General features: G+C 61.1%; 46 protein-coding genes and 7 tRNA genes. 21 read left to right on the top strand and 32 right to left on the bottom strand.

Annotated features, from left to right (window positions below):
• From BS300_RS21440 to rluA, 3 genes are all read left to right on the top strand, one after another.
• Window positions 1-198, top strand: a 198-nt coding sequence (locus tag BS300_RS21440; protein WP_204378248.1) for a hypothetical protein, incomplete at its 5' end; no start/stop codon positions are given.
• A 95-nt stretch (window positions 199-293) separates the two neighbouring features.
• Window positions 294-3,161, top strand: a complete 2,868-nt coding sequence (rapA, locus tag BS300_RS19780) for an RNA polymerase-associated protein RapA (protein ID WP_071914826.1) — start codon at window positions 294-296, stop codon at window positions 3,159-3,161.
• Between the two features lie 112 nt (window positions 3,162-3,273).
• Window positions 3,274-3,930 (top strand): bifunctional tRNA pseudouridine(32) synthase/23S rRNA pseudouridine(746) synthase RluA, encoded by a 657-nt coding sequence (gene rluA / locus BS300_RS19785; RefSeq protein ID WP_043852217.1) that lies wholly within the window; start codon window positions 3,274-3,276, stop codon window positions 3,928-3,930.
• A 64-nt stretch (window positions 3,931-3,994) separates the two neighbouring features.
• Here rluA and BS300_RS19790 read toward each other — a convergent pair whose 3' ends face one another.
• The 5 genes from BS300_RS19790 to treR all read right to left on the bottom strand — a co-directional run bounded on the left by BS300_RS19790 (window position 3,995) and on the right by treR (window position 9,326).
• Entirely contained in the window at window positions 3,995-4,183 is a 189-nt protein-coding gene (locus BS300_RS19790) for a hypothetical protein (RefSeq protein ID WP_019446232.1), read from the bottom strand.
• A gap of 246 nt (window positions 4,184-4,429) precedes the next feature.
• Window positions 4,430-5,023, bottom strand: coding sequence for a sugar O-acetyltransferase (locus BS300_RS19795; RefSeq protein WP_071914829.1), 594 nt, complete (start codon window positions 5,021-5,023; stop codon window positions 4,430-4,432).
• A 3-nt stretch (window positions 5,024-5,026) separates the two neighbouring features.
• Complete coding sequence (gene treC / locus BS300_RS19800) at window positions 5,027-6,688, bottom strand: alpha,alpha-phosphotrehalase (protein WP_071914831.1); 1,662 nt, start codon at window positions 6,686-6,688, stop codon at window positions 5,027-5,029.
• Window positions 6,689-6,755: 67 nt separating this feature from the next.
• Window positions 6,756-8,186: a PTS trehalose transporter subunit IIBC gene (gene treB, locus BS300_RS19805; RefSeq protein ID WP_071914833.1), complete on the bottom strand. Its 1,431-nt coding sequence runs from the start codon at window positions 8,184-8,186 to the stop codon at window positions 6,756-6,758.
• A gap of 192 nt (window positions 8,187-8,378) precedes the next feature.
• Window positions 8,379-9,326: a trehalose operon repressor TreR gene (gene treR / locus BS300_RS19810; protein ID WP_071914835.1), complete on the bottom strand. Its 948-nt coding sequence runs from the start codon at window positions 9,324-9,326 to the stop codon at window positions 8,379-8,381.
• Between the two features lie 137 nt (window positions 9,327-9,463).
• Between treR and BS300_RS19815 the strand changes: the two genes are divergently transcribed.
• The 6 genes from BS300_RS19815 (at window position 9,464) to pbpG (ending at window position 15,116) form a co-directional block, all read left to right on the top strand.
• Window positions 9,464-10,414 carry an AEC family transporter gene (locus BS300_RS19815; protein WP_071914836.1) on the top strand — a complete coding sequence of 317 codons (951 nt, stop codon included), beginning with the start codon at window positions 9,464-9,466 and terminating at the stop codon, window positions 10,412-10,414.
• Between the two features lie 174 nt (window positions 10,415-10,588).
• Window positions 10,589-10,783 (top strand): heavy metal-associated domain-containing protein, encoded by a 195-nt coding sequence (locus BS300_RS19820; RefSeq protein ID WP_071914838.1) that lies wholly within the window; start codon window positions 10,589-10,591, stop codon window positions 10,781-10,783.
• Window positions 10,784-10,913: 130 nt separating this feature from the next.
• Window positions 10,914-11,972: an L-asparaginase 2 gene (gene ansB / locus BS300_RS19825; RefSeq protein WP_071914841.1), complete on the top strand. Its 1,059-nt coding sequence runs from the start codon at window positions 10,914-10,916 to the stop codon at window positions 11,970-11,972.
• 180 nt (window positions 11,973-12,152) lie between these two features.
• Window positions 12,153-13,445, top strand: a complete 1,293-nt coding sequence (locus BS300_RS19830; RefSeq protein WP_033115934.1) for a hemolysin family protein — start codon at window positions 12,153-12,155, stop codon at window positions 13,443-13,445.
• A gap of 18 nt (window positions 13,446-13,463) precedes the next feature.
• Window positions 13,464-14,129, top strand: a complete 666-nt coding sequence (locus tag BS300_RS19835) for a DedA family protein (RefSeq protein WP_042033274.1) — start codon at window positions 13,464-13,466, stop codon at window positions 14,127-14,129.
• Window positions 14,130-14,288: 159 nt separating this feature from the next.
• Complete coding sequence (gene pbpG / locus BS300_RS19840; protein WP_071914843.1) at window positions 14,289-15,116, top strand: D-alanyl-D-alanine endopeptidase; 828 nt, start codon at window positions 14,289-14,291, stop codon at window positions 15,114-15,116.
• A gap of 312 nt (window positions 15,117-15,428) precedes the next feature.
• Here the strand turns inward: pbpG and BS300_RS19845 are convergent.
• The 13 genes from BS300_RS19845 to pncC form a co-directional block, all read right to left on the bottom strand.
• Window positions 15,429-15,505, bottom strand: a tRNA-Arg gene (locus BS300_RS19845).
• 27 nt (window positions 15,506-15,532) lie between these two features.
• Window positions 15,533-15,609 (bottom strand) — tRNA-Arg (locus tag BS300_RS19850).
• Window positions 15,610-15,636: 27 nt separating this feature from the next.
• Window positions 15,637-15,713 (bottom strand) — tRNA-Arg (locus tag BS300_RS19855).
• A gap of 27 nt (window positions 15,714-15,740) precedes the next feature.
• Window positions 15,741-15,817: transfer RNA gene (locus BS300_RS19860), tRNA-Arg, on the bottom strand.
• Window positions 15,818-15,844: 27 nt separating this feature from the next.
• Window positions 15,845-15,921, bottom strand: a tRNA-Arg gene (locus tag BS300_RS19865).
• Window positions 15,922-16,016: 95 nt separating this feature from the next.
• Window positions 16,017-16,093 (bottom strand) — tRNA-Arg (locus tag BS300_RS19870).
• Window positions 16,094-16,097: 4 nt separating this feature from the next.
• Window positions 16,098-16,190 (bottom strand) — tRNA-Ser (locus BS300_RS19875).
• Window positions 16,191-16,404: 214 nt separating this feature from the next.
• The gene (csrA, locus tag BS300_RS19880; RefSeq protein ID WP_005305164.1) at window positions 16,405-16,593 is read right to left on the bottom strand and encodes a carbon storage regulator CsrA; all 189 of its coding nucleotides are present in this window, start codon (window positions 16,591-16,593) and stop codon (window positions 16,405-16,407) included.
• Between the two features lie 103 nt (window positions 16,594-16,696).
• Window positions 16,697-17,935 carry an aspartate kinase gene (locus BS300_RS19885; RefSeq protein ID WP_041210820.1) on the bottom strand — a complete coding sequence of 413 codons (1,239 nt, stop codon included), beginning with the start codon at window positions 17,933-17,935 and terminating at the stop codon, window positions 16,697-16,699.
• Between the two features lie 16 nt (window positions 17,936-17,951).
• A complete protein-coding gene (alaS, locus tag BS300_RS19890) occupies window positions 17,952-20,576 on the bottom strand; it encodes an alanine--tRNA ligase (RefSeq protein WP_042033273.1) in 2,625 nt (874 codons plus the stop codon).
• Between the two features lie 295 nt (window positions 20,577-20,871).
• Window positions 20,872-21,381, bottom strand: coding sequence for a regulatory protein RecX (locus tag BS300_RS19895; protein WP_071914888.1), 510 nt, complete (start codon window positions 21,379-21,381; stop codon window positions 20,872-20,874).
• Between the two features lie 44 nt (window positions 21,382-21,425).
• The gene (gene recA, locus BS300_RS19900) at window positions 21,426-22,490 is read right to left on the bottom strand and encodes a recombinase RecA (protein WP_043851986.1); all 1,065 of its coding nucleotides are present in this window, start codon (window positions 22,488-22,490) and stop codon (window positions 21,426-21,428) included.
• Between the two features lie 80 nt (window positions 22,491-22,570).
• Window positions 22,571-23,062 carry a nicotinamide-nucleotide amidase gene (gene pncC, locus BS300_RS19905; RefSeq protein ID WP_071914845.1) on the bottom strand — a complete coding sequence of 164 codons (492 nt, stop codon included), beginning with the start codon at window positions 23,060-23,062 and terminating at the stop codon, window positions 22,571-22,573.
• Window positions 23,063-23,279: 217 nt separating this feature from the next.
• Here pncC and mutS point away from each other — a divergent pair, with 217 nt between their 5' ends.
• Window positions 23,280-25,862: a DNA mismatch repair protein MutS gene (mutS, locus tag BS300_RS19910; RefSeq protein ID WP_071914847.1), complete on the top strand. Its 2,583-nt coding sequence runs from the start codon at window positions 23,280-23,282 to the stop codon at window positions 25,860-25,862.
• A gap of 74 nt (window positions 25,863-25,936) precedes the next feature.
• On the opposite strand, the gene cfa is transcribed toward mutS, so the two are convergent.
• The 6 genes from cfa to BS300_RS19940 all read right to left on the bottom strand — a co-directional run bounded on the left by cfa (window position 25,937) and on the right by BS300_RS19940 (window position 32,026).
• On the bottom strand, window positions 25,937-27,085 hold the full coding sequence (gene cfa, locus BS300_RS19915) for a cyclopropane fatty acyl phospholipid synthase (protein WP_071914849.1): 1,149 nt from the start codon (window positions 27,083-27,085) through the stop codon (window positions 25,937-25,939).
• A 247-nt stretch (window positions 27,086-27,332) separates the two neighbouring features.
• On the bottom strand, window positions 27,333-28,196 hold the full coding sequence (locus BS300_RS19920; protein WP_071914851.1) for a patatin family protein: 864 nt from the start codon (window positions 28,194-28,196) through the stop codon (window positions 27,333-27,335).
• Between the two features lie 251 nt (window positions 28,197-28,447).
• Window positions 28,448-29,344, bottom strand: coding sequence for a hypothetical protein (locus BS300_RS19925; protein WP_071914853.1), 897 nt, complete (start codon window positions 29,342-29,344; stop codon window positions 28,448-28,450).
• A 74-nt stretch (window positions 29,345-29,418) separates the two neighbouring features.
• The gene (locus tag BS300_RS19930) at window positions 29,419-30,108 is read right to left on the bottom strand and encodes an LrgB family protein (protein ID WP_041210813.1); all 690 of its coding nucleotides are present in this window, start codon (window positions 30,106-30,108) and stop codon (window positions 29,419-29,421) included.
• Window positions 30,101-30,502 (bottom strand): CidA/LrgA family protein, encoded by a 402-nt coding sequence (locus BS300_RS19935; protein ID WP_041210812.1) that lies wholly within the window; start codon window positions 30,500-30,502, stop codon window positions 30,101-30,103. The genes BS300_RS19930 and BS300_RS19935 overlap by 8 nt, the downstream gene beginning before the upstream one ends.
• Window positions 30,503-30,601: 99 nt before the next feature.
• A complete protein-coding gene (locus BS300_RS19940; RefSeq protein ID WP_071914855.1) occupies window positions 30,602-32,026 on the bottom strand; it encodes a PLP-dependent aminotransferase family protein in 1,425 nt (474 codons plus the stop codon).
• Window positions 32,027-32,114: 88 nt separating this feature from the next.
• Between BS300_RS19940 and BS300_RS19945 the strand changes: the two genes are divergently transcribed.
• From BS300_RS19945 to BS300_RS19955, 3 genes are all read left to right on the top strand, one after another.
• The gene (locus BS300_RS19945) at window positions 32,115-32,552 is read left to right on the top strand and encodes a rhodanese-like domain-containing protein (RefSeq protein WP_071914857.1); all 438 of its coding nucleotides are present in this window, start codon (window positions 32,115-32,117) and stop codon (window positions 32,550-32,552) included.
• On the top strand, window positions 32,542-33,258 hold the full coding sequence (locus BS300_RS19950; protein WP_071914859.1) for a GNAT family protein: 717 nt from the start codon (window positions 32,542-32,544) through the stop codon (window positions 33,256-33,258). The genes BS300_RS19945 and BS300_RS19950 overlap by 11 nt, the downstream gene beginning before the upstream one ends.
• 187 nt (window positions 33,259-33,445) lie before the next feature.
• Window positions 33,446-34,336: a LysR family transcriptional regulator gene (locus BS300_RS19955; RefSeq protein ID WP_043851567.1), complete on the top strand. Its 891-nt coding sequence runs from the start codon at window positions 33,446-33,448 to the stop codon at window positions 34,334-34,336.
• Here BS300_RS19955 and BS300_RS19960 read toward each other — a convergent pair.
• From BS300_RS19960 to ybaK, 3 genes are all read right to left on the bottom strand, one after another.
• Window positions 34,330-35,205, bottom strand: coding sequence for a hypothetical protein (locus BS300_RS19960; protein ID WP_071914890.1), 876 nt, complete (start codon window positions 35,203-35,205; stop codon window positions 34,330-34,332). The genes BS300_RS19955 and BS300_RS19960 overlap by 7 nt on opposite strands.
• Before the next feature lie 44 nt (window positions 35,206-35,249).
• Window positions 35,250-36,047, bottom strand: coding sequence for a transporter substrate-binding domain-containing protein (locus BS300_RS19965; RefSeq protein WP_071914861.1), 798 nt, complete (start codon window positions 36,045-36,047; stop codon window positions 35,250-35,252).
• A 117-nt stretch (window positions 36,048-36,164) separates the two neighbouring features.
• Complete coding sequence (ybaK, locus tag BS300_RS19970) at window positions 36,165-36,629, bottom strand: Cys-tRNA(Pro) deacylase (protein WP_033115917.1); 465 nt, start codon at window positions 36,627-36,629, stop codon at window positions 36,165-36,167.
• 178 nt (window positions 36,630-36,807) lie between these two features.
• Here ybaK and BS300_RS19975 point away from each other — a divergent pair, with 178 nt between their 5' ends.
• A complete protein-coding gene (locus BS300_RS19975; protein WP_071914863.1) occupies window positions 36,808-37,320 on the top strand; it encodes a GNAT family N-acetyltransferase in 513 nt (170 codons plus the stop codon).
• Window positions 37,321-37,396: 76 nt separating this feature from the next.
• Window positions 37,397-37,732 carry a hypothetical protein gene (locus tag BS300_RS19980; RefSeq protein ID WP_143241862.1) on the top strand — a complete coding sequence of 112 codons (336 nt, stop codon included), beginning with the start codon at window positions 37,397-37,399 and terminating at the stop codon, window positions 37,730-37,732.
• Window positions 37,733-37,813: 81 nt separating this feature from the next.
• Here BS300_RS19980 and ppc read toward each other — a convergent pair whose 3' ends face one another.
• Both ppc and argE read right to left on the bottom strand, forming a co-directional pair.
• The gene (gene ppc, locus BS300_RS19985; RefSeq protein WP_071914867.1) at window positions 37,814-40,447 is read right to left on the bottom strand and encodes a phosphoenolpyruvate carboxylase; all 2,634 of its coding nucleotides are present in this window, start codon (window positions 40,445-40,447) and stop codon (window positions 37,814-37,816) included.
• 229 nt (window positions 40,448-40,676) lie between these two features.
• Window positions 40,677-41,822, bottom strand: a complete 1,146-nt coding sequence (gene argE / locus BS300_RS19990; protein WP_071914869.1) for an acetylornithine deacetylase — start codon at window positions 41,820-41,822, stop codon at window positions 40,677-40,679.
• Window positions 41,823-42,093: 271 nt separating this feature from the next.
• Between argE and argC the strand changes: the two genes are divergently transcribed.
• The 5 genes from argC to argH all read left to right on the top strand — a co-directional run bounded on the left by argC (window position 42,094) and on the right by argH (window position 47,749).
• Window positions 42,094-43,101: an N-acetyl-gamma-glutamyl-phosphate reductase gene (argC, locus tag BS300_RS19995; protein WP_071914871.1), complete on the top strand. Its 1,008-nt coding sequence runs from the start codon at window positions 42,094-42,096 to the stop codon at window positions 43,099-43,101.
• 22 nt (window positions 43,102-43,123) lie between these two features.
• Window positions 43,124-43,903, top strand: coding sequence for an acetylglutamate kinase (gene argB, locus BS300_RS20000; protein ID WP_071914873.1), 780 nt, complete (start codon window positions 43,124-43,126; stop codon window positions 43,901-43,903).
• Between the two features lie 25 nt (window positions 43,904-43,928).
• Window positions 43,929-44,840: an ornithine carbamoyltransferase gene (locus BS300_RS20005; protein ID WP_071914875.1), complete on the top strand. Its 912-nt coding sequence runs from the start codon at window positions 43,929-43,931 to the stop codon at window positions 44,838-44,840.
• 79 nt (window positions 44,841-44,919) lie between these two features.
• Window positions 44,920-46,155, top strand: a complete 1,236-nt coding sequence (locus BS300_RS20010; protein WP_033115910.1) for an argininosuccinate synthase — start codon at window positions 44,920-44,922, stop codon at window positions 46,153-46,155.
• Window positions 46,156-46,363: 208 nt separating this feature from the next.
• A complete protein-coding gene (gene argH / locus BS300_RS20015; protein WP_071914877.1) occupies window positions 46,364-47,749 on the top strand; it encodes an argininosuccinate lyase in 1,386 nt (461 codons plus the stop codon).
• A 146-nt stretch (window positions 47,750-47,895) separates the two neighbouring features.
• On the opposite strand, the gene BS300_RS20020 is transcribed toward argH, so the two are convergent.
• The gene (locus tag BS300_RS20020; RefSeq protein ID WP_071914879.1) at window positions 47,896-48,390 is read right to left on the bottom strand and encodes a GNAT family N-acetyltransferase; all 495 of its coding nucleotides are present in this window, start codon (window positions 48,388-48,390) and stop codon (window positions 47,896-47,898) included.
• An 88-nt stretch (window positions 48,391-48,478) separates the two neighbouring features.
• Window positions 48,479-48,934 (bottom strand): hypothetical protein, encoded by a 456-nt coding sequence (locus tag BS300_RS20025; RefSeq protein WP_071914881.1) that lies wholly within the window; start codon window positions 48,932-48,934, stop codon window positions 48,479-48,481.
• A 443-nt stretch (window positions 48,935-49,377) separates the two neighbouring features.
• Here BS300_RS20025 and BS300_RS20030 point away from each other — a divergent pair, with 443 nt between their 5' ends.
• Complete coding sequence (locus BS300_RS20030; protein WP_071914883.1) at window positions 49,378-50,070, top strand: B3/4 domain-containing protein; 693 nt, start codon at window positions 49,378-49,380, stop codon at window positions 50,068-50,070.
• Between the two features lie 63 nt (window positions 50,071-50,133).
• On the opposite strand, the gene BS300_RS20035 is transcribed toward BS300_RS20030, so the two are convergent.
• On the bottom strand, window positions 50,134-51,306 hold the full coding sequence (locus BS300_RS20035) for a nucleoside recognition domain-containing protein (RefSeq protein WP_071914885.1): 1,173 nt from the start codon (window positions 51,304-51,306) through the stop codon (window positions 50,134-50,136).
• Window positions 51,307-51,436: the final 130 nt, after the last annotated feature.

Here is a 51,436-nt window from a genome sequence, read left to right on the forward strand (position 1 = left end):
GCCGTGTCGATGGAGGCGCATTATAGGGATCCTGATCACGTTGGCAAGGGTGTTTTTGCATTAAATTCGTATTTTCTGCGCGACCGCTTACTTATTGTTCGAAACGATGGTTTATTCCACGAAATACCCCACCACAGTCGCCTACGTCTATCTTCTTTAGTGCCTTTTCTGCGACAAATCAGGGCCATCATGATTTGATCTCATCCCTCTATATCCTTGGTGATCGAGGTCACTCCTTCGGGTAACATAGCGCCCCTTTGCGATTCACACACTCTTGGGCTTTGGAGAGTTTAATGCCTTTTGCACTTGGCCAGCGTTGGATTAGTGATACAGAGACGGATCTTGGTTTGGGGACTGTCGTTGCTGTTGAAGGACGCATGGTTACCCTGTTGTTCCCGGCTACCGGTGAAAACCGCATGTATGCCAAAGAAGAGGCGCCGGTGACCCGGGTCAGCTTCAATGTGGGCGATCAGATTGCCAGTCACGAAGACTGGACCATGACGGTCGACGAAGTGCAGGAGAAAGATGGCCTGCTTATATATGTAGGTGTTCGCACCGACAATGATGAGCCGGTTGTCCTCAAGGAAGTGTTTCTCAACAACTTTATCAAGTTCAACAAGCCGCAGGATCGCCTGTTCGCCGGTCAGATCGATCGGATGTCCCGCTTTACCCTGCGCTACGAGGCGCTGGTCAACCAGCACAAGCGTCGTCGCAATCCGACCCGCGGTCTGGCCGGTGGCCGGGTCAGCCTGATCCCGCACCAGCTCTATATTGCCCACGAGGTGGGTCACCGCTACGCCCCGCGCGTACTGCTGGCCGATGAGGTGGGTCTGGGCAAGACCATCGAAGCGGGCATGATCATTCATCAGCAGCTGCTCTCCGGCCGCGCCCATCGGGTGCTGATCCTGCTGCCCGAAACGCTCCAGCATCAGTGGCTGGTCGAGATGCTGCGCCGCTTCAACCTGCACTTCTCCCTGTTTGACGAGGAGCGCTGCATCGAGGCGTTCGCCGATGCGGAAAACCCCTTCGAGACCGAACAGCTGGTGATCTGCAGCCTCGATTTCCTGCGCAAGAAGCGTCGTCGCTTCGAGCAGGTACTGGAAGCCGAGTGGGATCTGCTGGTTGTCGATGAAGCGCACCATCTGGAGTGGAGCGAAGAGGCGCCGAGCCGTGCCTATGAAATGGTGGAAGCGCTGGCCGAACAGGTGCCGGGCGTGCTGCTGCTGACCGCCACCCCGGATCAGCTGGGCCACCAGAGCCACTTTGCCCGTCTGCGCCTGCTCGATCCCGAGCGTTTCTACGACTACGAGGCCTTCCTCGCCGAGGAGCAGGCCTATGGTCAGGTCGCCAGCGCTGCGCAAGAGCTGCTGGATGGCGAGACCCTGAGCGATGAAGCCAAACAGATCCTCGCCAGCCAGCTGGAAGGGCTGGACTTGAACGATGCCGCCGCCCGTCAGCAGGCGGTCGCCAAGCTGCTGGATCAGCATGGCACCGGCCGGGTACTGTTCCGCAACAGCCGCGCCAATATTCAGGGCTTCCCCGAGCGTCACCTCAACGTCTACCCCATGCCGCTGCCGGAGCAGTACAAGACTGCCATCAAGGTGATGGGCATGATGGGTGGCAACGGTGGCGATCTGCAGACCCGTGCCCTGCGCTACCTCTATCCCGAGAAGATCTTCCAGCAGTTCGAAGGTGACAACGCCACTTGGACCCAGTTCGACCCGCGCGTCGAATGGTTGCTGGAGCTGCTACTCTCAGCCCGCCAGCAGAAGGTGCTGGTGATCTGCTCCGAAGCGGCGACCGCTATCGCGCTGGAAGAGGCGCTGCGTACCCGTGAAGGGATCCGTGGTGCCGTGTTCCACGAAGGGATGTCGATCCTCGAGCGGGACAAGGCCTCCGCCTATTTTGCCCAGCAAGAGGGTGGCGCCCAGGTGCTGCTCTGCTCCGAGATCGGCTCAGAAGGGCGCAACTTCCAGTTTGCCAGCCATCTGGTGCTGTTCGATCTGCCTCTCAACCCGGATCTGCTGGAACAGCGTATCGGCCGACTGGATCGTATCGGTCAGCAGAATACCGTCGAGATCCACGTTCCCTATCTGGAAGGGACTGCCCAGCGCGCCCTGCTGCTCTGGTATCACGATGGTCTGGACGCGTTCGAGCAGACCTGCCCGACTGCCCGCCCGGTATTCGAAGCGGTACGTGAAGAGCTGTTCGAGCTACTGGCCGCCAACACCGGCGATCAGGCGGCCCTCGACGCCCTGCTAATCAAGACCCGCGAACTGCACGAACCGCTCAAGGCCAAGCTGGAACAGGGCCGCGATCGCCTGCTGGAGATCCACTCCAGCGGTGGCGCCGCCGCCCAGCAGCTGGTCGATAAGCTGGCCGCCGAAGATGACGACACCGGCATGATCTCCTTCGCCCTCAAGATGTTCGACGAGATCGGCGTCAATCAGGACGACAGAGGTGAGAACGCGCTGGTGCTGACTCCCGGTGATCACATGCTGGTTTCCAGCTTCCCGGGCTTGCCGCAAGACGGCATGACCATCACCTTCGATCGCAATACCGCCTTGTCGCGGGATGACATGGCGCTGCTCTCCTGGGATCACCCCATGATGCGCGGCGGTATCGACCTGATCCTGGGCTCCGAGATCGGTGCCACCTCGGTAGCACTGCTCAAGAACAAGGCGCTGCCCATCGGCTCCATCCTGCTTGAGCTGATCTTCGTTGCCGAGTCTGCGGCCCATCCCCAGCTCTACCGCTTCATGCCGCCGACGCCGATCCGCCTGCTGATGGACAAGAACGGCAACAATCTCGGTGAGAAGGTGGCGTTCGATGCGTTCAACCGCCAGCTGACGCCGGTCAACCGCCACCTTGGCAGCAAGCTGGTGACTGCATCCCAGCCGGTGATCCACGGTCTGATTGGCCAGGGCCAGGCGATTGCCGAAGAGCTGAAGGCCGGGATTGTCGACAAGGCCCGCGCCCAGATGGCGCAGACCCTGCAACAGGATCTCGATCGTCTGGAGGCGCTCAAGGCGGTCAACCCGAACGTGCGCGACAGCGAGCTGGAATATCTGCGCAATCTGCAGGCAGAATTGCACCACTTGATCGACCAGACCCAGCTCAAGCTGGATGCCATCCGCTTTATTGTGGTGACCCATAACTGATAAAACGGTGAAATGGCCAAACCCAACGCAAGTTGGCTGCCATGCACTTTTATCGTGGTAACCCATAACTGATGGGGGCTTGCCCCCGCTTTGACCAAAGATGCGAGACGCTATGTTTGTATACTCACCGCCCCTGGAACCCTGGCTCGATATCCTGTTCAAGGACAAGGACATCATGGTGGTCAACAAGCCCACTGGCCTGCTGAGCGTCCCCGGGCGCGGCCCCGAGAATGAAGACAGCGTGCTCCATCGGGTCAAGCAGCAACACCCCAAAGCGGCAGCCGCCCATCGCCTCGACATGGCGACCACCGGCGTGCTGGTGATCCCGCTCAATCCCAACTCCCACCGGGAGCTGAGCCGGCAATTCCGCGAACGGGAGACCGAGAAGCACTACCTCGCCTGGGTGTGGGGTGAACCGGAACAGGATGCGGGTGAAGTGGACCTGCCGCTCTGCGTCGACTGGCCCAACCGCCCGAAACAGAAAGTTGACCATGAGGAGGGGCGCCATGCCCTGACCCTGTGGCAGAAGCTGAAGGTGGAGAACGGCAACAGCCTGATCAAGCTGACCCCGATTACCGGTCGCTCCCATCAGCTGCGGGTTCATATGCTGGAGCTGGGTCACCCTATCCTCGGCGATAACCTCTACGCCAACCCGGATGCGCTGGCGGCGGCACCGCACCTTTATCTGCATGCGGCCAGCCTGACCATCAGCCACCCCCGCAGCGGCGAGCGGATGACCTTCGAGGCACCAGCCCCTTTCCCGGTCTGAGCCTGACAGGTAACTGCCAAATAAAAAGAAAGCCCCCATCGAGAGATGGGGGCTTTTTTATCGCTCAGACACGGATATCGATATTGCTTCCGAGGGAAGCGCTGGCCGATGTCGGCGCAGCCGGAGCGGATTGCGCTGCGGTTTGCAGCAATTTCAGTGCGGATTCGCCCTCTTGGGTCTGCTGTTTTTTGGCCAGACTAGCCGCCATCAACGCAGAACCGAATGACGCATTTGCAGAGCTGGATATGTCCATAGGTTACCTCCTGCATCAAAGAGTATCGGCCGCCCTCAGCCAGACATGAGCAATCAATGGACAATAATCCGAACCGGGGCCCAGTTGCATGTCGATCGGGCGAATGCTCTGGAAGGGATAAATCGCCCCGAAACCGCACCAACTGGGCGTTTTGAGGGGTCATCATCCATTCGATAAGCAAATGATGGAAGCCATATCATTTGAAAAATAAATGATAAAAAGCGCCACCAAGCCCCTCGAAAATGCCTATTCGAAGCCCGCAAGCTCCTCCGCTGTCATCGCCCGCAATACCCGACAGGGGTTGCCGGCCGCCACCACATTGGCGGGCACATCTTTGGTCACCACCGAACCGGCACCGATGACGCTGTTGTCACCGATGGTGACGCCGGGGCAGATAACCGTACTGCCACCAATCCAGACGTTGTGACCGATCCGTACCGGCTTGCCGAACTCGACACCCCTGATGCGCGGCGCCACCGCCACCGGGTGAGCGGCGGTGTAGATCTGCACCCCGGGCGCCAGCAGTACGTTGTCGCCGATGTGCACCTCACAGACGTCGAGGATGGTGCAACCCACGTTGGCGTAGAAGTTCTCGCCGACGAAGATGTTGGCGCCATAGTCGCAGAAGAACGGCGGATTGATGGCACACTCGTTGCCGCGGCTACCGAGCAGCTCGTGCAGCAAAGCATCCCGCGCCGGTTTCTCCTGCCAGCTGGTGTTGAAGGTGTGATAGAGCCTGCGGCAGCGCTCGCGCGCCGCTTTCAGCTCGGGGTCGCCCGCATCATAAGGCTCCCCCGCCACCATCTTCTGCCACTCGGCACCACGCACCACCTTCTCCATTACCTACTCCATCAGCCAGATCAGGGATTCATAAGGGCGCAGCATACCCGATTGCGGTTGGGCCGGGCTATCCGGGTAGTTGCCGAGCAGCAGCCGACCTTGCCCGCTTTGCAGCTCGGCAGGCAAGGCAAACTCCACCGGCTCGCCGTAGAAGTTGCTCACCACCAGCAGGGTCTGACCGTTGGCGCGGCGGGCATAGGCCCAGATCTGCGGGTGCCCGGTCAGCAGCTCCTGATAATCCCCCTGCGTGAAGATGGGGTGCGCCTTGCGAAGGGCGATGAGATCCCGATAGTGCCAGAACACCGAGTGCTGGTCGGCCAGCGCCGCCTCGGCATTGATCCCGGAATAGTTGGCGGCTGGCTTGAGCCAGGGCGTCCCGCTGGTGAAACCGGCATTGGGGGCGGCGCTCCACTGCATCGGGGTGCGCGAGTTGTCGCGGGACTTGGCACCGAGAATGGCGAGGATCTCGGCCTCGCTCATCCCTTCGGCCTGCTTGATGGCGAAGATGTTGCGGCTCTCCACATCCTGATAGTCATCGATGCGCTGATAGCCGGGGTTGGTCATGCCGATCTCCTCCCCCTGATAGATGTAGGGGGTGCCCTGCAAACCGTGCAGCGTGCTGGCCAGCATCTTGGCGGCCACGACTCTATGCTCGCCCTCATCGCCGAAGCGGGAGACGATGCGCGGCTGATCGTGGTTGCACCAGAACAGCGCCGACCACCCCTTGCCGTGCATGCCGCTCTGCCAGTGGTTGAAGATGCGCTTGAGTTCGAGGAAATCGAACGGCGCCTTGGTCCACTTGTCGCCGTTGGGGTAATCCACCTTCAGATGGTGGAAATTGAACACCATGGAGAGCTCGGAGCCATCGAGGGCGCCATAGCGCTGGCAGTGCTCCAGCGAAGTGGAGGACATCTCCCCCACCGTCATGGCGCCGACAGGAGCAAACACGTCGCGGCTCACATCCTGCAGGAATTCGTGGATGCGCGGCCCGTCGGTGTAGAAGCGGCGGCCATCGCCAATCTCGTCGTTCGGGAACGCCTGATCCTTGGAGATAAGGTTGATGACGTCGAGGCGGAAACCGTCCACCCCCTTCTTGGCCCAGAAGTGGATGATGTTTTTGACCTCAGCGCGCACCGCCGGATTTTCCCAGTTGAGATCCGCCTGCTCGCGGGCAAACAGGTGCAGGTAGTACTGACCGGTGATCTCATCGAGCTCCCAGGCGCTGCCACCAAACTTGGATTGCCAGTTGTTGGGCACGCCGCCATCCACCGGATCGCGCCAGATGTAGTAGTCGCGGTAGGGGCTGTTTTTATCCCCCAGCGCCGACTTGAACCAGGCGTGCTCGGTGGAGGTGTGGTTCACCACGATATCCATCACAATGCGGATGTCGCGCGCGTGGGCGGCAGCCAGCAGCGCCTCGAAGTCGGCCATGGTGCCGTAGGCGGGGTCGATGGCGTAGTAGTCGGCGATGTCGTAGCCGTTGTCCACCTGCGGCGAAACGTAGACCGGGGTCAGCCAGAGGGCATCGACCCCCAGCGTCTTGAGGTAATCGAGGCGGGCCATGATCCCCTTGAGATCGCCGGTGCCACGGGCGCCGGAATCCTGAAAGCTCTTGGGATAGATCTGGTAAATCACGGCGCTCTGCCACCAGGGTGTTTGGCTCATGGCTCTTTCTCTTGTCACAAATTGAAAAGGGAGGGGGCGACCCGCAAGGTCGCCCTGACAATCAGATTCAGGCGCTGGCTTCGGCCAGCTTGCCGGCCGCTTGCTGGCGCTTGTAGACCAGCAGGGTCAGCACCACCGGCACCACGATGGCGACCAGCATGGCGAGGGAGTAAACGGCCCAGTATTGCGGCTGGATGGAGAGGATGCCCGGCAAGCCGCCTACCCCGATGCCGTTGGCCATCACCCCGGCGAAACCGCAGATGAGGGCTGCAAGGCTGGAGCCCACCATGGCGCACAGCATGGGAAACTTGTACTTGAGGTTGATACCGTACATCGCCGGTTCGGTCACCCCGAGGTAGGCGGAGATGGCGGCAGGCACCGAAATCTCCCGCTCGTTCTCCTTGCGGCTAATCAGAATGATGCCGACGACCGCAGAAGCCTGAGCGATGTTGGAGAGGGCGATCAGCGGCCAAATCGGGGTGCCACCCATGCTCTGCATCAGTTGCAGATCCACCGCGTTGGTGGTGTGGTGGATGCCGGTGATGACCAGCGGCGCGTAGAGGAAACCGAACAGGGCGGCACCGATAGGAGCGAAGGAGCCGGTCATGGCGGCCTTGGCAGCGAAGCCGACGCCCTCACCAATCCAGCGACCGAACGGGCCGATAAAGGCGTGAGCCACGATCACCGCCAGCAGCAGCGAAACGAACGGCACAATCACCAGATAGAGATAGGCCGGAATGATCCGCTTGAGGTTGGTCTCTACCCATGCGAGGAAGACACCCGCCAGCAGCGCCGGAATGACCTGCGCCTGATAACCCACCTTCTGGATGACGAACAGACCGAAGTCCCACACCTCGGGAGTCTGCTGGCCGATGCCGTAGGCGTTCATCAGCTGCGGCGACACCAGCGTGATACCGAGCACGATACCGAGGATCTCGGAGCCGCCCATCTTCTTGACCGCAGACCAGCAGACGCCCACCGGCAGGAAGTGGAAGATCGCTTCGCCCAGCAGCCAGAGGAAGGCATGCACCTGAGCCCAGAACTGGCTGATCTCGGTGAGGGTGTGAGTGCCATCGTCGAACATCTTGATGTCGCCGATGACGTTGCGAAAGCCCAGGATCAGACCGCCGGTGATGATGGCGGGCAGCAGCGGCACGAAGATCTCCGCCAGATGGGAGATGCCCCGCTCCAGCGGATTCATGTTCTGGCGCGCCGCCTGCTTGGCGGCCTCCTTGCTGCCACCGCTGACGCCGAGCTGTTCGGTCAGCGCCTTGTACCACTGTTCCACCTCGTTGCCGATGACCACCTGGAACTGACCGCCCTGGGTGAAGCTTCCCTTCACCGCCGGGATGGTTTCGATGGCCTTGCTGTCGGCCTTGGCCGGATCGTTCAGGACGAAGCGCAACCGGGTCAGGCAGTGGCTGACGGTGGCGATGTTCTCCCTGCCGCCGATCTTGTCGATCAGGGTGGCAAGCTGCTGTGCGTTGATCTTGGACATGGGTCTTCCCTCTGTGACGCCATTGAATAGTGGTCTGCATCGCCCTTGCGAGCCACTCTTTGGGCTCGAGCGTTTTTGGTATCGTTCCCATTTAGCATGCCGACAATCTTGCCAGATCGAAATGGGAACGTTCCCAATTCGTGGCCAGCGTCACAAAAAGCGCGTTTTTTGTTCAGTCCGGAGTGATTGGGGTCACAGGGTACGGCAGGGGGCTATGGTCGCCAGCGGCGGCTGCTCCTGCTCGATCTGGCCGAGCAGCTGCCGCGCCGCCTGCTCCCCTGCCCCCTTGTAACCGAGATCCAGAGTGAGGGCGTTGGGAAAGAGGAAGGTGAGCATGGGGTTGTTGCCAAGGCCGGTCACCAGCACCTCGCTACGCCCTTGTTCTTGCAGGTATTTCGCCGCACCGATGGCAAGGGTGTCGCTGGCGCAGACCAGCGCGCCGGTAGTCGGGGTAAGCAGCTCGGCAGCCAACCGGTAGCCGCTCTGCAGGCTGAGATCGCCGAGGGCGCTACGCGCCGCCAGCCCCTGCTCGGCGCAGTAGCCGAGGTAGGCGTCGAGCCGGCGCTGGCCGGTGGTGAGGTCGGCGGTATCCACCCCCAGATAGGCGATATCGCGGATACCGCGGGCAGCGAGCTGGCCCAGCATGGTGCGCACCGCCCCGACATCGTCAAAGCAGACCGAGGAGAAACCGGGATATTCGCGGGCAACCAGCACCAGCTTATCCCTGAGCGGCGCCATGGCGGCATAGTCGAGATCATTGAAGGCGAACAGGATGATGCCATCCACTCCGCGCCGCTCCAGCACCGCCAGATGCTCCTGCACCTTGGCCGGAGAGAACTTGCTCTCCATCAGCACGGCGTCGTAGCCGCGCTGGTAGAGGGTCTCCAGCATGCCACGCACCGCCTGATTCTCCGAGCTGGAGTCGAGCCGCGAGACGATGATCCCCACCACCTGCTGGCTCTGGCTGCGCATGGCCCGCGCCGACTTGCTCGGCACGAAGCCGTGCTCGGCGATGATCTGCTCCACCCGCTCGCGGGTCTCCTGCTTCACCTTGGGATCCTGATTAAGCACCCGGGAGACAGTCGACTTGCCGACCCCCGAGAGGCGGGCGATATCGAGGATGGTCAGTTTCTTGTCCATGGATTGACTCACTGGGGCTTGGCACAGGCGGTGGAAATTGCCCACATTGTTGTGATTAACCCCTGTGAATACAAGCCCATGGCGTTAGAATGCCCTTTTTGCCCCGCTTCGGACGGCGCATCAGGAGGACGCCCACCATGGATCTGCTGGCCAGTCTGCTCTTCTCCCTCTCCATCACAGGCCCCATCTGCGTGATCCTGCTGCTCGGCATCTGGCTCAAGCGGCTGGGGCTGCTGCCGGAGCCCTTCACCGAATCCGCCTCCCGGCTGGTGTTTCAGGTCACCCTGCCCGCCCTGCTCTTTCTCAGCATTCTTGGCACCAACTTCGCCACCATGCCGAGCCCCTGGTTTATCGGTTACGGCCTGCTCGCCACCGTCGCCAGCTATCTGGTGCTGGAGCTGCTGGCGGGCCGCTTTATCGGCGAGCAGCGACTGCGCGGCATCTTCGTGCAGGGGAGCTTTCGCGGTAACAGCGCCATCATAGGGCTCGCCTACGTGCAAAACGCCTATGGCCACGAGGGGCTGGGGGCGGCAGCGCTCTACGTCGGCGCGGTCACCGTGCTCTACAACATCCTCGCGGTCATCACCCTCACCCGCAGCCTCGGCGGCGCGGCCGGCATTCGCCCCATCCTGCTCGGCATCATCAAGAATCCGCTCATCATCGCCATCGTGGCGGCTCTGCCGTTCAGCCTGCTCGGCATCAAGATGCCGCAACTGCTGCTCACCACTGGCGGCTACTTCGCCAACATGACCCTGCCACTGGCGCTGCTCTGCACCGGCGCCTCCCTCAGTCTCGGCGCACTGCGCGGCGGGGCGGCGCTGACCGGCTGGGCCAGCGTGATGCGGCTCTGCCTCATTCCTGCGGTGTTCACTCTGGGGGCAGCCCTGCTCGGCTTCAGCCATCTGGAGCTCGGCATCCTGTTTCTTATCAGCGCCACCCCGACTGCCGCCGCCAGCTATGTGATGACCCGCGCCATGGGAGGCGATAGCGTGCTGGCAGCGAACATCATCGCCACCACCACCCTGGGTTCGCTGGTTACTACCAGCCTCGGGGCAACCCTGATGAATTACCTCGGTCTGATGTACTGACCCTGTCAGAGGAAACTGCCAACCTCATCGTCACTATGAACCTTGGCTCGCATGTCACCCATCCACCGACTGGGAGCAACCCTGATGAACTATCTGGGTCTTATGTACTGACGGCTTGACCTTGCCGGAGGCGACAGCTTTACCCTTGTGCCATATCAACCGAGGAGAGCATTTATGACCATCGAACTCACCGTCTCCGGCATGTCCTGTGGTGGCTGCGCCGCCAGCCTGCAAAAAGCCCTGCTGGCCCAGCCTGCCGTTACCACCGCGACCGTCGACTTTACCAGCAGCAAGGCCGTCATCGAGAGCGAGCTGAGCAAGGCCGAGCTGATCGCCCTGATCGAAGCCAAGGGTTTCTCTGCGAGTTAAATTATCTCTATAGAGGTATAAAACAGGTTAAAAATCTGTACCCACCTGTCTTTTGGTGAGTTTTATCACAGATATTGGTGGTTATCTGGGCAAACTGGCTGCAATTATTCCAACCATAAGGATTTGCAGCATGACCTTACCGATCCGCAAGACCCTGCTCGCCGCCATCGTCGGCCTGACCCTCTCCCCCATGGCCATGGCGCTGCCCAACGTGCATATCCTGGCGACCGGCGGCACCATCGCCGGGGCAGGCCAGTCCGCTACCCAGTCCAACTACGAGGCAGGCAAGGTGGCCATCGAAACCCTGATCGCCGCCGTGCCCGAGATGAAAAACGTAGCTGACGTGCAGGGTGAGCAGGTGGTGAAGATCGGCTCTCAGGACATGAACGACGAGGTGTGGCTCAAGCTGGCCAAGCGGGTCAACGAGCTGCTGGCCAAGGATGATGTGGATGGCATCGTCATCACCCACGGCACCGACACCATGGAAGAGACCGCCTACTTCCTCAACCTGACCGTCAAGAGCGACAAGCCGGTGGTGCTGGTCGGCGCCATGCGCCCCTCCACCGCCATGAGTGCCGACGGCCCGATGAACCTCTACAACGCCGTGGTGACCGCCTCTGACCCCGCCTCCAAGGGACGTGGCGTCATGGTGGCGATGAACGACACCGTGCTCGATGCCCGCGACGTCACCAAGACCAATACCACCGGCGTGCAGACCTTCGCCTCCCCCAACTTCGGCCCGCTCGGCTACATCCACAACGGCAAGATCGACTATCAGCGCAGTCCGGCTCGCCTGCACACCAGCAAGACCCCGTTTGACGTGAGCAAGCTCGACAAGCTGCCGCAGGTTGGCATCGTCTACAGCTACGCCAACGCCACCGATCTGCCGGCCAAGGCGATGGTGGATGCCAAGTTCGACGGCATCGTCAGCGCCGGGGTGGGCAATGGCAACCTCTACCACACCCTGTTCGACACCCTGGCCAAGGCGAGCAAGGACGGCATCCGGGTAGTGCGCTCCGCCCGCGTACCGACCGGCTCCACCACTCTGGATGCCGAGATCGATGACGCCAAGTACGGCTTCGTCGCCGCCGAGACCCTCAACCCACAGAAGGCGCGGGTGCTGCTGATGCTCTCCCTGACCCAGACCAAGGATCCCAAGCAGATCCAGCGCTACTTCCAGCAGTTCTGACAGGGGACTCTGCAATCATGCCAAGGGCGGGATCTCCCGCCCTTTTCTCCTCCCCGCGCGTCACTCCCGGCCCCTGCGAGATCAAATTAGCGAGCAGGATCACCCGCTTTCACAAGCACATCGCCGCCAAATTCATTACACTGCCAGCGATATTTTCTACTCAAGGAGTGCAGCTGCAGTATGGAACTGTTGATCCTGTTGGGATTGATCTTGCTTAACGGCCTCTTCGCCATGTCGGAAATCGCCATCGTCACCGCCCGCAAGGCGCGCCTTGGCAAGCTGGCCAATGAAGGAAGCCGCTCGGCGGCCATCGCACTCAAACTCGGCGAAAACCCGACTCATTTCCTCTCCGCCGTGCAGATCGGCATCACCTCCATCGGCCTGCTCAACGGTATCTATGGCGAATCCCTGCTGGCGCAGCCCTTCTCCCTCTGGCTGCAGGAGTGGGGACTCTCCCCCAAGAGCAGCGGACTTATCGCCACCGTCATCGTAGTGGTGGGGGTAACCTACCTCTCCATCGTGGTGGGTGAACTGGTGCCCAAACGGCTTGGCCAGCTCAGCGCCGAGCGCATCGCCTGTATGGTGGCGCGCCCCATGCTGTGGCTTGCCATCATGACCCGCCCCTTCGTCTGGCTGCTCTCGGCATCCACCAACACCACCTTGCGCCTGCTGCGGGTCAACCAGAATGGCAACGCCAACGTCACCGAGGAGGAGATCCATGCCATGCTGGTAGAGGGGTCGGAAGCCGGGGTGATCGAGGATCACGAACACACCATGCTGCGCAACGTGTTTCGTTTAGACGAGCGCAGCCTCTCCTCCCTGATGGTACCGCGCAGCGATATCCGCTATCTGGATCTGGCGCTGCCGCTGGAGGCCAACCTGCAACGGCTGGTGGAGTATCGTCACAGCTTCTTCCCGGTCTGCGACGGCAGCCTGTCGGATCTGGTAGGGGTCATCAACGTCAGCAAGGTGCTGCACGCCTACATCAAGGGAGAACCCATCGATCTGGCGGCCCTGACCCAGGATTGCAGCCTGCTGCCCGAGACCCTCAACGGGGTCGAGCTACTCAACCACTTCCGCACCCACAGCGAACAGATGGTGATGGTGGTGGACGAGTATGGCGAGCTGCAGGGGCTGGTCACCCAGCAGGATCTGCTGGAAGCGCTGGCCGGGGATTTCCAGCAGGAGGATGGCGAGGACAACTGGGCATTCCAGCGCGCTGACGGCAGCTGGCTGCTCGATGGCCTGATCCCGCTGCCCGAGTTGAAGGACTGTCTGGAGCTGGTTCGCCTGCCGGAAGAAGAAAAACATCACTATCACACCCTCGGAGGGCTTATCATGCTGCTCCTTGGTCGTGTTCCACACACCGGCGATCTGGTGACCCTGGAACAGTGGCAACTGGAAATTGTTGACATGGATGGTCTGCGCATCGACAAGGTGCTCGCCATGCCCTTGACCGATCAACCCAGCTAACCTGCGGAGTTTGCAAGTATGGAGCGGTTTTACCAACTGGCTCACGCCTTTATGCATCAGGATCTGGTGACCCTGTCCGATCCCAAGATGGCCTTCATGGTTTGCGCCGTCTTACTGACCTTTCTGGTATTGGAAAATGGCTTTATCCCCACCGCTTTCCTGCCCGGCGACAGCCTGTTGATCCTGACCGGCGTCCTCATCTATCAGGACGTGCTCTCCTTCGGGGTGATCCCGCTGCTGATCATGGCCACCTTCGTCGGCACCTGGCTCGGCTACATGCAGGGGCGCTTCCTCGGCCATACCCAGCTCTACCACCGGCTGCTCTCCCATGTGGAAGAGAAGCACCAGCAGAAGGTTTACTACCTGCTGGACAAATACGGGATCATCACCCTGATCACCGCCCGCTACATCGCCTTCGTCCGCACCGCCTACCCCTACATAGTCGGCGCCACCGAACTGCCGCAGGGCCGCTTTCTCATCGTCAATCTGATCAGCTCCATCATGTGGATCTGCCCGCTGGTGGGCTTCGGCTACTACCTGAGCCACACCAAACTGGCGGCCGAATATCAGTCCCAGTTCCTCAGCATCATCATCTACCTGCCGGTGGTGCTGCTGGTAGGTGGCGTCATCGCCCTCATCTGGCGCTGGATCAGCAAGCGCAAGGCCACACGGACCCAGAACTGACGCCGGCTGACCATGCCTGCACGAAGAGCCCTCCCATGGAGGGCTTTTTTGATCCCGCTTTTGCGCAAAGCGCAGAAATAGTCTCGATCGCCCCTTGTAAAGCCCGGTCAAAAATGAGTGAATCTAGCGCCTTTTTTCGATGGGAATGGAGTCGGTAGTATGCGGTGTCGGATTCGCGCAGTTGCGCTGGTTGTCGGCTTGATGGGAATGCTGGGATTGCCTGCGGCGAGTGCCGCCCCCAGCCCTGCCAAGCTGGATGTACGCTCGGAAAGCGCACTGGTGGTAGACGTCAACTCGGGCAAGACCCTTTATCAGAAGAATGCCAACAAGGCCCGCCCCATCGCCTCCCTCACCAAGCTGATGACGGCGCTGGTGGTGCTGGAAGCCCGGCAAAATCTGGATCAGGTCATCACGGTCGACAAGGATGACATCGACCGGGTCAAGCACACCCACTCGCGCATTCGCATGGGCACCAAGGTGACCCGCCGCGACGCCCTGCATCTGGCGCTGATGTCCTCCGAGAACCGGATGGCCTCGGCCCTCGGCCGTCACTACCCGGGCGGCCGCAGCGCCTTCGTGCGCGCCATGAACAACAAGGCGCGTCAGCTGGGCATGCGCAATACCCACTTCTACGACTCCACCGGCCTCTCGACCCGCAACGTCGCGACTGCGCAGGATCTGGCCAAGCTGGTGGCTGCCGCCTATCGCCAGCCGCTGATCCGCCAGTTCACTCAGGACGAGAACCGCGAGATGCGTTTCACCACCCCGGCCTACAGCCTGATGTTCAACAACACCAACCCGCTGGTGAAAAACCCGGATTGGGATGTGCGCCTCTCCAAGACCGGCTTTACCGATGAAGCGGGCCGCTGTCTGGTAATGCGGGCCAAGCCGGACAACCGCGAGCTGGCCATCGTGCTGCTCAACTCGGTGGGCAAACGCACCCCGGTCGGCGATGCCAACCGCATTCGCAAATGGCTGAAAAGCTGAGTGAATCACTCCTATTGAAAAAGGATGCTGCGGCATCCTTTTTTATTGCCGCCAAACCGCGCAGGAGCGGGTTATAAGGCATTTGGCGGTAGTAACCAGGTATCCACGCATGCAAGATAAACCACTGCAAACAGCGAGGTTTTGACGCGGTAGGCTAACGAGGGGCAACGGGCTGGAAGAAGTGGGAATACGGGTGTTGCAGCAAGCTGGGAAGAGGCCGTTGCAGCACCATTAGCGGGAACAAGCGAGATGGATAGAGGGTGAAAAACGCCCATAAAAAAACAGCCCAGACCGAAGTCGAGGCTGTCTGTATGGTGCGCCCGAGAGGATTCGAACCTCTGACCACCTGGTTCGTAGCCAGGTACTCTATCCAGCTGAGCTACGGGCGCTCACAACTTGTAGCACTGCTTGAGATATGGTGCGCCCGAGAGGATTCGAACCTCTGACCACCTGGTTCGTAGCCAGGTACTCTATCCAGCTGAGCTACGGGCGCTCATAAATTGTTGCACTGCTTGAAACATGGTGCGCCCGAGAGGATTCGAACCTCTGACCACCTGGTTCGTAGCCAGGTACTCTATCCAGCTGAGCTACGGGCGCTCACAACTTGTAGCACTGCTTGAGATATGGTGCGCCCGAGAGGATTCGAACCTCTGACCACCTGGTTCGTAGCCAGGTACTCTATCCAGCTGAGCTACGGGCGCTCATAAATTGTTGCACTGCTTGAAACATGGTGCGCCCGAGAGGATTCGAACCTCTGACCACCTGGTTCGTAGCCAGGTACTCTATCCAGCTGAGCTACGGGCGCTCAGTTTTCAAACGATAAAAAAAGCTTACTCAACAGTAAGCCTTTTTCAGTGCTGACTTGCTGATGGTCAACACATGACTCCAAAGAGTCGAATATGGTGCGCCCGAGAGGATTCGAACCTCTGACCACCTGGTTCGTAGCCAGGTACTCTATCCAGCTGAGCTACGGGCGCAAAATGGCGGAGAAGGGGGGATTCGAACCCCCGATGCGGGTATAAGCCGCATACTCCCTTAGCAGGGGAGCGCCTTCAGCCTCTCGGCCACCTCTCCGTTTGCGGGGCTGATAATACTTCACAGGGATTTTTAGTCAAACACTTTTTTGGAGAAAAAAGCGTGTTCGCTCAGCATTTGGCCAAAGCGTGGAATATTCAAACAATATCGACACTTATCCCGCTCTTTTGCACCTTGCAGCGCGGTTTTGCCTGGCCTTAAAAAACAAAAGGCGACACATGAGGTGTCGCCTTGTCACAGCCATTAAAGCCGCTTAGAAGCCGGATTGACCCGGTACTTTCTCAGCCTGGATGCGCTGGTAGATCTCTTCGCGGTGTACGGAGACCTCTTTCGGCGCGTTAACACCGATACGGACCTGGTTACCTTTAACGCCCAGTACGGTGACAGTCACTTCATCACCAATCATCAGGGTTTCCCCTACACGACGAGTCAAAATAAGCATTCGCTTGCTCCTGTATCCTGTTTTGTTTTTATATCGATATGCGACATTATCTTACAAAGATACCGATATGGTAAATGGTTGAAACTAAATCAATCAGCGATTGTTAGCCCAAAGGCTGCTCTTGGGGCGCTTGATCCAATCCAAAAGCGGCGTGCAGGGCCCGCACCGCCAGCTCCAGATACTTCTCGTCAATCACCACCGAGATTTTGATTTCAGAGGTAGAAATCAACTGCATGTTGATCCCCTCCTCGCCCAATACCTTGAACATGGTGCGCGCAACACCGGGATGGTTCCACATGCCGACACCGACAATGGAGACCTTGGCAATCTCGCCATTCCCCTGCACGCAGGAGGCTCCCAGCTCAGTGGCGGTCTCCTCCAGCAGCGCACGGGCACGGCGGTAGTCGTCACGATTCACCGTGAAGGTGAAGTCGGCGGTGCCATCTCCCAGGGTATTTTGCACAATCATGTCGACATCAATGTTGGCGTCGCTGATCGGGTTCAGGATCTGCGCAGCCACGGTCGGTCTGTCCGGCACACCCAGAATGGTCAGGCTGGCCTCGTTGCGGTTAAAAGCGATCCCGGATACCAGGGGAGCTTCCATCCTCTCACCTCCATATGTGATTAAGGTTCCCTCTCCGTCGACAAAGCTCGACAGCACCCGCAGCGGGACGCGGTACTTGCCCGCAAACTCCACCGAGCGGATCTGCAGCACCTTGGCGCCGAGACTGGCCATCTCCAGCATCTCCTCGAAGGTGATGGTGTCGAGACGACGAGCCTTGGGCTCGATGCGCGGATCCGTGGTGTATACCCCATCCACATCGGTAAAGATCTGGCACTCATCGGCCTTGATGGCCGCCGCCACGGCAACTGCCGTGGTATCCGAACCGCCGCGGCCCAGCGTCGTGATGGCGTTATGCTCGTCACGGCCCTGGAAACCGGCGATCACCACCACCTTGCCCGCAGCCAGTTCGGCATGAACCAGCTCGGTGTCGATGTGGGTGATGCGCGCCTTGCCATAGGCGGAATCGGTATGAATCCGTACCTGATCGCCAGTCATCGAGACCGCCGGGCAACCGCGTTTGTTCAACGCGATGGCCAGCAGCGCTATGGTGACCTGCTCACCGGTGGAGACCAGTACATCCATCTCGCGCCGGTTGGCATCAGGATCCAGTTGCTGGGCCATGCCCAGCAACCGGTTGGTTTCGCCCGACATGGCGGAGACAACCACCACCACGTCGTGTCCCTGGGCGCGGGTCTGCTCGACCCGCTCAGCTACCGCCTCGATCCGCTCCAGTGTGCCGACCGAGGTGCCGCCGTACTTCTGTACATAGAGTGCCACAGATCACCTCGCCCGATTACAGGCGCTCTTCCAGCCAGGAGTGAACGGATTGCAGCGCTGCCGGCACCGCCTCAGGCTGGGTACCACCCGCCTGTGCCATGTCCGGACGGCCACCGCCCTTGCCACCCACCTGCTGGGCAACCAGATTGACCAGCTCACCGGCCTTGACCTTGCCGGTCAGGTCGTTGGTGACGCCCGCGATCAGGTTGACCTTGCCGTCGGCACAGGTTGCCAGCAGCACAACACCGGACTTCATCTGGTTCTTCAGCTCGTCCAGCATGCCGCGCAGGGATTTCGGATCGGCCCCTTCCAGCGCTGCAACCAGCACCTTCTGACCGTTGATCTCGATCACCTGACCCAGCAGGTCGTTACCGGCCTGAGCGGCCAGCTTGGCCTTGAGCTGCTCCAGCTCGCGCTCCATCATCTTGGCCTTGTCCAGCATCTGGCGAACCTTGTCGGCGATGCAGAACTGGTCGCCTTTCACCAGGGCAGCAGCCTCTTCGATCTGCTCGCCAACCTGATGCATGAAGTCGATGGCCGCTTTGCCGGTCACCGCTTCGATACGGCGCACACCAGCCGCGATGCCGCTCTCGGCGATGATCTTGAAGAAGCCGATATCACCGGTGCGCTTGGCGTGAGTACCGCCGCACAGCTCGGTGGAGTAGTCGCCCATGCGCACAACACGCACGTCGTCTTCATATTTTTCACCAAACAGCGCCATGGCACCGGCGGACTTGGCCGCTTCCAGATCCATCAGCTGGGTGGTGATTTCGTGGTTGGCGCGGATCTGGTTGTTGACCAGCTCCTCGACCCGGCGAATGGTCGCCATGGTCAGCCCCTCGAAGTGGGAGAAGTCGAAACGCATGCGCTCGGCTCCAACCAGAGAACCTTTCTGGGTGACATGCTCGCCCAGTGCCTGACGCAGAGCTGCGTGCAGCAGGTGAGTTACGGAGTGGTTCAGGGCGATGGCCTGGCGACGGTCAGCGTCCACCACGGCCTCAACCTCGGCCCCTTTCTCCAGGGTGCCCAACTCCATATAACCCTTGTGGATGATCGCCTTGCCCGCTTTCAGGGTGTCGGTCACGGCAAAGATGCCGTCGTCCACTTTCAGAGTACCGCTGTCGCCAATCTGGCCGCCGGACTCGGCGTAGAAGGGGGTCTCTTCCAACACGATGACAGCTTCGTCACCGGCGATCAGACCGCTCACCTCTTCCACACCCTTGTAGATGCCGACCACGCGAGTGCGCTCGCTCAGGGTCTTGTAACCGGTGAAGGGGGTCTCGAAGTCGAGCTTGAGCATCTCGTTGTAGTTCACGCCGAAGCTGGACGCTTCCTTGGCACGAGCACGCTGCTTCTCCATCTCGGCCTTGAAGCCCTCTTCGTCGATGCCGATCTCGCGCTCGCGCACCACGTCGGCAGTCAGGTCGGCCGGGAAGCCGTAAGTGTCATAGAGCTTGAACACCACTTCACCCGGAATAACCTTGGCATCGCCCAGGTTAGCCAGAGCGTCTTCCAGCAGCAGCAGACCGCGATCCAGCGTGCGGACGAACTGCTCCTCTTCGATGCGCAGCACGCGCTCGACCAGCGGCAGCTGGGCGATCAGCTCGGCAGCGACATCCTTCATCTGCACTGCCAGCTCGGCAGCCAGTTTGTAGAAGAAGACATCGGTAGCGCCCAGCTTGCGACCGTGACGCACGGCGCGGCGGATGATGCGGCGCAGCACATAGCCACGACCTTCGTTGGACGGCATCACGCCATCTGCCACCAGGAAGGCGCAGGAGCGGATGTGGTCAGCAATAACGCGCAGGGACTGGTTGCTCAGATCGGTGGTGCCGACAATCTCGGCCGCTTTCTTGATCAGTGCCTGGAAGATGTCGATTTCGTAGTTGGAGTGGACACCCTGCATGATGGCGGAGATACGCTCCAGACCCATGCCGGTATCCACGGACGGACGCGGCAGCGGCTCCATGGTGCCGTCAGCCTGACGGTTGAACTGCATGAACACCACGTTCCAGATCTCGATGAAACGGTCGCCATCCTCTTCCGGTGAGCCGGGACGGCCACCCCAGATGTGATCGCCGTGGTCATAGAAGATCTCGGTGCAGGGACCGCACGGGCCGGTATCGCCCATCGCCCAGAAGTTGTCGGAAGCGTAAGGGGCGCCCTTGTTGTCACCGATGCGCACGATGCGATCGGCCGGGACACCGACCTCTTTTTCCCAGATGTCGAAAGCTTCATCGTCAGTCGCGTAGACGGTCACCAGCAGGCGATCTTTCGGCAGCTGCAGCACCTCGGTCAGGAAGCCCCATGCAAACTTGATGGCATCCTGTTTGAAGTAGTCACCGAAGCTGAAGTTGCCCAGCATTTCGAAGAAGGTGTGGTGACGAGCGGTATAGCCGACGTTTTCCAGATCGTTGTGCTTACCACCGGCACGCACGCAACGCTGGGAAGTCGTCGCGCGATTGTAGGCACGCTTGTCTGCGCCAAGGAACACATCCTTGAACTGGTTCATACCCGCGTTGGTAAACAACAGGGTCGGGTCGTTATGCGGTACCAGCGAGCTGGAGGAGACAACCTGGTGCCCCTGGGAACGGAAATACTCGAGAAACGCAGCGCGAATCTCTGACGTGGACATATACATGGAAAATCCTGCTTGATTCGAATACGGACTTTTAACCGCATTAATGTAAGTTTTCTGCGGGGTAAAGTAAAACGGACAGGGCCGCCACGGGCGAAAAAGCGCACATAAACGGGCCAGAAAAGAGCGCCACTGCTCACAGTGGCTTTTTTCACTGTCGAGAGGCAAAAAAGCAGCGCATAAAGAGGGATGAGATGAACAAAAGGCGGCTTTTTCGGGATTGCGCGCGCAAGCTACTGAGCCGGCAGGAAAAATATGCAACAAGGAGAGGTAAAACGACTGTTGCCACGCAGTGGCGTTACTCCTCCCGCTCCTGCAGGGCCGAGATGGCATAACGGGCCTGATCCTGGGTAAAGCCGCGCCCCAGCAGATATTTGAGCCACTTCATCCGCAGCTTGAAATCGGCCAGATCGGCAATTTTTGCCCGTCGCTCCAGCAGTTCGAAGGCAAGCTCGAACCAGTCCAGCTCGGGTTGCTCGAAGGCGGCATCGATCTGGCCATCGTCCAGCCCCTTGCGGCGCAGGTCGAAACGGATTTTGAGCGGGCCATGTCCCTTGGCGACACCGGCCCGCACCGCCATGGCACCATAACGTTCGTCATTGACCCAGTTATAACCGCGGCAGTAGTCGACCACCGCCTCGATCACCTCTTCCTGATAGCCCTGCTGGCGCAGGCGTCTGGCCAGCTCCGATTCGGCACTCTCGCGGCGGGCCAGACTGCGCATGGCATAGCCGCGGGCAGCGGCCAGCTGCTCGGCAAAGGTCGGCTCGGCGGGCTCGACCGGTTCGGTCACGGATTCATCAACCATCATAAATAACAAGGCCGGGTATCTACCCGGCCTTCCTTTGTTCCTTATTCGAACTCTTGTTCGCTTTCGGCATCGAACTCTTCTGCCTCAACCGATGCAGCCTTGTCGTCGACAGGTACGGCACCGGAGAGCAGCAGCTCGCGCAGCTTGGCTTCCACTTCGCCAGCCAGCGCCTTGTTCTCGGCAAACAGCTTCATCACGTTGGCCTTGCCCTGACCAATCTTCTCGCCGTTGTAGCTGTACCAGGCACCCGCCTTGTCGATCAGCTTGTGCTTGACGCCAAGGTCAACCAGCTCGCCCTCTTTGGAGATACCGGCACCGTAGAAGATCTGGAATTCGGCCTGCTTGAAGGGAGGAGCCACCTTGTTCTTCACTACCTTGACGCGGGTCTCGTTACCGACCACTTCGTCACCTTCCTTGATGGCGCCGGTACGACGGATATCCAGACGCACTGAGGCGTAGAACTTGAGCGCGTTACCGCCGGTAGTGGTCTCCGGGCTGCCGAACATGACGCCGATCTTCATCCGGATCTGGTTGATGAAGATGCACAGGCAGTTGGCGTTTTTGATGTTGGCGGTCAGCTTGCGCAGCGCCTGGGACATCAGACGGGCCTGCAGGCCAACGTGGGAGTCACCCATCTCGCCTTCGATTTCCGCTTTCGGAGTCAGGGCTGCCACGGAGTCGACGATGATGACGTCAACGGCGTTGGAGCGCACCAGCATGTCGCAGATCTCCAGCGCCTGTTCACCGGTATCCGGCTGGGAGATGAGCAGGTCATCGACGTTGACGCCCAGCTTGGCGGCATAGATAGGATCCAGCGCGTGCTCCGCATCGACGAAGGCACAGGTCTTGCCCTTCTTCTGGGCCTCGGCGATCACCTGCAGGGTCAGTGTGGTTTTACCGGAAGATTCCGGGCCGTAGATCTCGACGATACGACCGCACGGCAGACCACCGATCCCCAGCGCTACGTCCAGAGAGAGGGAGCCGGTGGAGATGGCTTCGATATCCATGGTCTTGCTGTCGCCCAGACGCATGATGGAGCCTTTGCCGAACTGCTTTTCAATCTGACCCAGCGCAGCCGCCAGTGCCTTCTGTTTGTTCTGATCCATGCCAATCTCCGCTGGAAATCGTGAGTAAAAAATGAAGTTGGGCTAAGTATACTGTCTATTCATACAGTATCAAGCCCAATTTATCTGAGCAGGGCCAACAGACCCGACAAGGCCTGTCTCACCGCCTGCTGGCGCACCTGCCGGCGATCCCCGTCGAAGCGGGCCAGCAGGGAGTGGTGGCGGCCATTGCTGTCGGCCCAGGCGAACCAGACGGTGCCGACCGGCTTGCCCTCGGTGGCGCCGCCGGGGCCGGCGATACCACTGATAGCAACGCTGATGGAGGCAGACGAGTGCGCCAGCGCGCCGCGGGCCATCTCCAGCACCACCGCTTCGCTCACCGCGCCGTGCCGCTCAAGGCTCTCGCGGCTCACCCCCAGCATCTGCTGTTTGGCCTCGTTGGTGTAGGTGACAAAACCGCGGTCGAACCAGCCGGAGCTACCTGCGATGTCGGTGATGGCCGATGCCACCCCACCGCCGGTACAGGATTCGGCGGTCGCCGCCAGCCAGCCCCGTTGACCAAGGGCACGCCCCAGTTCGATGGCGAGGTGCTCTATCTCTGCGTCCAGTTTCATCACAGCTCCTTCTGATTAGTGGAAAGGGCACATTATGCGATCCCGCCGCAGCCCCTCGCAACTGAGCTGATTGTCACAAGGCTGATGACTCGCATCAGCCAAATGGTGGTGTGAGCCAACCTCCCCCGGCGCGGCGCTTATGTGTAGAATGGCGCCATCAAGCTCAAGGCTCATCACCGCAGACCCGGGCCCGCAGAGGCCCCTTCTGGAATAGAACATGACCGCACAACACCAAGCTACTGGCGCCGCGCCAAGCGCCAATCTCAGCGCCCACACGCCCATGATGCAGCAGTATCTGACCCTCAAGGCCGAGAACCCGGAGATCCTGCTGTTCTACCGGATGGGCGACTTCTACGAGTTGTTCTATGACGATGCCCGCAAGGCCTCCCAGCTGCTTGACATCTCCCTGACCAAGCGCGGCCAGTCGGCCGGCAGCCCCATCCCGATGGCGGGTGTTCCCTATCACGCCATCGAGGGTTATCTGGCCAAGCTGGTGCAGCTCGGCGAGTCGGCAGCCATCTGCGAACAGGTGGGGGATCCCGCCACCAGCAAGGGGCCGGTGGAGCGCAAGGTCATTCGCATCATCACCCCGGGCACCGTCTCCGACGAGGCGCTGCTCAGCGAGCGGCAGGACAACCTGATCGCCGCCGTCTATCACGATGGCCGCCGCTTCGGCTACGGCACCATGGACATCGGCTCCGGCCGCTTCTTCATCAACCAGTTCGAGAAGGAAGAGACCCTGCTGGCAGAGCTGCAGCGCACCAATCCGGCGGAGCTGCTCTACCCCGAATCCTTCGCCTTCCTGCACCACGTCGAGGGTCGCCGCGGTCTGCGCCGGCGCCCGGAGTGGGAGTTCGAACTTGGCACCGCCCGCAATCTGCTCTGCCAACAATTCGGTACCCAGGATCTGGTGGGCTTTGGCGTCGAGCAGAGCGAGACCGCCCTGTGCGCTGCCGGTTGCCTGATGCAGTACGTCAAGGACACCCAGCGCACCGCCCTGCCCCACATTCGCAGCGTGCGCCTCGAGCAGCCGGATCACGCGGTCATCATGGATGCCGCCACCCGCCGCAATCTGGAGCTGACCCAGAATCTCGCAGGTGGTCACGACAACACCCTCTCCGCCGTGCTCGATTGCACCGCTACGCCGATGGGCAGCCGGCTGCTCAAGCGCTGGATCCACCAGCCGATCCGCGATCGGGTGATCCTGAAAGGCCGCCAGAGCACCATCAAGGAGCTGATCGAGCAGAACCTCTATGACGAGTTGGGCGGATTGCTGCGTCAGGTCGGCGATGTGGAGCGGGTGCTGGCGCGTCTGGCCCTGCGCTCGGCCCGTCCGCGCGATCTCACCCGGCTGCGGCAGGCCTTTGCCCAGCTGCCCGAACTGCAGCGCCTGTTGGCCGAAAGCGAGCACGAGGCGGTGCAGCAGCTGCGCGAGCGGGCCAGCACCTTCCCCGAGCTGCTGGACCTGCTGGAGCGCGCCGTTATGGAGGTGCCGCCGGTGCTGATCCGCGATGGCGGCGTGATCCGTGAAGGGTTCAACGCCGAGCTGGACGAGCTGAGGGATCTGGCCAACGGCGCCACCGCCAGCCTCGCCCGCATCGAGGAGCGGGAAAAGCTGCTGACCGGCATCAACACCCTCAAGGTGGGTTACAACAAGGTGCACGGCTTCTATATCGAGGTGAGCCGGGCCAACAGCCATCTGGTGCCGGCCCACTACATCCGCCGCCAGACCCTCAAGAACAACGAACGCTACATCATCGACGAGCTGAAAAAGTACGAGGATCGGGTGCTCACCGCCCAGGCGCAGGCGCTGGCGCTGGAGAAACGCCTCTACGAGGAGCTGCTCGATGCTCTGCTGCCACATCTGGGCGATCTGCAGGAGTCTGCTGCCGCGCTGGCGGAGCTGGACGTGCTGGCCAACCTGGCCGAGCGGGCCGAAACCCTCGACTATCGCTGCCCCACCCTCATCGACGAGGATCAGATCATCATCGAGGCGGGCCGCCATCCGGTGGTGGAGCAGGTGATGACCGACCCCTTTATCGCCAACCCGATCCGGCTGGAGCGGGAGCGGCGGATGCTGATCATCACCGGCCCCAACATGGGCGGTAAATCGACCTACATGCGCCAGACCGCGCTGATCGTGCTGCTGGCCCATATCGGCGCCTTCGTCCCCGCCGATAGCGCCCGCATCGGCCCCATCGACCGCATCTTTACCCGCATCGGGGCGTCGGACGATCTCGCTTCGGGAAGATCCACCTTTATGGTGGAGATGACCGAGACCGCCAACATCCTCAACAACGCCACCGCCCGCAGTCTGGTGCTGATGGACGAAATTGGCCGCGGCACCAGCACCTACGACGGCCTCTCGCTGGCGTGGGCCTGTGCCGAGCAGCTGGCGAGCAAGATCGGCGCCTACACCCTGTTTGCCACCCACTACTTCGAGCTGACCCGCTTGCCGGAGCTGATGAGCGGGCTGGCCAACGTCCACCTGGATGCGGTGGAGCACGGCGACACCATCGCCTTTATGCACGCGGTGCAGGAGGGGGCGGCCAGCCGCTCCTACGGTCTGCAAGTTGCCGCACTGGCGGGGGTGCCGAAATCGGTGATCCAGCAGGCCCGTCACAAACTGCATGAGCTGGAGAGCGCCACCCCGGTAGCCGCCGGTGAAACCCGCCCGGCCCCGGTGGCCATGGCGCCCCAGAGCCATCCGGTAGTCGATGAGCTGGAAGCGGTGCGTCCCGACGAGCTCACCCCGCGGCAGGCGCTGGATCTGCTCTATCGCCTCAAGCAGATGCTGTAACTAGCGCCTGCCGATCAGAAAGATAAAAGGGGAACCGCGAGGTTCCCTTTTCATTCGCACCAGCGCCCCACGCCCTAACGGGGCACACGGATCCCGCCGGTCACCCCTTTGGGGCTGAACAGCACCTGCCAGAGCTGAATATCCCGCGCCCGGAATGCCCCGGCACAAGCATTCAGGTAATAGGTGAACATCCGGTAGAATCGCTCGTTGTAATACGACTTCAATTTCGGCCAGGCCGCATTGAAACGAGTCAGCCATGCCATCAGGGTGCGATCATAATCGGCACCGAAATTGTGCCAATCTTCCATGACAAATTGTTTTTCACTGCTCTGGGCTATTTGCAATATCGAGGGGAGACAACCATTCGGGAAAATATATTTATCAATCCACTTGTCCACATTCAAATCAGTTTTATTTGAGCCGATGGAATGCAACAGGAAAAGGCCATCTTCTACCAGATTATTGGCGACCACCTCAAAATAGGTCGCATAGTTTTTCGGCCCGACGTGTTCAAACATCCCGACCGATACAATCCGGTCAAATTGCTCGTTGAGGTCGCGATAATCCTGCAGACGGATCTCGACCGGCAACCCGGAACAGTTCTCCTGTGCCAGCGCCTGCTGCTCCGCCGAGATGGTCACACCGACCACCGACACCCCATAATGCTCGGCAGCAAAACGAGCCAGTCCACCCCAGCCACATCCGATATCCAGCAGCCGCATCCCCTTTTGCAGCCGCAGTTTTTCGCAAATCAGGTGCAGTTTATCGCTCTGCGCCTGCTCCAGATTATCGGCTCTGGCCCAGTAACCACAGGAGTACTGCATATAGGGGTCCAGCATCAGCTCAAACAGATCGTTGCCAAGATCATAATGCTCCCGCCCGACCTGCCAGGCACGTCTGCGACTCTGCCTGTTCACCAGTCGGCTGGTGAGTACATAGGCAATGTCGGAGAGGTGACGCGGAACACGCTCTTCAACTCCGGCCACCAGCAGGCGATAGAACAGCATGTCAAGCCGCGGGCAATCCCACCAGCCATCCATGTAGCTCTCACCCAGTCCCAACGACCCCTCTTTGATAACCCGGGAGAAAAAGAGGTGATTATTTATTTTGATATCATATGGCTGGGGGCCATTAATCGTCACACCGGCATATTCAAGCAGCTCTGCGACAATATTGTAATAGTGGCTTTCAGCTACGCACAATTCCAACTCTTGGGTTGCCATAACAATATTCCTTTTCGATTTTCAGATAATCCTCCTCGGCATATAAATAGCGACCAAAAACAACATAGGTGAAAATAAGGGAAAAGGATGCCCCGTCATCAACCATCAAATAATGGGATGAATCTATATGTCACCTGGTTGCTGCCGGCTAGCAAGTCATGCCGATGGCGGATCAACAGCTACAACGCAAATAGAGGAATGAACCGACCTTTGATACTGCCAGACTCATCCAATCAATGTTTGGCCCTCAGGCGACTGCCATCACCTCGCCAGCCGCCCGCAGCAGACTCTGGCGCCCTTGCCAGTAGCCCTGCAGATAGCCGGACTCCAGCTTGAGCTGATCACGGGTAAAGCGGGAGACCGGAAAACCGGCCGGTGGCGCGATCACCTCGATTTCGCAATCCGCAGGTGGCGTTTCGATAAAGTCGAGGGCGCGGTTGTAGGCCACATCCCGTGCCAGCATCGCCTGTGCCAGTGCAGGCTGGGTCTTGAGCAGCGCCTTCACCACCCAGCAGAAGCGGGCCGGCTTCTTGCGATAACCGCGCGGCTCGGAGAGCACCACCGTCATCCGCCGTGCCCCGCGTCGATAGGCCTCGATCACCGGGATGGAGTCGCTGATGCCGCCATCCGCCATGGGACGGCCATCGACAGAGGGAGTCTCGTGCTGCACCACCGGCAGGGCGCAGGTGGCGGTCAGCACCTCGTCCATGTTGTCGGGGCGCACCGGCAGGTAGACGGCTTCACCGGTCGCCACATCGGTGGTCACCGCATAGAAGGGAATGCGGCAGGCGGAGAAGGTGTCGAGATCGAGGGGAAAACGGTAACGACTGGTCCGCCAGAGCCAGCTGATATCCACCAGATCGCCCCCCTTGACGAAGCGCAGCGGGTCGAGAAAGTCGCTGCTGCAGGCCAGCTCGGTGATGATGTGATGGCTGCGGCGTGGCTGCTCGCTCAGGTAAGAGACCAGATTGGTCGCCCCGGCCGAGACGCCCATGACGAAATCGAACGGGTAGTGGTGGCTTTCCACGAAGGCATCGAGCACGCCACTGGCGAAGATGCCGCGCATGGCGCCCCCTTCGACAATGAGCGCGTTGGTAGCAGAAGAGAACATGTGAAGGCTCCGTCAGCGGTAACAAATCCGGGGCATGCCCCGATCGGTGATGGACGCCTTCATGCCGGACACCAAGACGCCTGAACTGGACGGTTCGGACAGTGTCGCTGCGCCGATACCGTGAAGCAAAGCCAGTATATGCAGCAGAAAATCATTCTAAAAATGAATTTAAATAATAAACATCATGCCACTTTGGAATGATTTGCACCGCAAAAAGGCCAGCCGCAGGGCTGGCCGTGTTTTCGCTTCACTCAGGGCAAGCCGGGGCCAAAACGCCCGGTCACCGGATCGTAGTGGTAGGCGTCGTAATCAAAGTCGATCCCTTTGAGCAGCGGATTGGGCAGCTCGAACAACTGCCGCTCATGGAGCCTGGCCTGATCGAGGGAGGGTTTGAAGTGGTGCAGCCAGAGCCGCTGCAGCGAGCCATCCTGCCACGCCAGCTTGAGCCCGGCCTGAATGCGCCGGATCCCCGCCTGATTCTCCTTGAAGGTGTAAAAGAGATGGAGGAATGGGTAGTGCAGGGCGATATGCTGCTCCACGGTGAGGCCGGGCAGATCCCGGTGCTGATCCAGTTCGATGAAGAGCTCGTTGGCGCCGCGGCAGAATAAGTCAGCCCGCCCGCGTGCCACCAGCTTGAACAGCCGCTCGTAGCTGTCCACCTCCTGCACCTGCAGACCCGCCGCCCGCAGAATGGCGGCATCCTGCCAGCCGCGCCCCTGCACGTTCTGGTACTGCTTGAGCTGCTCGAAGCGGGTCACCCCGGCAATCGCCTTCGCCTGCTGCGGGCTGACGAAGCAGATGCGGTAGCCGAGGATGCCGAGTTCCACCGGGAAGCGGACATAGTCGAGGGCCTCGCAGCTATCGGGCTGCGGCGTATCGACGGCAAAGAAGTTGGGGTAGAGGTTGGTCTGCAGCACCTGCCGCAGCCGGATCCGGTTCATCGGTGGTGCCGCCCGCAGCTCGTAGTCACCGAAGCTGTCGCGGGTCTTCTCCAGCGCCAGCTGCAGCAGCTCGCGAAAATAGATGGTGCGCTGATCCCGGTCGCTCTCCGGGCTGATATGGGTAAAGACGTCGCTCGCCCGCAGGGGGGCGACAAGAAGTGAGAGGCTGCACAGCAGCAAGAAGGACGCGAGGCGATGAAAGGTCATACTGCTCATCCCGGGAATACACGCTCACTAGAGTGTAGCGCCGGGATGGGCAGCCTTGTAAAGGGAAGCTCAGCCTACCAGAACATCCGGCCCAGCAGGGGCGCCAGCAGCACGGTCACCATACCGGCAATCATCATCACCATGCTGGAGACCACCCCCTCTTCGTTACCCATCTGATAGGCCTTGGCGGTGCCGGCGCCATGGGCCGAGGCGCCAAAGCCGGCGCCTTTGCCGAGACGACTGCGAATGGCCAGCACGGTGAGCACGCTCTCCCCCACCGCCATGCCGATGACGCCGGTCAGCACCACAAACAGCGCCGTGAGATCGCTCTGACCGCCGATGGCGCGGGTCGCCTCCACCGCAAACGGCGTGGTGATGGAGCGCATCGCCAGACTGCGCTGCAGCATGTCGGAGAGATCGAGCCAGCGGGCCAGCAGCACGGTACTCCCCACCGCCATGATGACCGAGGCGACCACCCCCACCGACAGCGACAGCCAGTGGCGACGAATGAGCTGGCGGTTCTCGTAGACCGGCACCGCGAAGGCGACGGTCGCCGGGCCCAGCAGCCAGAGCAGCCAGTGGGATTCCGCCATGTAGTCCTGATAGGGGATGTGGAACAGCAGCACCACGGCCACCAGCAGGGTCGGCGCCAGCAGCAGCGGCATCAGTGGCAGGATCCGCTTTTTGCCGTAGAGCCATTTGCTGGCGTAGTAGAAGAGCAGGGTGAGGGCGAAACAGATCAGCCCGAGCAGGGTATCAGACATGACGGCGACTCCGGCGGGCCAGTTTCAGTTCGAGGCGGTAAACCCGGTCCACCACCAGCGCCGTGGTGCCGAGTACCAGGGTGGTGCTCACCAGCAGCACCACCATGATGCGCCACCCCTCTTGCAGCAGCAGCTCCTGATAGTTGACCACCGCCACCACGGCGGGGACGAAGAAGAGCAGCATCTCCGCCAGCAGCCAGCGCGCACCGGCACTGAACCACTCGGCCTTGACTACCCCGAGCAGGATGCAGGCCAGCAGCAACAGCATGCCGGTGAGGTTGGCGGGCAGCGGCAGGTGGAGGGTTCGAACCGCGGTATCGGCCAGCAACCAGATGGCTGCCAGCAACACAATCTGGAAGGGAGTCTGTAACCAGCGCAGGGCAAGGGATTTCATGATTAAGGGTCTTTCTGTGAACTGGTTCACAGTATAGAGAGAGGCAAAACCTTCCAGAAATGAATTTAAATTATCAATTTCATGCCTGAAAGGAATGCATCACCCCTCCCGCAGCACGCGGCCAAGGTCGCGGCAGAGCTGGCGCAGGGTGCCGTTATCGAGGCCGGCATAGCCGAGCAGCCACCCCTCCCGATCCGCCTCTCCCAGATAGAAGGGGCGCAAGGGCCGCAATCCCAACCCCTGCCGGTTGGCCACGTTTGTCCAGCGCGCCTCGCCACCGGGAGGCAACAGCGCGCTGCACTGCAATCCGGCACCGGTGTGGATCGGGGTCAACTGCGGGCACTGTTCGGCCAGCTGGGCCAGTAGCAGATCCCGCCGGCTGCGGTAGAGCAGCCGCATCTGGCGTAGATGGCTGGCAAAGTAGCCCCCCTGCAGAAACTCGGCGGTCACCGCCTGCAACAGCTGGTTGCTGTGGCCGTCGAACGCGGCGCGCGCACGGGCAAAGGGCTCCAGCAGCGCCGGTGGCAGCACCAGATAGGCGAGGCGCAGCGAACCGAACAGCACCTTGCTGAAGGTACCCACATAGATGACCCGACCGCTGCGATCCAGCCCCTGCAACGAGGGAAGCGGCCGCTGGTCGTACTGAAACTCGCCGTCGTAGTCATCCTCCAGGATCCAGGCCTGCTCCCGCTCGGCGCGGGCCAGCAGCGCCATGCGCCGGGGCAGGCTCATCGCCATGCCGAGGGGATATTGATGGGAAGGAGTGGTGTAGATGAGGCGCGGCGCCGGATGATCGCCCGCCGGGTTGAGCCCCTCCTCATCCACCGGCACCGGATGGAGGTGCGCCCCGGCGGCCTGCATCGCATTGCGCGCGCCGAGGTAACCCGGCTCCTCCAGCCAGACCGTATCACCGGGGTCGAGCAGCAGCTGGGCGGCGAGCTGGATCCCCTGCTGGGAGCTGGTGAGCAGCAGCACCTGCTCCGGGTGGCAGACCAGTCCGCGCGACTGCACCAGATAGGCGGCGATGGCCTGGCGCAGGGCGGGCAGACCGGCCGGATCACCATACTGCATCAGGCGCGGCCCGTGCCGACGCCACTGCTGCTGCAACAGTCGCCCCCACAGCTCGCGGGGAAAGGCGAGCGTATCGCCCTGACCGCTGGCAAAACTGTGCGGGGTGCCCGTCTCCTCCTGACAGGCACCGCTGGCGAGGATCGCCGCACCGCGCCTGGACAGGGGGGCGCCACCGCGCTGGCGGCTGCGCGGCGCGGGCACCACCGCCAGCGCCACGAAGCTGCCCACGCCGACCCGGCGGGTCAGGTAGCCCTCCGCCTCCAGCCGGCCATAAGCCTGTTCGACCGTGCCGCGCGACAGGGAGAGATCCCGCGCCAGCACCCGGCTCGGCGGCAGGCGGCTGCCCTGCGGCAGGTGACCGGCGAGGATGGCATCGCGCACCGTGCGCACCAGCCGCTCCTGCACCGGCAGGCTGGCATCGTTCTCGGCAAACAGGGTTGGCAAGGCGCTCATTGGTCTACTCCATTCAGCAGAATTGGTACATCCGTGTGAACCATTATGCCGCTAGAGTGGAGCTCTGCCATCTGACAAGGAGTTAATCATGAGTCACGTTCGTTCCACCGGCCTGCTCTCGCCCGAGCAGGCCGCCATCTTCTTCGAGGCCCAGCTCGCCTGCCGCACTGATGCAGCCGATCTGGCCGCCGACCTGATGGCGGCAACGGCCGGCATCGTCGTCATCGACACCCGCTCGCCAGCGCACTACGCCGCCGGCCACATTCCCGGGGCCATCTCCCTGCCGCACCGGGAGATGGTGCCCGAGCGGGTGGCCGGGCTCGATCGCGATGCCATCTACGTCTGCTACTGCGACGGCATCGGCTGCAACGGCTCGACTCAGGGAGCTTACAAGCTGGCGCGCCTCGGTTTTCGGGTCAAGGAGCTGATCGGCGGCCTCCACTGGTGGCAGCGGGATGGCTTTGCTGTCGCGCTCGGCGACGAGCCGGGCCAGCTGGCCAACGAGGAGGTGCGCTGTGGCTGCTGAGATCAACGAGTTTGGCCAACCGCTCGGGCCGCTGGTCGCCGGCTGGGACGGCGCCCGCTTCCCCGACGCGCAACTGCTTGAGGGGTGGGGCTGTCGCTGCGAGCCGCTCGATCCGGCACGCCACGAAGCGAGCCTCTGGCAAGCCTTCGGCGAGGATGACGGGAGCCTTTGGACCTACCTCACCAGCGGCCCCTTCCCGAGCCGCACCGAGTGGCAGGGATGGCTGGCGCGTATGGCGGCGGGGCGGGATCCCCAGTTCTACGCCATCGTCGATGCCGCCAGCGGGCGCACCCTCGGGCTCGCCAGCTTTCTGCGCATCGACCCTCTCGCTGGCAGCATCGAGGTGGGCTGGCTCCACTTCGCCCCGGCGATGCGCCGCACCCGGCTCGCCACCGCCGCCATGGCGCTGATGATGAGACGCGCCTTCGCCCTCGGCTATCGCCGTTACGAGTGGAAGTGCAACGCCCTCAACCTCCCCTCCCGGCAGGCGGCGCTACGACTCGGTTTCACCTTCGAGGGGATCTTCCGGCAGGCCCGGGTCGACAAGGATCGCTCGCGCGATACCGCCTGGTTCTCGGTGATCGACAGCGAGTGGCCAGCCCTGCAGGCGACCCTTGGCCGCTGGCTGGACGATGCCAACTTCGACCAGAGCGGGCGCCAGCGCCTCTCCCTCTCGGCCCTCACCGCCGCCCTGCGCGGCAACTGAGTGCATACGGGCGGCCACCCTGGCCGCCCCACATTTTTCCAGCCATCCGATCGGCCAGCCTGTTTATCCCCTGCCCGCAGCACGCCTCACCCCGTTGAGAGGCTCAGATCCTTCATGAAATGAATTAGAATGAGTCATTTCATGCCATATTGGCATGATTAGAGCCCTTGTTATCCCGGGAGAGCCCATGGATATTCGCGCCCTGCGCTACTTTGTCGAACTGGTTCGGGAGCAGAGCTTCACCCGTGCCTCGGAGAAGCTGTTCGTCACCCAGCCCACCATCAGCAAGATGATCCGCAATATCGAGGAGGAGCTGGGCCTGCCCCTGCTCAACCGGGAGGGGCGTCGCTTTACCCTGACCGACAGCGGGCAGGTGCTGTTCCAGCGGGCCCAGACCATTCTGGCCGAGATGCAGCAGCTGGAGGCGGAGCTGGCGGATCTGCAGAGCCTGCAGCATGGCCGCCTCACCCTCGGCATTCCCCCCATGGTGGGTCACCTCTACGCTGATCTCATTCGCGCCTACCGCACCAGCTACCCCAAGGTGGAGCTGACGCTGGTGGAGTATGGCGGCCGCCTGATCGAACAGGCGGTGCTGGAGGGGGAGCTGGATATCGCTATCACCATGCTGCCGACCAAGGAGGGAGGCGCCCTCAACGCGCTAGATCTGGATCAATACCCGATCCGGGTCGTACTGCCGGACCAGCCACGCTGGCACGGCGATGCACCACTGCGACTGGAATCACTACAGGATGAGCCCTTCCTGCTCTATACCCAGACTCTGGCATTCACCCTGAGCGAACGGCTGGAGCAGGCGTGTCAGGAAGCTGGCTTTGTGCCGCAGGTGGCGGCACGCAGCAGTCAGTGGGATTTTCTCACCGCCATGGTGCGCAGCGGCATGGGGATCGCCTTTCTGCCGGAGCCGGTCTGCAATCGGCTCATACCAGACGGCCTGGTGTTGCGACCACTTGAGCTCGAGCTGAGCTGGCGACTCGGGGTGATCTGGCCGCGCGAGCGCTATCTGTCGCACACCGCCGAGGCCTGGCTGGAGCTCTGCCGCAAGTGGCGGGAGCCTCACTGATCGCCGAAGCGATCGGTGAGCGGATTGTAGAAATAGGGGCGGTAATCGAAGCTGATCCCCTTGAGAAAGGGGTTCTCCAGCTTGATCAGCCGCCGCTGCCGGGGGTGGGCAAAGGCGATGGCCGGGCCGAAGCTCTTGCGCCACAGCGCCTGCAGCGAGCCATCCTGCCAGGCGATTTGCAGCCCCTGCTCGACCCGTTTGAGCGCCTCGCGGTTGTTGGCGTTGGTATAGAAAACCCGGGGCAGCGGGTAGTAGATCATCAGGGCATCGTCGACCTTGAGACCCTCCACCTCGTCGTGGGTGAGCTGTTCGCTGCGCAGTTCGCTCACCCCGCGGCAGAAGAGATCGAAACGGCCACGCGCCACCATCTTGAACAGCTTCTCGTAGCCATCCACCTCCATCACCTCCAGCCCGGCGTGGCGCAGGATATCCACATCGAGCCACCCCTTGCCCTGACCGAAGGTGAAGCGGCGCAGGCCCGCAAGATCGGTCACCTGCCTGACTGCCGCCTGCTGCTGCGGACTGACAAAACAGATGCGGTAGCTGACGATCCCCAGATGCACCGGGAAGCGGGCATAGGCCAGCCCCAGCCCCTCGCGGGTGCTGCTGTAACTGTCCATGGCAAAGAGATTGGGGAAGCTGTCGAGCAGCATGCTGACCCGCTCGCGGGCCTTGGTCATGGGAGGCGCAGCCTCCATCACATAGTCGCCAAACTGGTCGCGCGTCTTGTCGAGGGCGAGGCGCAGCAGCTCCCGATCGTAAGTGGTGCGCGGATCCCGCTCGCTCTCGGGACTGATATAGGTAAAGCGGGTCACCGCCTCGACCGCCAGCGGGAGCAGCGCAAGCAGGCTGGCCACCAGCTGCGCCAGCCACCGTCCTGCAAACCGCTCTGCCGTTCCATAGCTTATCGCTCTCATCCCTGATCCCCTACCCGGTGAGTTTGTCTGAAAGTGGCCACATAGTGCCGATAGGCGGGCGAGTTGCGCACCGCCTCGATGGCATCCCACACCTGCTGGCTCTCATGCGGATGGCTCTGGCGGAAGGCGTGGGAGAAGACCAGATAGTAGGGTTTCTCCACCAGCACCGGCGCCAGCCGCTCGATCTGCCCTTGCAGGTCGGGATGGGCCGCCAGCAGGCTGTCGGCCACTTCGGTCTGCAAGGCGGTGGCGGCGGCCCGATCCATCACCAGCTTTTTCAATATGATGAGCGGATCCCGGCTGGAGTCATCTACCTCGACTCCCGCCCCCTGCAGGAACTCGACGATGGAGAAACCGGACTGGGCCGCCACTATCCCCTTGACCCTGAGGGTGGTGCCATCCCACTGGCTCTTGCCCCCCTTGAGCTGATAGAGGCTGTAGCTTTCGATGAGCAAGCGCTTGTCGGGATCCGGCTTGTCACCGCGCATCGGGTAACTGCCTATCTTGCTCGCCCGCTCCGCGCTATAGCTCATCTTGAAGGCAGCATCCATCTGGCCGCTGCTCACCAGCGAGAGGCAGCGCTTCCAGGGGAGTGGAGTCATCAGGATTTCGATGCCAAGGCGCTCTGCCACCAGCTTGAGGTGATACTGAACGATCCCCTCCCCCGACTGCAGCAGCCAGGGGTAGGAGTCGCTGTTTTCAAAACAGGAGTGCAGGGTAAAGGCAGGGGTAGCACTACCCGTGGCGGGGAGAAGCAGCACTGCGCACAGCAGGGATCTGACAGATGCTCGCATGGGGCCATATCCTTGGCAGCCAGTCTCCTTCCACTATACCAGCCAGCCCGCTACCGTGCCGTGGCGGCAGCGTCAGGCCGTGCGGGGCATCACTCTTCGTCGCTGACTCTTCACCGATTACTCTTCGCCGATGGGAGCGGCAATCCACTTCATCAAGGTCAGCATATCCTGCGGCGCCACACCGACCGAGAGGCCGCGCTTGCCGCCGCTCACCAGGATCTCGTCAAATTGCATGGCCGACTCGTCGAGCACGGTGGGCAGCAGCTTCTTCTGGGCCAGCGGACTGATGCCGCCCACCTTGTAGCCGGTCAGCTTCTCCGCCTCCGCTGGTTTCATCATCTCCACCTTCTTGAGGCCGGTCGCCTTGGCCAGCTGTTTCAGGCTGCACATGCCGGATGAGGGCACGATGGCCACCACCGCCTGTTTGTCGTGGTGGGCGATCAGGGTCTTGAATACCTGTGCCTCCGGCAGCCCGAGCTGAGTCGCGGCATGCTTGCCGAAATCGTCGTGAGCTTCGCACTCGTAGGGGTAGAGCTTGTGGGGGATCTTGAGCTTCTTCAGCAGGTTGATGGCAGGAGTCATGATGGTTGCCTTGAATCGAATCACATAAAAACAAGGCCAAACAGTCTGCGCCTCACAATAGGGTGATGCAAGTCGCAAGGGCAATTTGGGGCGCGCCGAGCCACCGGACAGTGCCTTTCCAACAGCGCCCCATGCTATCCTCAGCCCCCGATTTCACCGATATTCGCCCCCATTTCCCATGCAGATCGAGCTTGTTAACCTTACCCCCGAAGAGACCCTGAGCCCCGGCGGGCTGGCCCTGCAGCAGCGGGTCATCAACTCGCAACCCGCCTTCAATCTGGCGCTGGGCGGCCCTGCGGCGCTTTCCCTCAGCGCCATCCGGCAGGATGCTGAAGCCGTGCTGGCCGCCGGCGGCCGCTATCTGGTCATTCGCAGGCAGCAAGAGGTTGTCGGTATCGCCCATCTGCTGGCCAACAACCCCTTCGATAAGCATCCCTGGATTGGTCTGCTGGTGATCGACAGCGAAATGGCGGGAAAAGGAGTGGGGCGCAATGCCGTCAGCCAGCTTTTCCACCATCTGACACGACTCAACCCGGCGCCGGTTCGTCTCTGCGTTCAGCTGAGCAACCCTGCCGCCCTCGCCTTCTGGCAGCGCTGCGGCTTCGAGCAGATCGAGGAGGATCTCGACGAGGAAAATCGCCCCATCGCCATTTTGCAGGCCATCCCGCATAACGGCGCGAACCCGCGCTGAGCCGGGTTACAATGGCGCCCATCGTATCGGTTACGCCCGCCACCCGGGCGCCACCCACCATAGGTAACGAGGTTATATGACCCGATCACGCTGGCTACCGACGGGAATGTCCCTGCTCGTCCTCCCTCTGCTCCTCACCGGCTGCGCTCACCAGCCCGATGCAGAGGAGTACCAGAGCAAGGTGGATACCCTGATCAGACTCTGCACGGAAGAGACACTCCCCAACTCTCAGGCAAGGCCCGAGGGATTCGACCTTGAGCAGCATCTGGCCGAACTCAGGGCCGAACGACTGCAGCTCACCCGCCAGCTGGCCACCCCGGCAGGGCAAGCCGCGCTCACCGCTAGCCTGAAAACCAGCGAAGACGATCTCGACATCCTCTGTCTGAAACAGGCACTGCAGCAGAGCCAGTAATCGAGCCGACCAAGGGAACACCAGAAACAGAAAGGGCGCCTGATGGGCGCCCTTTGTCTCTGTGATTTTAGATATCAGCGATCAACCGGTGTTGCGCATGCCTGCCGCGATACCGGCGATGGTGACCATCAACGCCTTGTCCAGCTCGGGGTGCAGGGTCTCCGGGTGGTTGCGGGAGCGATTGAGCAGCTCGGCCTGCAGCACGTTGAGCGGGTCCGTGTAGGGGTTGCGCAGCTTGATGGACTCCTTGATCCACGGCTGATCCTCCAGCAGATCCCCGCGCGGGCTCAGCTTCAGCACCACTTCGATGGATTCGGCAAGCTCCTGACGCAGCTGTTTGCCAAGGCCCCACAGCTCCTGCGGCACCAGACGGGTGTCGTAGTACTCGGCGAGCCAGACGTCCGCCTTGAGGAACACCATCTCCAGCATCTCGAGGCGAGTGCGGAAGAAGGGCCACTGGGCGCTCATCTCCTCCAGCACGGCCAGCTTGCCGTCGTCGATCGCCTGCTGCAGCGCCTTGTGGGCACCGAGCCAGGCCGGCAACATCAGGCGGTTCTGGGTCCAGGCGAAGATCCACGGAATGGCGCGCAGGCTCTCGACGCCGCCGTTGGGCTTGCGCTTGGAGGGACGGGAGCCGAGCGGCAGTTTGCCAAGCTCCATCTCCGGGGTGGCGGCACGGAAGTAGGGGACGAAGTCCGGATGGCCGCGCACGATACTGCGGTAGTGATCGCAGGAGACGGTCGCCAGCTGCTCCACCACTTCACGCCAGCACGCTTTCGGCTTGGGCGGCGGCAGCAGGTTCCCTTCCAGCACGGCACTGGTGTAGAGCTCCAGACTCTTGATCGCCACTTTCGGCAGGCCGAACTTGAAGCGGATCATCTCGCCCTGTTCGGTGACGCGCAGGCCACCGCGCAGGGATCCCGGCGGTTGTGACAGGATGGCTTGCTGGGCCGGCGCACCGCCACGACCGACGGTACCGCCGCGGCCATGGAACAGGGTGAGGCGCAGATTGTTGGCCTCGGCCAGCGCCACCAGTGACTCCATGGCGGCGTACTGAGCCCAGCCGGCGGCCATCATGCCCGCGTCCTTGGCGGAGTCGGAGTAGCCGATCATCACGTACTGACGGCCCTGGATATAGCCGCGATACCAGTCCACCGACAGCAGGCGCTCCATCACGGCGGTGCCCGCCATCAGGTCTTCCTGAGTCTCGAACAGCGGGGCGACCGGCATGCGGAACTTGCAGCCAGCTTCTTTGAGCAACAGCTGCACCGCCAGCACGTCGGACGGGGCACCTGCCATGGAGATGATGTAGATACCGAACGCATCGGGATCGTGCTGGGCAATCACCCGGCAGGTCTCGATGGTTTCGCGGGTCTCGTCACTCGGCTCCCAGTCGTTGGGGATAAGCGGGCGGCGGGAGTTGAGTTCGTTGAGCAGGAAGGCCTGCTTGTCATCCTCGCTCCACTCTGCGTAGTCGCCCATGCCGAGGTAGCGGGTCAGCTCGGAGAAGACCTGGCCGTGGCGCTCGCCATCCTGGCGGATGTCCAGCTTGACCAGATGGATGCCGAAGCAGGCGATCTTGCGCAGCACATCCAGCAGCATGCCATCGGCGATGTTGCCCATGCCGCAGGCGTGCAATGAGTGGTAGCAGAGCTCCAGCGGCTCGCGCAGCTGGGCGGTGGTCTTGACCAGATCCCGGCTCTCGCTCGCCTGCCCCTGCACCTTGGCGGTCAGGTACTCCTGAGTTTCGCGCAGTTGTTCGCGCAGCTCGCGCACCAGCGCGCGGTAGGGCTCCGGGTGATCGCCGACCCGCTCGCGCACGGCATCGGTGCAGTCGGACATGGAGAGCTCGGAGGTGAGCTCGCGGATGTCCTTGTAGAACAGGCTCACCGCCATCCAGCGGCCCAGCTCCAGCACCTCGGCAGTCACCTTGGCGGTGACGAAGGGGTTGCCGTCACGGTCACCGCCCATCCAGGAGGTGAACTTGACCGGCGCGGCATCCAGCGGCAGCCGCACACCCAGATGGTGTTGCAGACGCTCGTCCAGATTGCGCATGAATTCGGGGATGGCCGGCCACAGGCTGTTCTCCACCACCGCAAAGCCCCACTTGGCCTCGTCCACCGGAGTCGGGCGCTGTTCGCGGATCTCGTTGGTGTGCCATGCCTGATTGATGAGCTGCTCGATGCGATTGAGGATCTTGTCACGCTCACGGGGCAGCAGGTCAGAGAGCTCCAGCGCTTCGAGGCAGTCGTTGAGCTGCACATGCTTGTGGATCAGGGTGCGACGGGTCACCTCGGTCGGGTGAGCGGTCAGCACCAAATCGATATCCAGCTCGCGCACGGCCTGAATGATGGCCTCTTGCGACAGGTTGGAGGCTTTCAGTTTGTCGAACATCTGCTCCAGCGGATCCGGAGTGCAGACCTGCTCTTCGCAGCGACGGGAGATGGTGTGGAACTGTTCGGCCACGTTGGCCAGATTGAGGAACTGGCTGAAGGCGCGGGCCACCGGCAGCAGCTCGTCGTCGCTCAGGGTGCGCAGGGTATCAAGCAGACGTTCCCGGTCTGCCTCATTGCCTTTGCGGGAAGATTTGGCCAGTTGGCGAATGGTTTCGATCTTGTCGAGGAAGGCCTGACCCTGATGGTCCTTGATGGACTTGCCCAGCAGCTGACCCAGCATGCCTACGTTGGCGCGTAGTGCGGCGTACTTTTCGTTCATTCCACATCCTTATCTTGTTGGTGCCTGACACCCATCCGGGGTGCGAGACGACCTCACTTATTGTTGTGCGATTACAACATATGCTCCGTCATCTTAGGGTGACAATCTACCCAGATTGTCTGCGCAAGGTCAAATAACAGGCCGATTCAGAAGATGTATTTCCCTCACCACTCCCGCACCGGCTTGTTATGTAACTTACTTACAGCTTTGACCCCCTTTGCTGCCCTTTTCAGAGGCAGAAGCGACGAACCAGATGCTGCAATACCGCAGTGGTGGGCTTGACGAAGGAGAGATCCAGATACTCGTCAGGCTGATGCGCCTGGGTGATATGGCCGGGCCCCATCACTATGGTCTCGCAGCCAAGCTGCTGGATAAACGGTGCCTCGGTGCAGTAGTTGACCGACTCGGCGGCGCGGCCGCTCGCCTTCTCGGCCTCACGTACCAGCACAGAGTCATCGGCGCAGGCGTAGGCGGGAATGGGTTCGTGCAGGTGCTGCAGATGCAGGCAGCCCGGCTGGTGAATTTCGATGGGAGAGAGCGCCTCTTTGAGCATCCCCATCAGCTCGTCCGGTCCCACCTGCGGGGTCGGTCGCAGGTCGATGTGCAGCTCGCAGCAGCCGCAGATGCGGTTCGGGCTGTCGCCCCCCTGAATGTAACCCAGGTTCAGGGTCGGCTGCGGCACGGCAAAACGGTGGTCGGCATAGCGATCTTTCAGATCCTGCTGCAAGCGCAGCACCTGCCCCATCGCCTTGTGCATGATCTCCATGGCGTTGACGCCGTTGGCGGGATCCGAGCTGTGACCGCTCTTGCCGGTAATGCGGATCGCCTCCGACATATGCCCCTTGTGGGCCACCACCGGCACCAGCCCGGTCGGCTCGCCAATCACCGCGTAGTCGGGTTTCAGTTCGGCAGCCGCAGCGATGGCGCGGGCCCCCGCCATGGTGGTCTCTTCATCGGCAGTGGCGAGGATGCGCAGTGGCTTGGTCAGCTTGGTGAGATCGATTTCTTTGAGCGCTTCCACTATGAAGGCGAAGAAGCCCTTCATATCGATGGTGCCGAGGCCATAGAGGCGGTTGCCCTCTTCCGTCACCTTGAAGGGATCCTTGCTCCACCCCCCCTCATCGAACGGCACCGTATCTGTGTGACCCGCCAGCAGCAGTCCGCCCTCACCCTGACCGATCGTCGCCACCAGATTGAACTTGCCCGGCAGTTCGGGGAGTGCCGTCACCTCACACTGAAAACCGAGCTGACCGAACCAGTCGGCCAGCAGCCGGATCACCGCCTCGTTGCTCTGATCCCACTTGGGATCCGTGCTGCTGATAGAGGGGATCGCAATAATATTCTTGTAGAGTGAAAAAAAATCCAGATTGGCCATCAGCTCCTCCTTGCTTCCCCAAAACGTTTCTGTTAGAAAATACAAATGCAATGCGAATGCATGAATATTCTGTCTTTTTGCCAGGATAAGCAGCTCGCCAACAAAGGCTTCTAGTTGTAAGGGAAAGTTAATGTTCTGTCACCTGATCTATAACCGACGACACACACCCGCCTGAATTGCCCCTCCGCACTTGTGCACAGGGGCGATCGAACACCCTTGTGTACCTCAGCACCACGCTGTGAATCTCGAACTCTGATTGGAATATTCAAACATGCTCAACACCGTTATCGTCGGTGCCAGTGGCTACGCGGGAGCCGAACTGGCCGCACTGGTACAGAACCATCCACAACTCAAGCTGTTCGGCCTCTATGTCTCCGCCGGCAGTCAGGATGCCCACAAGCGCTTCTCATCCCTGCATCCCCAGTGGGTCGGCGCCCTCGATCAGCCGCTGCTGCCGCTGGACGAGGATGGCATGACCCGGATCCTGACCCAGGCTGATCTGGTGCTGCTGGCCACCGCCCACGAGGTGAGCGCCGAGCTCGCCCCCAAGTTTCTCGCCAAGGGGCTGCCGGTGTTCGATCTCTCCGGTGCCTTCCGCGTCAAGGATCAGGGCTTTTACGACAGCTTCTACGGTTTCACCCACCAGAGCGAACAGTGGCTGGATCAGGCCGCCTACGGTCTGGCCGAGTGGAATGCCGATGCCATCGCCAGCGCCCAGCTGATCGCCGTGCCGGGTTGCTACCCGACCGCATCGCTGTGCGCCCTCAAGCCGCTGCAGCAGGATGGCCTGATTGCCAAGGGGTGGCAGCCCATCATCAACGCCGTCTCCGGGGTCTCCGGTGCCGGGCGCAAGGCAGCCATCAACACCAGCTTCTGCGAAGTGAGCCTCAATCCCTACGGAACCTTCAATCACAGACACCAGCCGGAGATCAGCCATCACCTCGGCAAGGAGGTGCTGTTCCAGCCCCACCTTGGCAACTATGTGCGCGGCATCCTGGCCACCATCTATGTGCAGCTGGCGGACGGCGTCACCCCCACGCAAGTGGATCAGGCCTTCCTCAAGGCTTACGAAGGCAAGCCGCTGGTGCGCCTCACCGGCCAGATGCCCTCTATTCGCGGTGTGGCAAACACCCCCTACTGCGATATCGCCTGGCAACAGCAGGGCAACATGCTGGTGGTGGTCTCTGCCATCGACAACCTGCTCAAGGGCGCAGCCTCGCAAGCCATTCAGTGCATAAATATCAAATTCGGATTTGAACCGGCCACCGGCCTGATTTAAGGACTTAGGAAGGATCTCGAACATGGACAAACAGACGTTGGTAATCAAGCTGGGCGGCGCCCTTATCGAGAACGACGAGGCGCTGACCGCCCTGTTCGCCACCCTCAAAACCTTTCTCGACGATCAGCACCGTCCGCTGGTGCTGGTACACGGCGGTGGCTGTCTGGTGGATGACCTGCTCAAGGGGCTGGGTCTCACCTCCACCAAGAAGAATGGCCTGCGGGTGACCCCTTTCGAGCAGATCCCCTTTATTGCCGGTGCGCTGGCCGGGACCGCCAACAAGCAGATGATGGCCAAGGCGATCGCCACCGGCATTCCGGCGGTGGGGCTCTGTCTGGCAGATGGCGGCCTGTGTCAGGTGACCCAGCTCGACCCGGATCTCGGCGCAGTCGGCGAGTGCAAGCCGGGCAACCCGGCACTGGTGGCGGGCATCCTCGGTCAGGGCTTCCTGCCGGTGGTGAGCTCCATCGGCATCACAGCCGACGGGCAACTGATGAACGTCAACGCGGATCAGGCGGCCACCGCCATTGCCGAGGCGCTCGGTGCCGATCTGGTGATGCTCTCCGACGTGAGCGGCATCCTCGATGGCAAGGGCAAGCTGGTGCCACAGCTCGACAAGCTCACCGCAATGGATCTGATGGAGAAAGGGGTGATCCGCGATGGCATGGCGGTCAAGGTAGAAGCCGCCCTGCACGCCGCCCAGACCCTCGGCAAGCCGGTCTGTGTCGCCAGCTGGCGTTACCCGGATCAGCTGCTCAAGCTGCTGGCTGGCGGCGCCGTCGGCACTCAAGTGGCTATTTGATCTCCACCGGAACAAGGAACATCCGATGCAACATCTTCTGAAAGACAGTGATCTGAACAAAGCCCAAATAGAGGCACTGATTGCGCTGGGCAAAGCGGTCAAGGCCGACCCGAAGAAGTACAGCCAGGCGCTGGCGGGCAAGAGCGTGGTCACCCTGTTCGAGAAGCCCTCCCTGCGCACTCGGGTCACCTTCGACATCGGCATCGCCAAACTGGGCGGCCACAGCGTCTATCTGGATCAGCAGAACGGCGCGCTGGGCAAGAGGGAGTCGGTGAAAGATTTCGCCGCCAACCTGTCCCGCTGGTGTGATGCCATCGTCGCCCGGGTGTTCGATCACCAGACCCTGGTCGAGCTGGCAGCGCACGGCACAGTGCCGGTGGTGAACAGCCTGTGCAACCTCTACCACCCCTGTCAGGGGCTGGCCGACTTTATGACCATTGCCGAGCACTACGGCGACCTGTCGAAGGTGAAGCTTGCCTACCTCGGTGATGGCAACAACGTCAGCCACTCTCTGCTGCTGCTGGGGGCGACCCTCGGCACCGACGTGACCCTGATCTGCCCGAAAGGCCACGGCCCGGATACCCAGATCTTCCTGCAGGCGCAGGCACTGGCGGCCAAGTCGGGGGCGACCATCCACATCAGCGATGACGTGGCAGATATTGAAGGGTTCGACGTGGCCTACACCGATACCTGGGTCTCCATGGGCGACAACACCCCGATGGAGCAGGTCAAAGACCTCTTTATGCCTTACCAGATCAATCAGGCCCTGCTCGACCGCACCGGCATTGCACATGTGCTGCACTGCCAACCGGCCCACCGCGAGCTGGAGATCACCTCGCAGGTGATGGATGGCCCCGCCTCCCTCATCATGGACGAGGCCGAAAACCGGATGCATATCCAGAACGCCGTGTTGCTGACCCTTCTCGGCAACAAGTAACGCGGCACTCAACCTGAATCACGACACCTTTATTGAATCATCATTGAATCATCATCGAATCATCATGGAGAGAAGTAAAATGAGCGGAATCAACAAGATCGTACTGGCTTACTCGGGTGGACTGGATACCTCGGCCATCATTCCCTGGCTGAAAGAGCACTATGACGCCGAAATCATCGCCTTCGTGGCCGACGTCGGTCAGGAGCGTGACGATCTGGAAGGGATCGAACAGAAGGCGATCGCCTCCGGCGCCACCAAGTGCATCATCAAGGATCTGCGCGAAGAGTTCGTCAAAGAGTACGTCTACCCGACCCTGAAGACCGGCGCCGTCTATGAGGGCACCTACCTGCTGGGCACCTCCATGGCCCGTCCGGTGATCGCCAAGGCGATGGTCGAGGCCGCGTTGGCGGAAGGGGCCGATGCCATCTCCCACGGTTGCACCGGCAAGGGTAACGATCAGGTGCGTTTCGAAGGTGCGGTCGCCGCGCTGGCGCCCCAGCTGAAAGTGATCGCCCCGTGGCGGATCTGGGACATGCGCTCCCGGGAAGATCTGCTCTCCTATCTGGAGACCCGCAACATCCCCTGCAAGGCGACCCTGAAGAAGATCTACAGCCGCGATGCCAACGCCTGGCACATCTCCACCGAGGGTGGCGAGCTGGAGAGCACCTGGAACGAACCGTCCGAAGCGGTCTGGCAGTGGACCGTACCGGCCGAACAGGCACCGGATCAGCCGGAGTACGTCAAGCTGACCGTGGCGCAGGGTGAAGTGGTGGCCGTTGACGACCAGCCGCTCAGCCCGCACCAGATCCTGATGACCCTGAACGAGCGTGCCGGCAAGCACGGCGTGGGCCGCATCGACATCACCGAAAACCGGATGGTGGGCATGAAGTCCCGCGGCTGCTACGAAACCCCGGGCGGTACCGTGATGGTCGCTGCGCTGCGCGCCGTGGAAGAGCTGGTACTGGATCGCCCGACCCGCGCCTGGCGGGAGAAACTGGGTGCCGAGTTCTCCCATCTGGTCTATGACGGTCGCTGGTTCACCCCGCTGTGCAAGGCGATCCTCGCCTCTGCCAACGCCATCGCCGAAGATCTGGACGGTGAAGTGGTGCTGAAGATGTACAAGGGTCAGGTCACCGCGGTGCAGAAGAAGTCGCCGAACAGCCTCTACTCCGAAGACTTCGCCACTTTCGGGGCCGATGAAGTGTATGACCAGAGCCATGCCGAAGGCTTTATCCGTCTCTACACCCTGGCCAGCCGGATCCGCGCCATGAAGGAGCAACATCAGGCTATCGGTGGCGACCACACCCACGGTTAAGCAAGCGCGATAACCCGTTGATTCCATTGAGGGGGCATGGCCCCCTCTTCTATAGGCCGATTATGGTCCCTTAGCCACCATCGGCAGGTGTGACAAGAGCGGCAGCGCCCCGGCCGCTTCTGTGAGATAACAGGCTCGCAGAAAAACAGGGCACGATTTCAAGCTCGGCGGCCAGGGCGCCGCCGACAACGCATTCAAGGAGAGCAGTATGGCACTTTGGGGTGGACGCTTCAGTCAGGGAGCCGATAGCCGGTTCAAGCAGTTCAACGATTCGCTGCGGTTCGATTACCGGCTGGCGGAGCAGGATATTCAGGGCTCCATGGCCTGGGCCCGCGCGCTGGTGAAAGTGGGGGTCTTGACTGCCGATGAGCAGGGCAAGTTGCAGCAGGCGATGGAGGTGCTGCTCGCCTCGGTGCAGCAGGATCCTCGGCAGATCCTGAGCTCGGACGCCGAAGATATCCACTCCTGGGTCGAGAGCCAGCTGATTGCCGCCGTCGGCGATCTCGGCAAGAAACTGCACACCGGCCGCTCGCGCAACGATCAGGTCGCTACCGACCTGAAACTCTGGTGCAAGGCGCAGGGCGAGCTGCTGCTCGGCTCCATCACAGCTCTGCAGCAAGGGCTGGTCGATTCGGCGCGTGCCAATCAGGCTGCCGTGCTGCCGGGTTACACCCACCTGCAGCGGGCCCAGCCGGTCACCTACGCCCACTGGGCGCTGGCCTATGTGGAGATGCTGGAGCGGGACTACTCCCGGCTGCAGGATGCCCTCAAGCGCCTCGACACCAGCCCGCTCGGCTGCGGCGCGCTGGCAGGCACCGCCTACGCCATCGACCGCGAAGCGCTGGCGCTCGACATGGGCTTTGCCGGCGCCACCCGCAACAGTCTGGATTCGGTCTCCGATCGGGATCACGTGGTGGAGCTGATGCACGTGGCGTCCCTCTCCATGACCCACCTGTCGCGCTTTGCCGAAGACCTCATCTTCTACAACACCGGTGAGGCGGGCTTTGTCGAGCTCTCCGATGCGGTGACCTCAGGCTCCTCCCTGATGCCGCAGAAGAAAAACCCGGATGCGCTGGAGCTTATTCGCGGCAAGACTGGCCGGGTCGTCGGCGCCCAGATGGGCATGTTGATGAGCCTCAAGGCGCTGCCACTGGCCTACAACAAGGACATGCAGGAAGACAAGGAGGGGCTGTTCGATGCCCTCGACACCTGGCACGACTGCCTCGATATGGCGGCGCTGGTATTGATCGATCTGAAAGTGAATGGCGAACGCACCATGGCGGCGGCGCAAGGCGGCTACGCCAACGCCACCGAGCTGGCGGACTATCTGGTGGCCAAGGGGATTCCATTCCGTGAAGCGCACCATATCGTCGGCGAAACCGTGGTATTCGCCATCAGCGTGGGCCGTCCGCTGGAGGAGCTCTCCATCGGCGAGTTCCAGCGTTTCAGCCCGGTGATCGAGTTCGACGTCTACCCCAATCTGGAGCTGGAAGCGACCCTGGCCAAGCGGGTCGCCAAAGGCGGCGTCGCCCGCGAGCAGGTTGAGGCAGCCCTGACTGCCGCCGAAGCTTGGCTGGCCAAACGGGTGGGTTAAGCCACGATGATCGTTACCTGACATTGAACAAAAATGGCAACCAATGGTTGCCATTTTTATGGTAAATAACGAATTCAATTCAGGATAAGTAATGGAGAAATTAGATTGAACAACAGATTTCGCTTATGCTTTTCAGTTTTACCAAACTAGCCTGTTGGTAATAACTTTTTCCGCATCAATGCATTTTGTAATATCACACCACGACGAACAGGATATCTCCGCTCTTCCACCTGAAAACCATGATATGAAAAAAAAGGCTCAGCGGTTTTGCTTACATCAGCCGTTAATTCGAAAATACCTTGCTCCTTGGCGCTTTCATGAATACGCGTCATCAACTTGGTTCCCACACCCTGCCTAGCGTAATGTCCAGCCACAAAGAAATGATCAATATAACCATTTGGCTGAATATCTGCATACCCGGCAATGTCACCATCAATTTCGGCTACAAAAGGCTTCAAAGCCCTTATGTGGTCAGCCCACAGTTCTGGAGATATATTATCAGGAGCCCACGCTTGAATCTGTTCAGCGGTATAGTCGCATGAGGCTATATCGTGCACTGCCGACAAGAAAATGCTAAATAATCGAGTTTCATCACCAGCTTTATATTTCCTTATCTCTACACAGCTTCGGTTAACAGTCATATCAGCGCACCTGCTTAGCATTACTACATTTGGTTTGATAACTAAAACTCCCGCTGGAATTATCGCATTCTTTATAGCTGTTTTTAACTCACGCACTGGCATTTAGCAGCTTGCCAACCCCATCTCCCTTGCCATTGGGCAGGGTCTGTTTAAAGGCGCCGAGCAGCTGATCGAGGTTGAGATGGCTGGCACCGAGGGAATCCTTGAGGGTATCGAGCTCGCTTTGCAGCGCATCGAGGCGTGTACTCTGGGTACCGCTCGCCAGCAGGTTGCGGGCGCTGTCGATGGCTGCGGGAAGGGATTGGCCACCATTCTCCTGCCCCAGAGTCTGCATCAGCTCCCCCATAAAGTGGTTGATGGCCGAGCGGTTCTGCTCGCTGTCGGCATCCTTGATACCAAGTCGCTGGAACAGGCTCTGGACGGTCGGGGCAAGGTGCTCCTCCTGTACGGCAGGCTGCACGGGCTGGGGTTTGCTACTGCTGCCAAGCAGCTGGCTGCCCAGCTTGAGGGCGATCGAGGCAAGGGGAAGCAGGCTGCTGATCATGATATCTCTCCGCGACAACGACCCTTGATGGTGTTGCCAGGAGGAGTGCATAAGCGGGGCCAGAATTTAGTGAACAGCGCAGGACGAAACCAACTCATTGAGTCACCGAATGATTTGAATCGCCGCCTTGTGTTCGGGCATTTCAACTGAAGTAATAACAAGAGAGCCGGGCGGCCAGCGGCTGCCGCTGCAGATCGAAGCGGCAAAGGAGCATTGCCGCAGCAAACCGGAGGCGGCAGGGCTCCACTTCGCTATATGCCAGTACATGCCCGCCATCCCCTTGATTACGTCATTTTTAATTCATAAAACTTATGGCTATTAAGATCATGTAAATTTTCTTATCTAACATGTTCGCGCAAGATGGCTCTCAAACCGGATTTGCCGTCACCGCTATGCTGGCCGGCAGCCGCCTTCTCCCTGCCTTTTTCGTTTATGGAGTCGCTATGTCCCTGATCACCCCGCATATCTCCCCCGAAGTCAGCCAGTTGGCTCCCGGCTTTCGCGCTTTGAGCATCACGGTGCAGGCCGCCGCCGTGGTCGACCCGAACGTGGGCGCGCGCGCCCTTGATAAAGCCTGCAGCGCCATGCTGACCGCCGATGTGCCGTGGGCAGAGGCGCATCTCGCCGCCTGGGGCGATCTGTTCAGAAAGTTCGGCGCCAAGCCGCAGCGGACTCCCTGTTCCGCCGAGGCTCTGAGAAAGCGGGTCGCCCGCGATGGCAACCTGCCGGCCATCGACCCCGTGGTCGATCTCTACAACGCCATCAGCATCCGCTATGCCATTCCGGTGGGGGGCGAAAACCTGCTCGCCTATGAGGGGTTGCCGCGACTGGTGGTGGCCGATGGCTGCGAGCTGTTCGATACCATGAAGGGAGGCGAGCCGACCCACGAACCGGTGGAGCCCGGCGAGGTGGTCTGGCGGGATGACAAGGGGGTCACCTGTCGGCGCTGGAACTGGCGGCAGGGTGTGCGCACCAGATTGAGTATCGATTCGGACCAGATGTGGTTCATTCTGGAGAGCCTGCCCGAGATGCCGCTGGCTGCGCTGCATGAGGCGGGGGAAAAACTGATTGCCGGGCTGCGGGAGATGATGCCGGAGGCGGTGATCGCGCAGAACCTGATCGGCCATAACGAATAGGCGATTTTCGTCAGCAGGATACAGAGAGGGGCGCCGCAGCGCCCCTCTCTCATTTCACTCTGCTCAGCCCAGCAGCATATAAAGCTGGTGCGCTGCCACCCCGGCGCACAGGCCGCCGACCGTGTGGGCGACAATGGCGCGGGAGGTGAGATGGCGATAGCCGAGAGCATCGAGCATGGCGGTGTGGGTGCTCAAAAAGCCGCTCCAGCACATCCCCATGGCGGTAAACACCGCGACCTCGTTGCCGGTGATCCACCCCTTGGCAATAAAGGGGGGCACCAGCGACATGGCGGCACCGACCGCGCCGAGCGAGGTAGCCGGGAAGGCGACCAGCTCCGGCTGCTGGAAGCCAAACAGCAGGTCAAACAGCCAGCTTACCTTGGCAGCCAGCACCGGCAGCAGGGCAACCCCCTGGAACGCTTCGCCGGTATAGCCCTTCTCCCCCGGGCCGAAGGTCAGCAGCATGACGAAGGTGCTGATGATCAGCACCCCCGGGATCACCGCCATCCCCAGCTCCACGCCAGATTTGCCGCCATCGAGCAGAGAGTTGAGGATCCGCAGCCAGCCGGGAGCCGCCTCTTTGGTCACTCCCACCTTGGGGCCGTTGCCCGCAGGCTGGTCATCGATCAGCACTTCCCCCACCAGTGGGCGAATCATCCGCTGCATCAGTCGGGTAGAGACCACCGAGCCCACCAGAGCACCGAGCAGCCCGATCAGCGCCGCGCTGGCGGTGGATTCACCGCTCGGCAGTTGCAGGGTGGCCATAAAGGTGACCACGATCAGCCCCATGCCGAAGGCGGTGCCGAAGTTGGTCAGCGACACTAGCTGCCAGGGGGTGAAGCCCTTGCGAAAGCGGCTGTCCTTGGCGAGGCTGATCACCGCCGGGTTGTCGGAGAAGAAGGTCATCAGGGCCGCCAGCGCGGTGCGACCGGGCAGGCGAAACACCGGCTTCATCAGGGGGGCCAGCAGCACCTCCAGCAGGCGGATCACCCCGAACTCGCTCAAGAGCTGGCTCAGGGCACCGGAGAGCACCGTGATCCCCATAATAAAGAGCACGGTATTGAGCAGCAGCTGGTGGGCGGTATTGAACAGAGTGTTGACCATGGCAGAGAGGCCCATCTGGCTGCCGAGGTAACCGAACAGGCTGCCAAGAATAAGCAGCACCAGCACGGGTTCCATCCAGTTCCTAATGGCGGCAAGTCGCCCCTTTGACTCTATAACTACATGATTTTCCATATCTATCCTGCGGTTCATCTGTGCGTGTGTGGTTGTTTTTATGGTTAAAAAATGGCTGCGCCAAATAGAAAAAAGCCCTTGTCTTGCGACAAGGGCTTTTTGAATTGGCTCCTCCTACTGGACTTGAACC

Source organism: Aeromonas sp. SCS5 (assembly GCF_001887375.1).
Classification (GTDB): domain Bacteria; phylum Pseudomonadota; class Gammaproteobacteria; order Enterobacterales; family Aeromonadaceae; genus Aeromonas; species Aeromonas jandaei.

What these genes read in the sequence shown, in the direction of transcription:
- rapA (WP_071914826.1), top strand. Translation starts at nt 294, where the DNA reads ATGCCTTTTGCACTTGGCCAGCGTTGGATTAGTGATACAGAGACGGAT.
- rluA (WP_043852217.1), top strand. Translation starts at nt 3,274, where the DNA reads ATGTTTGTATACTCACCGCCCCTGGAACCCTGGCTCGATATCCTGTTC.
- BS300_RS19790 (WP_019446232.1), bottom strand. Translation starts at nt 4,183, where the DNA reads ATGGACATATCCAGCTCTGCAAATGCGTCATTCGGTTCTGCGTTGATG.
- BS300_RS19795 (WP_071914829.1), bottom strand. Translation starts at nt 5,023, where the DNA reads ATGGAGAAGGTGGTGCGTGGTGCCGAGTGGCAGAAGATGGTGGCGGGG.
- treC (WP_071914831.1), bottom strand. Translation starts at nt 6,688, where the DNA reads ATGAGCCAAACACCCTGGTGGCAGAGCGCCGTGATTTACCAGATCTAT.
- treB (WP_071914833.1), bottom strand. Translation starts at nt 8,186, where the DNA reads ATGTCCAAGATCAACGCACAGCAGCTTGCCACCCTGATCGACAAGATC.
- treR (WP_071914835.1), bottom strand. Translation starts at nt 9,326, where the DNA reads ATGGACAAGAAACTGACCATCCTCGATATCGCCCGCCTCTCGGGGGTC.
- BS300_RS19815 (WP_071914836.1), top strand. Translation starts at nt 9,464, where the DNA reads ATGGATCTGCTGGCCAGTCTGCTCTTCTCCCTCTCCATCACAGGCCCC.
- BS300_RS19820 (WP_071914838.1), top strand. Translation starts at nt 10,589, where the DNA reads ATGACCATCGAACTCACCGTCTCCGGCATGTCCTGTGGTGGCTGCGCC.
- ansB (WP_071914841.1), top strand. Translation starts at nt 10,914, where the DNA reads ATGACCTTACCGATCCGCAAGACCCTGCTCGCCGCCATCGTCGGCCTG.
- BS300_RS19830 (WP_033115934.1), top strand. Translation starts at nt 12,153, where the DNA reads ATGGAACTGTTGATCCTGTTGGGATTGATCTTGCTTAACGGCCTCTTC.
- BS300_RS19835 (WP_042033274.1), top strand. Translation starts at nt 13,464, where the DNA reads ATGGAGCGGTTTTACCAACTGGCTCACGCCTTTATGCATCAGGATCTG.
- pbpG (WP_071914843.1), top strand. Translation starts at nt 14,289, where the DNA reads ATGCGGTGTCGGATTCGCGCAGTTGCGCTGGTTGTCGGCTTGATGGGA.
- csrA (WP_005305164.1), bottom strand. Translation starts at nt 16,593, where the DNA reads ATGCTTATTTTGACTCGTCGTGTAGGGGAAACCCTGATGATTGGTGAT.
- alaS (WP_042033273.1), bottom strand. Translation starts at nt 20,576, where the DNA reads ATGTATATGTCCACGTCAGAGATTCGCGCTGCGTTTCTCGAGTATTTC.
- BS300_RS19895 (WP_071914888.1), bottom strand. Translation starts at nt 21,381, where the DNA reads ATGGTTGATGAATCCGTGACCGAACCGGTCGAGCCCGCCGAGCCGACC.
- recA (WP_043851986.1), bottom strand. Translation starts at nt 22,490, where the DNA reads ATGGATCAGAACAAACAGAAGGCACTGGCGGCTGCGCTGGGTCAGATT.
- pncC (WP_071914845.1), bottom strand. Translation starts at nt 23,062, where the DNA reads ATGAAACTGGACGCAGAGATAGAGCACCTCGCCATCGAACTGGGGCGT.
- mutS (WP_071914847.1), top strand. Translation starts at nt 23,280, where the DNA reads ATGACCGCACAACACCAAGCTACTGGCGCCGCGCCAAGCGCCAATCTC.
- cfa (WP_071914849.1), bottom strand. Translation starts at nt 27,085, where the DNA reads ATGGCAACCCAAGAGTTGGAATTGTGCGTAGCTGAAAGCCACTATTAC.
- BS300_RS19920 (WP_071914851.1), bottom strand. Translation starts at nt 28,196, where the DNA reads ATGTTCTCTTCTGCTACCAACGCGCTCATTGTCGAAGGGGGCGCCATG.
- BS300_RS19925 (WP_071914853.1), bottom strand. Translation starts at nt 29,344, where the DNA reads ATGACCTTTCATCGCCTCGCGTCCTTCTTGCTGCTGTGCAGCCTCTCA.
- BS300_RS19930 (WP_041210813.1), bottom strand. Translation starts at nt 30,108, where the DNA reads ATGTCTGATACCCTGCTCGGGCTGATCTGTTTCGCCCTCACCCTGCTC.
- BS300_RS19935 (WP_041210812.1), bottom strand. Translation starts at nt 30,502, where the DNA reads ATGAAATCCCTTGCCCTGCGCTGGTTACAGACTCCCTTCCAGATTGTG.
- BS300_RS19940 (WP_071914855.1), bottom strand. Translation starts at nt 32,026, where the DNA reads ATGAGCGCCTTGCCAACCCTGTTTGCCGAGAACGATGCCAGCCTGCCG.
- BS300_RS19945 (WP_071914857.1), top strand. Translation starts at nt 32,115, where the DNA reads ATGAGTCACGTTCGTTCCACCGGCCTGCTCTCGCCCGAGCAGGCCGCC.
- BS300_RS19955 (WP_043851567.1), top strand. Translation starts at nt 33,446, where the DNA reads ATGGATATTCGCGCCCTGCGCTACTTTGTCGAACTGGTTCGGGAGCAG.
- BS300_RS19965 (WP_071914861.1), bottom strand. Translation starts at nt 36,047, where the DNA reads ATGCGAGCATCTGTCAGATCCCTGCTGTGCGCAGTGCTGCTTCTCCCC.
- ybaK (WP_033115917.1), bottom strand. Translation starts at nt 36,629, where the DNA reads ATGACTCCTGCCATCAACCTGCTGAAGAAGCTCAAGATCCCCCACAAG.
- BS300_RS19975 (WP_071914863.1), top strand. Translation starts at nt 36,808, where the DNA reads ATGCAGATCGAGCTTGTTAACCTTACCCCCGAAGAGACCCTGAGCCCC.
- BS300_RS19980 (WP_143241862.1), top strand. Translation starts at nt 37,397, where the DNA reads ATGACCCGATCACGCTGGCTACCGACGGGAATGTCCCTGCTCGTCCTC.
- ppc (WP_071914867.1), bottom strand. Translation starts at nt 40,447, where the DNA reads ATGAACGAAAAGTACGCCGCACTACGCGCCAACGTAGGCATGCTGGGT.
- argE (WP_071914869.1), bottom strand. Translation starts at nt 41,822, where the DNA reads ATGGCCAATCTGGATTTTTTTTCACTCTACAAGAATATTATTGCGATC.
- argC (WP_071914871.1), top strand. Translation starts at nt 42,094, where the DNA reads ATGCTCAACACCGTTATCGTCGGTGCCAGTGGCTACGCGGGAGCCGAA.
- argB (WP_071914873.1), top strand. Translation starts at nt 43,124, where the DNA reads ATGGACAAACAGACGTTGGTAATCAAGCTGGGCGGCGCCCTTATCGAG.
- BS300_RS20005 (WP_071914875.1), top strand. Translation starts at nt 43,929, where the DNA reads ATGCAACATCTTCTGAAAGACAGTGATCTGAACAAAGCCCAAATAGAG.
- BS300_RS20010 (WP_033115910.1), top strand. Translation starts at nt 44,920, where the DNA reads ATGAGCGGAATCAACAAGATCGTACTGGCTTACTCGGGTGGACTGGAT.
- argH (WP_071914877.1), top strand. Translation starts at nt 46,364, where the DNA reads ATGGCACTTTGGGGTGGACGCTTCAGTCAGGGAGCCGATAGCCGGTTC.
- BS300_RS20020 (WP_071914879.1), bottom strand. Translation starts at nt 48,390, where the DNA reads ATGACTGTTAACCGAAGCTGTGTAGAGATAAGGAAATATAAAGCTGGT.
- BS300_RS20025 (WP_071914881.1), bottom strand. Translation starts at nt 48,934, where the DNA reads ATGATCAGCAGCCTGCTTCCCCTTGCCTCGATCGCCCTCAAGCTGGGC.
- BS300_RS20030 (WP_071914883.1), top strand. Translation starts at nt 49,378, where the DNA reads ATGTCCCTGATCACCCCGCATATCTCCCCCGAAGTCAGCCAGTTGGCT.
- BS300_RS20035 (WP_071914885.1), bottom strand. Translation starts at nt 51,306, where the DNA reads ATGGAAAATCATGTAGTTATAGAGTCAAAGGGGCGACTTGCCGCCATT.